The 57671-nt window shown below is 71.7% G+C and carries 42 protein-coding genes (1 of these 42 running past the window's edge); 29 read left to right on the top strand and 13 right to left on the bottom strand.

The genetic code is table 11. The features are described 5' to 3' along the window. The 12 genes from WG209_RS00840 to WG209_RS00785 form a co-directional block, all read left to right on the top strand. A protein-coding gene (locus WG209_RS00840) for a serine/threonine-protein kinase (RefSeq protein ID WP_337173090.1) crosses the window boundary here: on the top strand, positions 1-2038 show its 3' portion. 1349 nt of this gene lie to the left of the window's left edge; only the last 2038 of its 3387 coding nucleotides appear in the window; its start codon lies off the left edge, out of view; the stop codon is at positions 2036-2038. A gap of 77 nt (positions 2039-2115) precedes the next feature. Then, positions 2116-2943: a menaquinone biosynthesis protein gene (locus WG209_RS00835; protein ID WP_337173089.1), complete on the top strand. Its 828-nt coding sequence runs from the start codon at positions 2116-2118 to the stop codon at positions 2941-2943. Then, entirely contained in the window at positions 2903-4006 is a 1104-nt protein-coding gene (mqnC, locus tag WG209_RS00830) for a cyclic dehypoxanthinyl futalosine synthase (RefSeq protein ID WP_337173088.1), read from the top strand. The genes WG209_RS00835 and mqnC overlap by 41 nt, the downstream gene beginning before the upstream one ends. Further along, positions 4003-4767 carry an ATP-binding cassette domain-containing protein gene (locus WG209_RS00825; RefSeq protein WP_337173087.1) on the top strand — a complete coding sequence of 255 codons (765 nt, stop codon included), beginning with the start codon at positions 4003-4005 and terminating at the stop codon, positions 4765-4767. The genes mqnC and WG209_RS00825 overlap by 4 nt, the downstream gene beginning before the upstream one ends. Beyond that, positions 4764-6902 (top strand): ABC transporter permease subunit/CPBP intramembrane protease, encoded by a 2139-nt coding sequence (locus WG209_RS00820; protein WP_337173086.1) that lies wholly within the window; start codon positions 4764-4766, stop codon positions 6900-6902. Before WG209_RS00825 ends, WG209_RS00820 begins: the two co-directional genes overlap by 4 nt. Positions 6903-6906: 4 nt before the next feature. Beyond that, positions 6907-8178 (top strand): amidohydrolase family protein, encoded by a 1272-nt coding sequence (locus tag WG209_RS00815; protein ID WP_337173085.1) that lies wholly within the window; start codon positions 6907-6909, stop codon positions 8176-8178. 18 nt (positions 8179-8196) lie between these two features. Next, positions 8197-8739 (top strand): HEAT repeat domain-containing protein, encoded by a 543-nt coding sequence (locus WG209_RS00810; protein ID WP_337173084.1) that lies wholly within the window; start codon positions 8197-8199, stop codon positions 8737-8739. A gap of 256 nt (positions 8740-8995) precedes the next feature. Continuing rightward, positions 8996-11185 carry a glycoside hydrolase family 57 protein gene (locus WG209_RS00805; RefSeq protein WP_337173083.1) on the top strand — a complete coding sequence of 730 codons (2190 nt, stop codon included), beginning with the start codon at positions 8996-8998 and terminating at the stop codon, positions 11183-11185. Positions 11186-11536: 351 nt separating this feature from the next. Next, a complete protein-coding gene (galT, locus tag WG209_RS00800; RefSeq protein ID WP_337173082.1) occupies positions 11537-12604 on the top strand; it encodes a galactose-1-phosphate uridylyltransferase in 1068 nt (355 codons plus the stop codon). A gap of 169 nt (positions 12605-12773) precedes the next feature. After that, a complete protein-coding gene (locus WG209_RS00795; RefSeq protein WP_337173081.1) occupies positions 12774-14966 on the top strand; it encodes an alpha-amylase/4-alpha-glucanotransferase domain-containing protein in 2193 nt (730 codons plus the stop codon). A gap of 21 nt (positions 14967-14987) precedes the next feature. Further along, the gene (locus WG209_RS00790) at positions 14988-15920 is read left to right on the top strand and encodes a DUF58 domain-containing protein (protein WP_337173080.1); all 933 of its coding nucleotides are present in this window, start codon (positions 14988-14990) and stop codon (positions 15918-15920) included. Further along, complete coding sequence (locus tag WG209_RS00785) at positions 15917-16384, top strand: hypothetical protein (protein WP_337173079.1); 468 nt, start codon at positions 15917-15919, stop codon at positions 16382-16384. Before WG209_RS00790 ends, WG209_RS00785 begins: the two co-directional genes overlap by 4 nt. Here the strand turns inward: WG209_RS00785 and WG209_RS00780 are convergent. Genes WG209_RS00780 through queF form a run of 3 tightly spaced genes read right to left on the bottom strand, consistent with a single transcriptional unit; the run spans position 16381 to position 18666 of the window. Beyond that, complete coding sequence (locus tag WG209_RS00780; protein WP_337173078.1) at positions 16381-17400, bottom strand: hypothetical protein; 1020 nt, start codon at positions 17398-17400, stop codon at positions 16381-16383. The genes WG209_RS00785 and WG209_RS00780 overlap by 4 nt on opposite strands. Before the next feature lie 38 nt (positions 17401-17438). Continuing rightward, on the bottom strand, positions 17439-18230 hold the full coding sequence (locus WG209_RS00775; protein WP_337173077.1) for an SAM-dependent chlorinase/fluorinase: 792 nt from the start codon (positions 18228-18230) through the stop codon (positions 17439-17441). Positions 18231-18246: 16 nt separating this feature from the next. Continuing rightward, entirely contained in the window at positions 18247-18666 is a 420-nt protein-coding gene (gene queF, locus WG209_RS00770; protein ID WP_337173076.1) for a preQ(1) synthase, read from the bottom strand. A 367-nt stretch (positions 18667-19033) separates the two neighbouring features. Between queF and WG209_RS00765 the strand changes: the two genes are divergently transcribed. From WG209_RS00765 to WG209_RS00755, 3 genes are all read left to right on the top strand, one after another. Next, positions 19034-19393 carry an STAS domain-containing protein gene (locus WG209_RS00765; RefSeq protein ID WP_337173075.1) on the top strand — a complete coding sequence of 120 codons (360 nt, stop codon included), beginning with the start codon at positions 19034-19036 and terminating at the stop codon, positions 19391-19393. 97 nt (positions 19394-19490) lie between these two features. Next, entirely contained in the window at positions 19491-22106 is a 2616-nt protein-coding gene (gene mutS, locus WG209_RS00760; RefSeq protein ID WP_337173074.1) for a DNA mismatch repair protein MutS, read from the top strand. A 5-nt stretch (positions 22107-22111) separates the two neighbouring features. Beyond that, positions 22112-22408, top strand: a complete 297-nt coding sequence (locus tag WG209_RS00755) for a hypothetical protein (RefSeq protein ID WP_337173073.1) — start codon at positions 22112-22114, stop codon at positions 22406-22408. Positions 22409-22471: 63 nt separating this feature from the next. Here the strand turns inward: WG209_RS00755 and WG209_RS00750 are convergent, their stop codons facing one another. From WG209_RS00750 to WG209_RS00740, 3 genes are all read right to left on the bottom strand, one after another. Then, complete coding sequence (locus tag WG209_RS00750) at positions 22472-22825, bottom strand: HPF/RaiA family ribosome-associated protein (RefSeq protein WP_337173072.1); 354 nt, start codon at positions 22823-22825, stop codon at positions 22472-22474. A 125-nt stretch (positions 22826-22950) separates the two neighbouring features. Continuing rightward, positions 22951-24366 (bottom strand): S1 RNA-binding domain-containing protein, encoded by a 1416-nt coding sequence (locus tag WG209_RS00745; protein ID WP_337173071.1) that lies wholly within the window; start codon positions 24364-24366, stop codon positions 22951-22953. 142 nt (positions 24367-24508) lie between these two features. Then, positions 24509-24979: a hypothetical protein gene (locus WG209_RS00740; protein ID WP_337173070.1), complete on the bottom strand. Its 471-nt coding sequence runs from the start codon at positions 24977-24979 to the stop codon at positions 24509-24511. A gap of 136 nt (positions 24980-25115) precedes the next feature. On the opposite strand from WG209_RS00740, the gene WG209_RS00735 reads away from it, so the two are divergent. Then, positions 25116-26003 carry a deoxyribonuclease IV gene (locus WG209_RS00735; protein ID WP_337173069.1) on the top strand — a complete coding sequence of 296 codons (888 nt, stop codon included), beginning with the start codon at positions 25116-25118 and terminating at the stop codon, positions 26001-26003. 69 nt (positions 26004-26072) lie between these two features. Beyond that, positions 26073-28274, top strand: coding sequence for a polyphosphate kinase 1 (ppk1, locus tag WG209_RS00730; protein WP_337173068.1), 2202 nt, complete (start codon positions 26073-26075; stop codon positions 28272-28274). Positions 28275-28296: 22 nt separating this feature from the next. On the opposite strand, the gene WG209_RS00725 is transcribed toward ppk1, so the two are convergent. The 5 genes from WG209_RS00725 to nusB all read right to left on the bottom strand — a co-directional run bounded on the left by WG209_RS00725 (position 28297) and on the right by nusB (position 35811). Further along, positions 28297-29652, bottom strand: a complete 1356-nt coding sequence (locus WG209_RS00725; RefSeq protein WP_337173067.1) for a DUF3999 family protein — start codon at positions 29650-29652, stop codon at positions 28297-28299. Then, on the bottom strand, positions 29649-32123 hold the full coding sequence (locus tag WG209_RS00720; RefSeq protein ID WP_337173066.1) for a DUF2339 domain-containing protein: 2475 nt from the start codon (positions 32121-32123) through the stop codon (positions 29649-29651). Before WG209_RS00720 ends, WG209_RS00725 begins: the two co-directional genes overlap by 4 nt. A 192-nt stretch (positions 32124-32315) precedes the next feature. Next, on the bottom strand, positions 32316-34286 hold the full coding sequence (locus tag WG209_RS00715; RefSeq protein WP_337173065.1) for a redoxin family protein: 1971 nt from the start codon (positions 34284-34286) through the stop codon (positions 32316-32318). 215 nt (positions 34287-34501) lie between these two features. After that, complete coding sequence (locus WG209_RS00710) at positions 34502-35329, bottom strand: PHP domain-containing protein (RefSeq protein ID WP_337173064.1); 828 nt, start codon at positions 35327-35329, stop codon at positions 34502-34504. Further along, complete coding sequence (nusB, locus tag WG209_RS00705; protein WP_337173063.1) at positions 35326-35811, bottom strand: transcription antitermination factor NusB; 486 nt, start codon at positions 35809-35811, stop codon at positions 35326-35328. Before nusB ends, WG209_RS00710 begins: the two co-directional genes overlap by 4 nt. A gap of 325 nt (positions 35812-36136) precedes the next feature. Here nusB and rsmH point away from each other — a divergent pair, with 325 nt between their 5' ends. Further along, positions 36137-37096: a 16S rRNA (cytosine(1402)-N(4))-methyltransferase RsmH gene (gene rsmH / locus WG209_RS00700; RefSeq protein WP_337173062.1), complete on the top strand. Its 960-nt coding sequence runs from the start codon at positions 36137-36139 to the stop codon at positions 37094-37096. Then, the gene (locus tag WG209_RS00695) at positions 37048-39249 is read left to right on the top strand and encodes a LysM peptidoglycan-binding domain-containing protein (protein ID WP_337173061.1); all 2202 of its coding nucleotides are present in this window, start codon (positions 37048-37050) and stop codon (positions 39247-39249) included. Before rsmH ends, WG209_RS00695 begins: the two co-directional genes overlap by 49 nt. Before the next feature lie 27 nt (positions 39250-39276). Here WG209_RS00695 and WG209_RS00690 read toward each other — a convergent pair whose 3' ends face one another. Continuing rightward, complete coding sequence (locus WG209_RS00690) at positions 39277-40515, bottom strand: serine hydrolase domain-containing protein (protein ID WP_337173060.1); 1239 nt, start codon at positions 40513-40515, stop codon at positions 39277-39279. Positions 40516-40765: 250 nt separating this feature from the next. Here WG209_RS00690 and WG209_RS00685 point away from each other — a divergent pair, with 250 nt between their 5' ends. Beyond that, the gene (locus WG209_RS00685) at positions 40766-43138 is read left to right on the top strand and encodes a nuclear transport factor 2 family protein (protein WP_337173059.1); all 2373 of its coding nucleotides are present in this window, start codon (positions 40766-40768) and stop codon (positions 43136-43138) included. A 25-nt stretch (positions 43139-43163) separates the two neighbouring features. Continuing rightward, positions 43164-43970 (top strand): hypothetical protein, encoded by an 807-nt coding sequence (locus tag WG209_RS00680; protein ID WP_337173058.1) that lies wholly within the window; start codon positions 43164-43166, stop codon positions 43968-43970. A gap of 22 nt (positions 43971-43992) precedes the next feature. On the opposite strand, the gene WG209_RS00675 is transcribed toward WG209_RS00680, so the two are convergent. Then, positions 43993-45804: a DNA mismatch repair protein MutS gene (locus WG209_RS00675; RefSeq protein ID WP_337173057.1), complete on the bottom strand. Its 1812-nt coding sequence runs from the start codon at positions 45802-45804 to the stop codon at positions 43993-43995. Positions 45805-45983: 179 nt separating this feature from the next. On the opposite strand from WG209_RS00675, the gene WG209_RS00670 reads away from it, so the two are divergent. The 8 genes from WG209_RS00670 to WG209_RS00635 all read left to right on the top strand — a co-directional run bounded on the left by WG209_RS00670 (position 45984) and on the right by WG209_RS00635 (position 57445). After that, positions 45984-46586, top strand: a complete 603-nt coding sequence (locus tag WG209_RS00670) for a hypothetical protein (RefSeq protein WP_337173056.1) — start codon at positions 45984-45986, stop codon at positions 46584-46586. Position 46587: 1 nt separating this feature from the next. After that, positions 46588-46827, top strand: coding sequence for a hypothetical protein (locus WG209_RS00665; RefSeq protein WP_337173055.1), 240 nt, complete (start codon positions 46588-46590; stop codon positions 46825-46827). Next, positions 46824-50765, top strand: coding sequence for an FtsK/SpoIIIE domain-containing protein (locus WG209_RS00660; RefSeq protein WP_337173054.1), 3942 nt, complete (start codon positions 46824-46826; stop codon positions 50763-50765). The genes WG209_RS00665 and WG209_RS00660 overlap by 4 nt, the downstream gene beginning before the upstream one ends. A gap of 675 nt (positions 50766-51440) precedes the next feature. Continuing rightward, entirely contained in the window at positions 51441-52544 is a 1104-nt protein-coding gene (gene gcvT / locus WG209_RS00655; RefSeq protein ID WP_337173053.1) for a glycine cleavage system aminomethyltransferase GcvT, read from the top strand. A 64-nt stretch (positions 52545-52608) separates the two neighbouring features. Continuing rightward, positions 52609-52995 carry a glycine cleavage system protein GcvH gene (gene gcvH / locus WG209_RS00650; RefSeq protein ID WP_337173052.1) on the top strand — a complete coding sequence of 129 codons (387 nt, stop codon included), beginning with the start codon at positions 52609-52611 and terminating at the stop codon, positions 52993-52995. A gap of 274 nt (positions 52996-53269) precedes the next feature. Further along, positions 53270-54619, top strand: coding sequence for an aminomethyl-transferring glycine dehydrogenase subunit GcvPA (gene gcvPA / locus WG209_RS00645; RefSeq protein ID WP_337173051.1), 1350 nt, complete (start codon positions 53270-53272; stop codon positions 54617-54619). Between the two features lie 53 nt (positions 54620-54672). Next, positions 54673-56133 (top strand): aminomethyl-transferring glycine dehydrogenase subunit GcvPB, encoded by a 1461-nt coding sequence (gcvPB, locus tag WG209_RS00640; protein ID WP_337173050.1) that lies wholly within the window; start codon positions 54673-54675, stop codon positions 56131-56133. A 31-nt stretch (positions 56134-56164) separates the two neighbouring features. Then, positions 56165-57445 (top strand): type II secretion system F family protein, encoded by a 1281-nt coding sequence (locus WG209_RS00635; protein ID WP_337173049.1) that lies wholly within the window; start codon positions 56165-56167, stop codon positions 57443-57445. Positions 57446-57671 lie beyond the last annotated feature (226 nt).

The raw sequence follows: 57671 nt of genomic DNA, 5'->3' as shown, positions 1-57671 counted from the left end.
CGGGGCCAATTACGCGGCCGTCCTCGTCCTGGCCCAGCAAGAACTGGAGCGGGGCCAGACGATCCAGGCCCAGAGATCCCTGCGAGGGCTCGTCCCGCGGCCGGGCTCCGACGAGCCCGACCGCCGGGACTTCGCCTGGCACTACCTCTGGCGGCAGTCGCGTCGCGAATGCACGCTCCTCGACGAACTGACGTCGGGCGGGCTGAGATCGCTCGCCGCGGGGGGCGGTAAACTGCTCGCCGTCACGTCGTACCGCGGCGACGGCCTGTGGAGCATCGACCACCCGGCGTCGGCGAGGCCGGTGTTCCGGTTCGAAGGTCCTCTCCCCATCCCGCGGCGTTGCCTGAGGGTCGCCATCCTCTCAGACGGGCGGACGGCGATCGCTTACTCGGAGGAGGATGAGATGCCGAGGATCACGACCTTCGATCTCTCCACCTGGGAGACTCGCCTGGAAATCGAGAGGAGCAGGCTGAGGGATTCGACGATCGCCGAGTCCGCCGACGGGAGTCGCCTGGTCGTGGGGATCGGTTCGGCGCGCATCCCGCGCGTCACCGTCATGGGTCGGGGCGTCGGAGAGCGGCAGGTGCGGCTACTGGGAGTGCCCAGGGCGGAGGTCCTCGCCGTCAGCAGCGCCGATCGGATCGTGGCGCTGCGACGCGGCGGGCCGACGGGGGCCCATCACATCCTCGAAGTTTGGCACGCTTCCCAACGCCGGAACACGACCGTGGGCTGGCCCCTGGTTTCCATCCCTGAGCCGCTGGGCCCCGCGCTGGCGGCCTCGCCCGCGCCCGGGGGCCCGATCGCGACGGGGACTCTCCGTGGCGTGGTGCAGATCCGCGAGCCGCTCGAAGGCGAGATCCTTTTCACCCTCCCCGCGCCGCAACGAGATCGAGACCGCGTGGCCTGCCTGGCCTTCGCGCCCGACGGGATGACCCTGGCGGCCGGCTACAACGGCCTGGTTATCCTCTGGGACCTCGAAAGTCGTCGCGAGGTCGCCCGGATCGACGGGCTGACGGAGTGGACTTCGTCGCTCGCCTTCCTGGACGGCTCGTCGCGCGATGTCGCCGTCGGGCTCTCGGGGGGGGAAATCGTCGTCTGGCACCTCGATCCGATCGAGCCGGCCGTGGTCCTCGACGCGCATGCCGACGAGGCCTGGGGCGTGGGATACGTCGAGGGGGGGAAGACCCTCGCCACCCTGGGGGGGGATCGGCTGCTGAAGCTGTGGGATGTCGCGACCGGCGGGGAGACGGCGGCGCTGGAGGGGCACCAGGACTGGCCGTCGTGCCTGGCGACCTCGACGTCGGGGGGGTTGGCGGCGACGGGCGACTTCGGCGGGGACGTTCTCGTGTGGGACGTCGAAGGGAAGCGGCGACTCCACCACCTGAAGAAGGCCCACGAGGGACGGGTGCGGGCCGTGGCGCTGTCACCGGACGGGAAGAGGCTCGCCTCGGGGGGGCGCGACCCACGGGTCCGCCTCTGGGACGCCGCGACCGGGACGCCGGCCGGGGAGGTGGATGGCCACGGAGGGAGCGTCCGTGGGCTGGCGTTCCGGCCCGACGGCCGCGTGCTCGCCTCGGCCGGCGAGGACGGCGATGTCATCCTGTGGGATGTCGAGTCGCGGCGCGAGGCGCGACGGCTGGACGCCTCGGCCGGCCTCGCCTGCGTCGCCTGGTCACCGGACGGCGAGACGCTCGCCACCGGAGGTATCTGGGGGACGGTGACGCTCTGGGACGCGGAGAGAGGCGAGGTCCGCGACCGCTTGTCCAAGCTGCACCGCCGCGAGGTGAGCGGGCTGGCCTTCAGCCCCGACGGTCGAATCCTCGCGGTGGGGGGGCAGGACGGGCCGATCACGCTGGTCGACGTGGCGACCGGCCGGCGGCACCTGACGCTCACCGGGCACGAGGGGGGCGTGAATGCCCTGGCGTTCAGCCCGAACGGCCGGACGCTCGCCTCCGCGAGCCATGACCGGACCGTCCGGCTGTGGTGGGCGGGGCCGGAGTCGCCATCGGCCTTGCCGCCGTCGCCGGAAGGATTATAATTTCGGTAGAGATCGAAACGACGGCGGCGACGTCGATGTCGCGAGCTGCGAAATGGTCGACATCGGAGGGGGGATGCATGTCGAGCCCGGCGAGGGTCGGCGCGGTCAGTTACCTGAACGCCAAGCCGTTGTACCACCGCTTCAAGGAGTTCGCGCCCGACGCCCGCCTGGAGATGGACGTCCCCAGCCGGCTCGCCGACCGGCTGGCCTCGGGCGACCTGGACGTGGCGCTGATCCCCTCGGTGGAGTACCTGCGGGGGGCCTCGCGGGGCTACGAGATCCTGCCGGGGTTCGCGATCGGCGCCCGCGGGCCGGTGCGCAGCGTCAAGCTCTTCAGCAAGGTCCCGTTCGGGGCGATCGACCGCCTGGCGCTGGACGCCGGCTCGCGGACGAGCCAGGCGCTGGCGCAAGTCTGGCTGGACGCGCGGCACGGCGTCCGGCCGGGCGTGATCGAGACGCTGCCGCTGGGGGTCTCCGCGCTGGAGAGTACGGCCGACGCCGTGCTGGTGATCGGCGACCGGGCGATGAAGGTCCCCGACTCGCCGTTCCACGCGGTGGTCGACCTGGCGGAAGCCTGGCGCGAGCTGACCGGCCTGCCGTTCGTCTTCGCGCTCTGGGTCGTCCGCGCCGGGGCCGACCTGGGGGACCTCCCGGACGCCCTGGCCCGCTGCCGGGCCGAGGGGCTGGCCCACGCCGACGACCTGGCCCGGATCCACGGCCCCAGGCTGGGCCTGGATTTCGCGACGTGCTACGATTACCTCACCCGCGTCCTATCCTATGATTTGGGCGAGCCGGAGCTGTCGGGCCTGAGGCGCTTCGCCCAGATGGCCGCGCGCCTGGGGCTCGCGCCCGGAGGAGTGAACCTTGTCTTCCACCGCCCCCGAGACCTTGCGGCGAGCCGCTGACGGCGGACGCCTGACGTTCGACGAGGGCGTCGCCCTGCTCCGGGGGGCCAAGCTGCTCGACCTCGGCCGCGCCGCCGACGAGGTCTGCCGGCGAAAGAACCCCGGGCCGTTCCGCACGTTCAACATCGACCGCAACATCAACTACACCAACGTCTGCACGGCCGTCTGCGACTTCTGCGCGTTCTACCGCAAGGTCGACGACGCCGACGCCTACGTCCTGGACCGCGACGTCCTCTTCGACAAGATCCGCGAGACCGCCCAACTGGGCGGCGACCAGATCCTCCTGCAAGGGGGCCTCCACCCCCGGCTCAAGCTGGAGTGGTACGAGGAGCTGCTGCGCGACATCAAGTCCGAGTTCCCGTCGATCAACGTCCACGGCTTCAGCGCCCCGGAGATCTACCACTTCACCAAGGTCGCCAAGCTCCCGCTGGAGACGATCCTGGAGCGGCTGAAGGCGGCCGGCCTGGGGAGCCTCCCGGGCGGCGGCGCCGAGATCCTGGTGGACCGGGTCCGCAAGGCGATCACCCGCGGCAAGGTGAACACGGAGGACTGGCTCAACGTGCACCGCGTCTGGCACCGGCTCGGCGGCAAGTCGACGGCCACCATGATGTTCGGGCACGTCGAGACGATCGAGGAGCGGATCGAGCACCTGGACCGCGTCCGCGCCCTCCAGGACGAGACCGGCGGCTTCACGGCGCACATCTGCTGGACGTTCCAGCCCGAGAACACCGACATGGCCGACGTTCCCCCCGCCGGGGCGTTCGAGTACCTCCGCACCCAGGCCATGACGCGGCTTTACCTGGACAACGTGCCGCACATCCAGTCTTCCTGGGTCACGCAGGGGGCGAAGATCGGCCAGATGGGCCTGTTCTTCGGCGCCGACGACATGGGGAGCCTGATGATCGAGGAGAACGTCGTCTCCTCGGCCGGCACCGTCCACCACCTGAGCCTCGACCAGATCAAGCGCTGCATCACCGAGATCGGATACGTCCCCCGGCAGCGCAACGTCTTCTACGAGTACATCGACGAGGCACCCGCCCCCCTCGCCGGGGCCGTGGCGTGATCGCCGTCGAGCGCCTGGGGAAGTCGTTCCACGACGCCCGCCGCGGCTGGGTCGAGGCGGTGCGCGACGTCGCGTTCGAATGCCGCCCCGGCGAAATCTTCGGCCTGCTCGGCCCCAACGGGGCGGGCAAGACGACGACCTTGCGCATGCTCAGCACCGTGCTGAAGCCGACCGCCGGGCGGGCGATCGTCGCCGGATACGACGTGGTCGCCGCGCCGGAGGAGGTCCGCCGCCGGATCGGCTTCATGTCGGCCGGCACGGGCATCTACGACCGCATGACCGCCTGGGAGCTGGTCGAGTACTTCGGCCGGCTCTACGGCATGCCCAGGGACGCCCTCCGCGAGCGGATGGAGACGGTCTTCGACTGGCTCCGCATGGACGACTTCCGCGACGTGCTGGGCTCGAAGATGTCGACCGGCATGAAGCAGAAGGTCTCGATCGCCCGGACCATCGTCCACGACCCCCCGGTCCTCATCTTCGACGAGCCCACCTCCGGGCTGGACGTCCTGGTCCAGCGCACCGTGCTGGACAAGATCCTGGAACTCCGCGACATGGGCAAGACCGTCGTCTTCTCGACCCACTCCATGAGCGAGGTCGAGCGGCTCTGCTCGCGGGTCGCCGTGATCTACCGGGGCCGCCTCCAGGCCCAGGGGCCGATCGACGAGCTGCTGGCGACCCACGGCCAGCCGAACGTCGAGGAGTTGTTCTTCGCGCTCATCGAGAAGGCCGACGCCGAGGCCGGCGCGGGGGCGGCGTCATGAACTGGGCGAACGTCTTCCTGATCTTCCGGCGAGAGGGGATGGACCAGCTCCGCGACCGCCGGACGCTGTTCATGGTGGTCGTCTTCCCGCTCCTGCTCTACCCGATCATCGGCGCGGGGGTGCTCCAGTTCGCCGCCGCGTTGCAGGAGAAGCCGCGGATCGTGGTGGTGGTCGGGGCCGACCGGCTGCCGAAGGAGCCGGCGCTGCTGACCCCGGACGGCACGGGCTTCAACCCGGCCCTGTTCGACTCCCCCGCCGAGGCCGCCCGGCTCTCGGTGGAGATCCAGCCGGACGCCGGCCGGTGGGCGACGCCGGAGTTCCGCGAGTACGCCGTGCGCGAGCTGGACGCCTCGGCCGTGATGGTCGTCCCGGCCGACCTGCCGGAGCAGTTCGCCGCGCGCGCCGACGTCTCCATCCCGATCCACTACCGGAGCGTCGACGAGAACAGCAAGGTGACGTACCTCCGCCTCCGCGAGCTCCTCGACCGCTGGAAGGGCGGCATCGTGGAGGAGCGTCGGAAGGAGGACAAGCTCCCGGAAGGCTACGCGAAGCCGATCGAGGTGCGGGGCCTGGACGCGGCCACCACGCAGGAGATCGGCGGGAGTGTCTGGGGGCGGATCTTCCCGTTCCTGCTGGTGCTGATGTCGCTGACCGGCGCGTTCTACCCGGCGGTGGACCTGTGCGCCGGGGAGAAGGAGCGGGGGACGATGGAGACCCTGCTCATCAGCCCCGCGGGCAGGGCGGAGATCGTCGTCGGCAAGTTCCTGGCGGTCCTCGCGGCCAGCGTGACGACGGCCGTGCTGAACCTCGTGAGCATGGGGCTGACCGGCCTGCAACTGGCCCGGCGCGCCACCGCGATGGGGGGGGGCGACGGCGCCGGCGAGGCCGCCGCGGCGCTCGCGCCGCCGACGTTGCAGTCGGCGCTCTGGATGGTCGTCCTGCTGGTCCCGCTGGCGGCCTTCTTCAGCGCGATCTGCCTGGCCGTCGCGGCGATGGCCCGGAGCATGAAGGAGGGGCAGTATTACATGACGCCCCTCTACCTGGTCTGCCTGCCGCTGATCTTCATGACGATGGCGCCGGGGATCGAGCTGAACGCCTTCTACAGCCTCGTCCCGGTGACGGGCGTGGCGCTCCTGCTGCGGGCCCTGATCGTGGGGGACTACGCCACGGCCTTCCGCTACTTCGTCCCCGTGCTGCTGCCGACGGTGATCTACGCCTGGCTGGCGCTGCGGTGGGCGGTGGAGCAGTTCAACGACGAGCGCGTGCTGTTCCGCGAATCCGAGCGGTTCAGCCTGGGCTCGTGGCTGCGGGGCGTGATCCGCGACCGCGCCGCGCGGCCGACCTCGGCCCAGGCGGTGCTCTGCTTCGCGCTGATCATCACGGCGTCGTGGCTGTTCGCGCAGGTCGTGCTGTCGACCGGCGCGGGGGGGCTCGGCGTGGTGGCGGCGGGGCAGGCGATCATCCTTCTGGTCCCGCTGGCGATGGCGTTCCTGCTGACGACCGACCCGGCCGGGACGCTGCGGCTGCGGCGAGCGGCCTGGCGGTACTTCGCCATCGCCATCGGGGCGGCCGTGGCGGTCAAGCCGCTGTCGGCGGAGTTCGAGCGCCTGGTGCGGTGGGCGTTCCCGCTGTCGGACGCCACGAAGTCGGTGTTCGAATCGCTGCTGCTCGGCGAGACGCCGCTGCCGCTGGCGATCGCGGTCTTCGCGCTCGTCCCGGCCATTTGCGAGGAGGCGGCGTTCCGGGGATTCATCCTGTCGGGGTTGCGGACGGGCCGGCGGACGCGGTCGGCGATCGTGCTGTCGGCGCTGCTGTTCGGGCTGCTGCACGTCTTCCTCAGCCTGTTCCAGCAGTTCTTCCACGCGGCCATCCTGGGCGTGCTGATCGGGCTGATCGCGGTGCGGAGCCGGAGCCTCTGGCCGGGCGTGGCGTTCCACGCCGTCAACAATGGCCTGGCCGTGGCCACCGGCGCGTGGATCGCCACGCTGGAGCGGGCCGGGGCCGCCGGTTGGGTCTACCGCGACGCCGAAAACGGGCTATATCATGTCCCGTGGGTCGTCGTGGGGGGGGTGGTCGTCGGGGCGCTGGTCCTGCATCTCTGGAAGTACGACCGCCCGGACGTCGGGGAGGCGTGATGAGATGAGGCGAGGGGCGATCAGCCTCCGGGCGCGCTACGTCTTCCCGGTGGAGGGTCCGCCGATCGCCGACGGCGTGGTGGCGATCGAGGGCGGCCGGATCGAGTGGGTCGGCCCCGCCCGCGAGCGCGCCGCCGACCTGAACCTGGGGAACATGGCGATCATCCCCGGGCTGGTCAACGCCCACACCCACCTGGAACTCTCGCGCATGCCGGGGGACGTGGCCCCGGCCCCTGGGTCCTCGCAAGACGAGGTCGCGTGGCTGCGCGAGGTCACGCTGAGGCGGATCTCGGGCGAGTGGGCCCCCTCCTACGCCGGCAACGTCGAGCGCAACCTGGCGGCGGCGATCGAGGCCGGGACGACGCTGGTGGCGGACATCACCACGGCCGGGATGAGCTGGGGGGCGATCGCCGCGGCCCCCACGCGCGCCGTGGTCTTCGCGGAGGTCATCGGCCTGAAGCGACATCGCGGGCTCCAGACCAGCGGCGAGGCGTGGAAGTGGCTGGGGACGATCGACCACGAGGGGCAGGTCGCGGCCAACGCGCGGCCGGGGCTGTCGCCGCACGCCCCTTACAGCACCGCGGGATGGCTGTACCACAACGCGGCCGGCAGCCGGCTCCCGCTGACGACCCACCTCGCCGAGATGCCCGAGGAACTCCGCCTGCTGGAGCATCGCGACGGCCCCTTGCGCGCGTTCCTGGAGGAGATCGGCGCCTGGGACGACGAATGGGATCCCATCGGCCCGCGCCCGGCCGACTACATCCGCAAGGGGGAGCTGCGCGACGCCGACTGGCTCGTCGCCCACGGGACCTACATCCAGCCGTCGGACTTCTGGCAGTTCCGGCCCCAGGCGTCGAGCAACGGCCGGCGCGTGGCCGTGGCGTTCTGCCCCCGGACCAACGCCCGCTTCGGCCATCACGCCCACCCCTACCGCGCCCTGCTGGAGAAGGGGGCGATCGTCTGCCTGGGGACGGACAGCCTGGCGTCCAGCCCGACGTTGAGCGTGCTGGACGAGATGCGCTTCCTCCACGCCAGCGACGACTCCCTCTCGGGCGAACTCATCCTCACGATGGGGACCCTCTTCGGCGCCTGGGCCCTCCGCGCCGAGACCGCCGCCGGCTCGCTCCGCCCCGGCAAGTCGGCCGACCTCGCCGTCGTCAAGCTCCCCGACCGCGACGAGGCCGATCCGCACATGCTCCTGCTCGAATCCGACCTCCCCGTGGTCGCCACCATGTTCGAGGGGGACTTCGTCGCCGGCTCGTGGCAGGGGATCTAACGACGAGTCACGAGGGAGGTGCCGGTGGACGACGGCGAAGGCATCGTCGCGCGGCTGGGCTCGCGCGACCCGGAGGTCGTGAAACAGGCGGCGTTCGACGCGGCCGACATGGCGCGCGTCGACGCCGTCCCGTCGCTCTTGAAACTCCTCGAAGCCGGCGACCTCGCGACGATGGGGGCGGTCGCGTACGCGCTGGGCGAACTCCAGGCGGAGCAGGCCAGGCCGAGATTGATGGAATTGCTCAAGGACGCGAGGACGGCGGGGAGGCGGGGAAGCCTGATGTACGCCATGATGTGCCTGGACTGCAAGGATCATTTCCATGACATGCTCGCGTTTCTATTCGACGACAGCTTCGAAGTGAGGTGCAAGGCGGCGATGATCCTGGAAGCCACGGCGGGCGACATGGCCGTCGATGCGTTGGTCGCGAGTCGTTCCGAGTTGGCGAAAAGGTTGCGAGAGGGCGCGGAAGAGGACGACGATCGCCGGGCCGAGGTTGAAGCGGTGTTGGAGACGCTGTCCGAGGAGATTCGACGGCGGGAATCGGAGCTCGAAGGAGAATGAACCGACCCGGCCGGCGTCGCGACACAACCCGGCTCGCGGATCGGCCCATCGGGCAAGCGAATCGACCCCTGCCGGGGAAGGTCGGGCGCGTCGAGGCCGACGCCAGTCCGCCGAGGGCATGGGTCCGGGGTTGGCCGACGGCGGGACAAACCCGGTTCGCTTCAAGTCCGCCGCCCGGGATTCCGAGCCTTAGTACGGTTTCCCCGCCGGAACCAGGGATGGGACGGGGCCACTCCACGGGCGAGAGGGACGCGGGATGTCGCAAGTCGCGCTGGCCTTGATGTGGCACCAGCATCAGCCGTACTACCCGGACGACGCGACGGGCGAGAACCCCATGCCGTGGGTGCGCCTGCACGCGACCAAGGATTATCTCGGGATGGCCCTCCACCTGGAGGAGGTGCCCGAGTTCCGCTGCACGATCAACCTCGTCCCCAGCCTGCTCCACCAGCTCGACGCCTACGTCGCCGGCGCGACCGACCGTCACCTGATGGTCTCGCGGGCCCCGGCCGACGACCTCGACCGCGACGACCTGTACTTCCTGCTCGACAATTTCTTCATGGCGTCGGAAGACACCATGATCCGGCCCCACCCTCGCTACCACGAGCTGTACATGGCGCGGTCGTCGTGGAGCCAGAGCGCCGAGCAGGCCCGGACGCGGTTCCGCCCGCGCGACGTCCGCGACCTCCAGGTCTGGTCCAACCTGACGTGGTTCCACCCCCTCCTCTTCGAGAAGGATCCCGAGCTGGACGAGTTCCGCCGCCGCGGGCGGGACTACACCGAGGAAGACAAGCAGTGGCTCCTGGACAGGCAGCGAGAGCTGCTGGCCCAGGTCGTCCCGCTCCACCGCAAGCTCGCCGAGCGTGGTCAGGTCGAGCTGACCACGACGCCCTACTACCACCCCATCCTCCCCCTGCTCCTCGACAAGAAGCTGGCGCGCGAGGCCATGCCCGAGGTCGCCCTCCCCGCCTATCGCGAGGGCTACCCCGAGGACGCCGAGGTCCACGTCCGCCGGGCCGTCGAGAGCCACACCCAACGCTTCGGCTCGCCCCCGCGGGGGATGTGGCCCAGCGAGGGCTCGGTCTGCCAGGCGCTCATCCCGCTGCTCGCGCGCAACGGGATCGAGTGGATCGCCACGGATGAAGAGATCCTCGGGTGTTCCACCGGCGGGCTCGTCGGCCGGGACGGCCGGGGGCACGTCCGCCGGCCCGACCTGCTCTATCGCGGCTGGAACGTCCGAGAGGGGGACGCGAACCTCGGGATCGTCTTCCGCGACCACTCGATGTCCGACCAGGTCGGATTCCACTACCAGCGCAGCCCGGGGCCGGTCGCGGCCGGCGACTTCCTCGGCAAGTTGCACGCCATCGGCGACGCCTGCCACGGCAACCACGCGACGATCGTCCCGGTGGTCCTGGACGGCGAGAACTGCTGGGAATACTACCCCGACGGCGGCGTCTCGTTCCTCCGCTCGCTCTACCAGGGGGCCGTCCGCGACCCCCGCATCCGGCCGGTGAAGGTCGGCGAGCACCTGCGCGACCATCCGCCGGCCGACACCCTCCAGCACCTTTTCGCCGGGAGCTGGATCAGCCACAACTTCGCCATCTGGGTCGGCCACTCCGAGGACAACGCCGGCTGGGACGCGCTCCACGAGACCCGCGAGTTCCTCGTTCGCGAGCAGGCGACCGGCCGGCACGACGCCGACAGCCTGGCCCGCGCGTGGGAGGAGATCTACATCGCGGAGGGCTCCGACTGGTTCTGGTGGTACGGCGACGACCACTCCTGCGCCCAGGACGCGCTTTTCGATCACCTCTTCCGCAAGCACCTGCGGAACGTCTACGCCTTCCTCGGCTGCGACCCGCCGGGCTCGCTGTTCCAGGCCATCTCGCGGGCCGCCGCGCCGAGAGCGCTCAACGAGCAGCCGCGCAGCTTCCTGCACGCGAAGATCGACGGCCGGTCGACCTACTTCGAATGGATCGACGGCGCCCGCTACGTCTGCGGCAACGACCGCGGCACGATGACACTGGTGACGCGCGGGCTGATGCACGTGGTCTGGTTCGGGTTCGACGCCGATCGGCTGCTGATCCGGGTCGACGCCGACGGCGGCCGGGCCGACGAGCGGTTCGCGGCGATCGACCGCCTGCGGATCGGGTTCGTCGACCCGGCGGAGCGCGAGGTGATCGTCGTCGCCCCCTCCCGGTCGCGCCCGGTCGGCTACCTGAACCACGCCGGCCACCCCACGGCCAACGGCTCGACGGTCGCCGCCGCCTGCGGCGCGATCTTCGAGATGTCCGTCCCCTTCGAGCGCCTGGGCCTGTCGCCGGGCGACCCGATCCGCTTCTACGTCGAATTGCTCCAGGGCGAATCCAGCCTCGACCGCGCCCCCCGCGAAGGGGTGTTCGAGCTGACGACCCCTTCGCCGGATTTCGAACGGATTCTCTGGCAGGTCTGAGCGGCGGGCGAAGCCGGCCGACGACGATTCCAGATAACAGCCTAACCCCCTGGAGGGGGAAGGTGGCCCGAAGGGCCCGATGAGGGGGGGACGAGCGAGGCGGCTTCCGGAGTTCGGATGGGCCTTCCAGGGCCGTCGGCCCGCGCGACGGGTCGCGAATTCCGAAACCCCGTGGGCAGCCCCCCCCTCATCTGACTCCTTCGGAGTCTGTCTTCCCCCACCGGGGGGGAAGACCGTCCGTCCGCATACGCCGGAGCTTCACCGCGAACGGCGACGATCATGGATAAGAGCCAGGATGACGGGCCCGACGGCCCGAGACAGCCCGACGACTGAATCGAAAGGGGGACAAGGATGCCCGAGCTTCGCAAGGATCCCATCGTCGGCCGCTGGGTCATCATCGCCCACGAGCGGGCGCGACGGCCGCACGACTTCAAGGTGGAGCCGAGGGAGGCGTCGTCGCGGGTCTGCCCCTTCTGCGAGGGGAACGAGGGGATGACCCCTCCGGAGATCCTCGCCTACCGCGACCACGGCGACGCCAACGGCCCCGGCTGGCGCGTGCGGGTCGTCCCCAACCGCTTCCCCGCCCTCACGATCGAGGGGGAGTTGGAGAAGCGCGGCGACGGCATGTACGACCGCATGGCCGGCGTCGGCGCGCACGAGGTCATCATCGAGAGCCCGTCGCACCACGTCACGACCGCCGCGCTGCCGGAATCGGCCGTGCGCGACGTGCTGTGGGTCTACCGCGACCGCCTGGTCGACCTGAAGCGCGACCGACGGATGGTCCACGGCATGCTGTTCAAGAACGTGGGCGAGAACGCCGGCGCCAGCCTGGAGCACGTCCACAGCCAGCTCATCGTCACCCCCATCGTCCCGATCTCGGTCTGGGAGGAGATGACCGGCGCGCTGGAGTTCTACAACTACCGGGGCCGCTGCATCTACTGCGACATGGTCCGGCAGGAGACCGGCGAGGAGAAGCGGGTGGTCCTGGACACCCCCCACTTCACCGCCTTCTGCCCCTACGCCAGCCGGTTCCCCTTCGAGACCTGGATCGTCCCCAAGTCGCACGAGAGCCACTACGAGAACATCGGCGGCGCGGCGCTCCACGACCTGGGCCGGGTGATGCACCAGGTGCTCGGCAAGCTGGAGCAGGCGCTGGACTCGCCGTCGTACAACTACATCGTTCATACAGCGCCCTTTGACCATTCCGAGCTGCCGCACTATCATTGGCATATCGAGGTGATCCCCCGGCTGACGAAGGTGGCGGGGTTCGAGTGGGGCAGCGGGTTCTACATCAACCCGGTCCCGCCCGAGCAGGCCGCGGCCTTCCTGCGCGAGGTGGAGGCGGCGTCCCCGGCGGGCGTCGCCCCGAGGGAGCGACCGGCGGGCCGCCCGCATCCGGTCGCCTCCGGGACCCCCTGAGCGGGGCGTCGACCGACGCCGATCCGTGCCCCTCGGGACGCGCGATGCCCATCAAGAACGGCCTCCACGACCGCCCCCTCCCCCGCGTCCCCGGGGCGGTCCCCGGCCCTCTCGGTCCGCCCGGCAAACTCGCCGCGACCGCCCACGCTTCACGCACCGAGGCCGACCCATGTCGAACCTGCGCCTGATCCTCGCGCTGCACAACCATCAGCCCGTGGGGAACTTCGAGGGGGTCTTCGAGGCCGCCTATCGCGACAGCTACCTGCCGTTCCTGGAGGTGCTGGAGCGATACCCCGAGATCACCTTCTGCCTGCACACCTCCGGCCCCCTGCTGGAGTGGCTGGTCGACCAGCGGCCGGACTACGTCGCGCGGGTGCGGGCCCTGGTGGAGACCGGCCGCGTCGAGATCCTCGGCGGCGGCTATTTCGAACCGATCATGACCATGATCCCCCACGTCGACCGCGTGGGCCAGATCCGCTCCTACGCGGCGTATCTGGAGGAAGTCTTCGGCGCCAGGGTCCGAGGGATGTGGACGCCGGAGCGGGTCTGGGAGCAGCACCTGGTCTCGGCCTTCGCCGAGGCGGGCGTCGAGTACACCGTCCTGGACGACTTCCACTTCGAACAGGCGGGGGTCGCCGGCGACGACCTGTTCGGCTACTACCTGACCGAGGACGAGGGGAGGCTCCTGAAGGTCTTCCCCGGCTCCGAGACGCTGCGGTACACGATCCCGTTCCAGGAGCCGCACGCGACCTACGAATTCCTCCGCGACCTCGCAGCGCGTCGCCCCGGCGCGACGGTCGTCTTCGCAGACGATGGCGAGAAGTTCGGCAGCTGGCCGGAAACCTACGACCACGTCTACACCCGCGGCTGGCTCAATCGCTTCTGCGACATGATCGTCGGCAACAAGGAGTGGATCGCCTCGACAACCCTGGGCCGGACGGTCGACTCCACCCTCCCGCTGGGGAAGGTCTACATCTCCGACGGCTCCTATCGCGAGATGACCGAGTGGGCCCTCACGCCCGAGCGGAATCGCGCCTACGAGCGGGCCGCCCGGGTGGTCCGCCAGCACGACCGATCCGCGGAGATCAAGCCGTTCTTCCGCGCCGGCGGGTTCTGGCGGAACTTCAAGGCGAAGTATCCCGAGAGCGACGAGATGTACGCCCGGATGCTCGGCCTCTCCGGCCGGCTCGCCGCCCTCTCCGCCCGTCCCGACGCCGACCCGGACTACCTCGAGGCCGCCCGCCGCGAACTCCACCGGGGCCAGTGCAACTGCCCGTACTGGCATGGCGCGTTCGGCGGGCTGTACCTCCCGCACCTCCGCGGCGCGATCTATCAGGCCCTCATCGCCTGCCACGACGCGCTCGACGAGGCCGAGGGGAAAGCCGGCCCGCGCGTGGAATTGGAGGTCGGCGACTTCAACCTCGACGCCCGCCAGGAGATCCGAATCGAGAACGACCGGCTCGTCGCCTTCTTCCGCCCCGCCCAGGGGGGCCACCTCTACGAGCTGGACGCGCGCGAGGCGGGCGTGAATCTGCTGGCGACGCTCGACCGCCGTCCCGAGCCGTACCACCAGACCATCCTGGACGTCATCCGCGCCCGGGGCTCGGACGAACGGGGCGGGGGCGACGACAAGGTCGTCCTCAAGCACGAGGGCCTGGACGACCGCCTCGTCTACGACGGCCACCCGCGCAAGGCGTTCGTCGACCACTTCTACCCCCTCGACGTCACGCTCGACGACCTGGCCGCCTGCCTCCCGGTGGAGCGCGGCGACTTCGTCTCCGGCGCCTACCTCGCGCGAGTCAAGCGCGAGGGCAAGCGGGTCTCCCTGGTCATGGAGCGGCCGGGGCTCGTCGACGAGCATCCGATCAAGATCCGCAAGACCGTCGAGGCCGCCGCCGGGTCGCCGACGCTCGAGGTCCGCTACGAGATCGAGGAGATCCCCGCCGACACTCGGCTGCGTTTCGGCGTCGAGATCAACCTTGCGGGGATGGCCGGGCACGCCGACGACCGCTACTACGCCACCCCTTCCGGCGAACGCCTGGGGACGCTCGACTCGCGGGTCGATCGGCCCGAGCTAGATGGCCTGAGCCTCTCCGACGAGTGGCTCGACCTGAAGGTCGGCCTGTCCTGGTCGAAGCCCGGCGGGCTCTGGTGCCTGCCCGTCGAGACCGTCAGCCAGAGCGAGGGGGGCTTCGAGAAGGTGTACCAGTCGTCGGCCGTGATCCCCCACTGGGAGGTCGTCGGCGACGAGTCGGGCCGGTGGGAGGTGACCATCCGCCTGGCGATCGGCGCGTGCCGCCCGCGGCCCGCCCCCGATGTCGACGCCGCCCCCGGCCGCATGGCGAGCCTCGCCGAGGTCTGAACCGATCGATCGGAGCCCCGCATGCCCTGGCCGTTCCGCCGTCGACGCCCCGAGCCCGAGCCACGGCGCCGGGACGTCGACGCGGCGGCCATCGTCCGGCGGGCGCGGCGGCTGCGCTTCCGCGTCCGCCCGGAGAGCGTCCGGCAGCTCGCCGGCGCGTACCACGGCGCCAGGCCCGGCGAGGGGCTGACCTTCGCCGAGCTTCGGGCCTACGAGCCGGGCGACGACGTCCGCCACCTGGATTGGAACGTCACCGCGCGGCAGGGCCGGCCGTTCGTGCGGCGGTACGTCGAGGAGCGCTCGTTCGTCCTCTGGCTGGTCGTCGACGCGTCGGCCAGCATGCGATTCGGCCACGAGGCGCGGACCAAGGCCGACCGCGCCGCGCAGGCCGCGGCGCTCCTCGCCACGGCGGCCGTCCACAATGGCGACCGGGTGGGGCTCCTGGTCGTCAGCGACCGGATCGAGCTGGAGGTCCCGGCGGGGGGGGGCGTCCGCCATCTGGCCCAGGTCGTCCGCGCGCTGGTCGCCACGCCGACCACGTCGCGGAAGACGGACCTCCGGGCGGCCCTTCCCCGGCTGCGTCGAACCACCCGGCGCGCCATGATGGTCGTCCTGAGCGACTTCCCCGACGAGCCGGTCGGCCCCTGGCGACGGGCCAGCCGCCTGCACGACGTGATCGCGATCCGCGTGGTCGACCCGCTGGAGGAGCGGCTGCCGGACGTCGGCGTCGTCGCCGTCCGCGAGGCCGAGGGGGACGCCGCCCGCGTCGTCGACGCCGGCCGCCCCCGCCTCCGCGCCTCTTACGCCCGACGCGCCGAGGAGCGGCGCCGCGCGTTCGCGCGATGGTGCGTCTCGGCGCGGATCGACGGCCATGACATGTCCACGGCGACCGAACCGCTCCAGACCTTGATGCGCGTCTTCGAGCGTCGCGCGGCGCGTCGGAGACGGTCGTGAGTCGGCAGCCGCCGGGGACGACGACCCCGGAGATCCTGGCCCTCCCCCGGCCGAACCCGGGCCCGGAGCCCTGGGGCGACGACGCGGGCGGCGCGGGTTGGCTCGTCGTCTCGCTCGCCGCCGTGGCGATCGTCGTCGCGGCGCTGGGCTGGCGTCGCCGTCGTCGCGTCGCGCCGCCCGGCCCCCTCCGGGTCGCCGACGACGCCCCGCCGGAAGATCGCCTCCTGGGCCTGTGCGACCGCCTCCGCGCCGACCTGGCCGCGAGGCTCGGCCCCGCGCTCCGCGCGCGGACGACCGAGGAGTTGGCCGTCGACCCGCGCGTCGCCGAACTGTTCGGCGACGACCTGTCCAGGCTCGTCGATATCCTGACGGAAGGCGACCGCCTCAAATTCGCCCGCCGCCCCGCCGTCGACCTCGCCGAGCGTCTGCCGGGCTGGACGGCCTGGGCCGCGACGAGGCGCTAGGGGATATCGTTGGGGCCGAAGGCCACGCCCAATTTCGCGAACCGCGTCCGGTCGGGGTCGGTCGCCACGCGCAGGCGCCACGTCATGCCGGGCGACAGGCGGCGGCCCTCCAGCGGCTCGCTGAGGAGCACCACGTCGGCCGACTCGCCGGGGGCGATCGCCGGGAACGACTGGCCCTCGATGGACCAGTCCGCCGAGGGGGCGAGGGCGAACATGGCGATGGGCGGGCCCGACGGCGCGTCGACCCCGAAGGCGTCGCCGTCGATCAGGTCGGCGGCCACGATCGGCCGGGCCTCCCTCTCACCTCCCTCGGAAAGGTTCCTCAGCCGGATCGTCAGGGCGAGGCAGTCGCCGTGCTCTCGCAGGATGGACTCCTCGCCCAAATCGCGGACGAGCCGGACGGACCTCCGCAGGACGAGTAGCGGCGTCACCTCGATCTCGTCGGCGAGGATCGACCTGCCCAGGGAGACCGTCGTGACGGCGGGCGAATTCGCGGGGGCGGCGGCGACGATCGGCGGCGGCGAGGGCTCCACGACGCGACGGCGGGGGGCCGCGGCCTCGCGCGCCGAGGGGGCCGGCCGCGACGGCGCCGGCGGGGGCGAGAGCTTGCCGCTCCAGAGAAGCCAGGCCAGGCCCAGCGTCACGGCGCTGGCGTAGCTCCGCAGCAGGAGCCCCGGCCAATCGACGGCGGGGCCGGCGTGCTCGGCCGTCGCGCGCCCGCGGTCCGTCCCCGCGGCCGGGGCGAGGTCCACCCCCACGTCGAGGCCGGAGCGCGGGGGCTCGGCGGGGTTGGGCCGTTCGGCCTGCCGGGCCGCCATCTTGGCGAGATCCCAGGAGCTTGGGCCGCTGCCGAGCGTGGAGTCGGCGTCCGCCAGGGAGGGGGAGAGCAGCACGCTGAACTCGTCGGGCGTCGCCGGGTCCGGCGGCGTCCGTCGGCCGTGGCGGGGCCGCGGCGGGGCGTCGGGGTCGTCGGTGCGGGGCTGGGGGCCTTCGGGTCGCGGCCGGTTGGATGACATTCGCGAGGCTCCCGACGGGGGATCGAACCGTGCCTCAGTCAAGACTTGGGCCGGAGCCAGACGGTGGCCCCCGGGCCCGCCGAGAGCAGCCGCCCGGCGTCGCCGTTGACGACGGCGACCTCCACCCAGCCGGTGCTCCCGAGTAGCGCGATGAGCGACCCGGGCGGGCTCTCGCCATAGGTGCGGGCGACCCCGTCGATCCGCCGCCCCCCGACCTCGACGACCCAGTCGCGCGACGGCCGCGCGGCGAGGTGGGCCTCCCCGATGTTGGTGATCAGGTTGCCGAAGGCGTCGCGGAAGATCACCTCGCCGATGCAACCACGCTCGGCGGGGGTCGGCTCGAAGTTGCGGAGGGTGACGAACCTCTCGGTCGCCGGCCCCAGCTCCGCCGGGTCCCCCCCCTTCAGGATGTGGGCGGCGGCCGGGGCCAGGACGTCGCGGCCGTGGAAGGTGGGGGCGACCTCGCCGCGGGCCAGCCTGGGATTGGCGATCTCCCAGGCGGCCTCGACCCCGTAAAGGCCCGCGACGCCGGTGATCAGGCCGTTGTCCGGCAGGACGAACCACTGGCCGGCCGTCCTGATCGCCAGCATCCGCCGGGCGGTCCCCACCCCCGGGTCGACGACCGCCAGGTGGACCGTCCCCTCGGGGAACGCCTTGACGATCCCCTCCAGGACGAAGGCCCCTTCCAGGATGTTCTGGGGCGCGATCGAGTGGCAGACGTCGACGATCGCCACCCCCGGCGCCATGCCGAGCAGGACCCCCTTCATGGCGGCCACGTAGGGGCCCACGCCGCCGAAATCGGTCGTGAGGGTGACGATCCCCGGCCTCATGCGTCGCCTCCAGGGTTCAGGCGCGGGCGGCCTGGTGGGTCGCCGTGATCTTCGAGGTCATGCCGCCCCGGGGGTTGAACAGCCCCACCACCGTCATCCGGCGCGGCCGGCACGCCGCGACCAGGTCGTCGAGGATGGTGTTGATGGAGTGCTCGTAGAAGATCCCGCGGTCGCGGAAGGCGAACATGTAGAGCTTCAGGCTCTTCAGCTCAAGGCACGTCTCGGCCGGGACGTAGGTGATGATGATCGTCCCGAAGTCCGGCTGGCCCGTCTTGGGGCAGACGGCCGTGAACTCGGGGCAGGTGATCTCGATCTCGTACTCGCGATCGGGGAACTGATTCGGGAACGTCTCCACCGCGCCTGGCATGTCGGTCGGGGCCTCCGGGGGGTCGCCGTCGTGGGGCCCGGCGTCACGGCGCGGGCCATCCGTCGTCATCCTACCATTCTAGGCGAGGGACCCGCCGTTGCGTAGCCGTCGGCCCGCCCGAAGAGTCTCCGCGGGCGCGGATTTTCGCGCGGCGGCGACGCCCGGCGTCGTGGTATGATGTCGCCCGGAGTCGAGGTCGCGGGCGAGGCGGGGGCCGAGTCGGGACGCGGGCGGCGCGGACGCCTGGCTTTTCGTCGACGTCCCCTTGATTCCCCGACGATTTTTGCTAAATGTGTTGCTAACGCAGGTTTCTGGCCCGGGGAACGTTCGCGCGACACGCGGCCTCCCCCCGCGGCCCGCGTGCGGGACCGGCCGATTCGCTCCCCAGTCCGCCCGACCGACCTGGTGCGGTTCCGTCCCCGACAGGAGTTCCCCGATGTCGCAAGGCCCCCGTCGTCTCCTCCGCCTGGAAACCGTCGACGGCGTCACCGTCGTCAGCTTCGTCGACACCAAGATCGTGACCGACGAACAGATCCAGGAAGTCGGCGAGCAGCTTTACAGCCTGGTCGAGGACGAAGGCCACAAGTCCTTGCTGCTGAACTTCGGCAACGTCCAGTACCTCTCCAGCGCCGCCCTCGGCAAGCTGATCAACCTGAAGAAGAAGGTCTCGGCGGTCAAGGGGAAGCTCAAGCTCTGCTGCATCCACCCGGACCTCCTGGAAGTCTTCCGCATCACGCGGCTCGACCAGGTGTTCGAGATCTACGGCGACGAGCAGACCGCGCTGGACAAGTACTGAGCCCCCGCGGCCGAGCGTCCCCCCTCGTTTCGTCTTCCGGCAAGGCGGTCTCGCGCCCGAGGGGCGCGCGGACCGCTTTCGCGTTGATGGAGCGCCGATGTCCGTATCCGCCTCGACCCCGATGATGCGGCAGTACCGCGAGATGAAGGCCCGCGACCCCGAGGCGCTGCTGCTGTTCCGGATGGGCGACTTCTACGAGATGTTCGGCGAGGACGCCGTCGAGGCCTCCGCGCTGCTGGGCATCGCCGTGACCTCGCGCGACAAGGACAAGGGGGAGGATTCCGTCCCGATGGCCGGGTTCCCCCACCCGGCGCTGGAGACGTACCTCGCCAAGATCGTCCGCGCCGGCCGCCGCGCGGCGGTGTGCGAGCAGGTCGAGGACGCCCGCCAGGCCAAGGGCCTGGTCCGCCGCGACGTCGTCCGCGTCGTCTCCCCCGGCACGCTCACCGACGAGGGCCTGCTCGACCCGCGCGCCTCCAACTACCTCGCCGCGGTCGTCGAGTCGGGCTCCCGGATGGGGCTGGCCTGGGTCGACCTCTCCACGGGCCGGTTCTCGCTGACGAGCCTGGCGCGGCACGAGCTGGCCGACGAGCTGGCGCGGCTCAGCCCGGCCGAGGTCATCGCCTCGGAGCTGGCGGTCGACGCCCCCTGGCTGCGGCCGATCCGCGCCGGGGCCGGCGCCGTGACCATCCGGCCGTCGTGGGACTTCCAGGCCGACCAGGCGCGCAAGGCGCTGCTCGACCAGTTCGGCGTGGCGACCGTCGAGGGCTTCGGCGTCGACGACCGGGGCCCGGAGATCCAGGCCGCCGGCGCGCTCATGGCCTACCTCCGCGAGACCCAGAAGTCGACGCTGGGGCACATCGCCCGCCTCACCCCCTACCGCCGCGGCGACGTCCTGGCCCTGGACGAGACCACCCGCCGCAGCCTGGAGCTGACGCGGACGCTCCGCGAGGGGAGGCGCGAGGGGTCGCTGCTGCAGGTGATCGACCACACCCGGACGCCGATGGGCGCCCGGCTGCTGGCCGAGTACGTCGCCTCCCCCCTGACCTCGGTCGAGCTGATCGGCCTGCGGCTGGACGCCGTCGACGAGCTGTACCGGGACGCCTCGCTCCGGGACGACCTGCGACACGCCCTGGGGGAGGCCCACGACCTGGAACGCCTCGCCGCCCGCGCCGCCACCGGCCGGGCGACCCCCCGCGACCTCGCCGCGCTGGCCCGCACGCTGTCGATCCTGCCGAGGGTCAAGGCCCGTCTCGCCGCGCGGCGGTCGAAACGGCTCAATGAGCTTGAAGAGGCCCTGGAACTCTGCCCGGAGGTCCGCGCGGCGATCGAGGCCGCCCTGGTCGACGACCCGCCGCTGACGATCAAGGAGGGGGGCCTGATCCGCCCCGGCTTCCACGAGGAGCTGGACCGGCTGCGGTCGGCCTCGCGTGACGGCAAGGCGTGGATCGCCCGCTACCAGGCGGAGCAGATCCGCCGCACCGGCATCGCCGGGCTGAAGGTCGGGTTCAACAACGTCTTCGGCTACTACATCGAGATCTCCCACGCCCAGGCCCAGCGCGCCGAGATCCCCGCCGACTACATCCGCAAGCAGACCGTCAAGAACGCCGAGCGCTACTACACGCCCGAGCTGAAGGAGTTCGAGAACGAGGTCCGCAACGCCGACGAGCGCGCCAACGCGCTGGAGTACGAGCTGTTCATGGCGCTGCGCGACCGGGTCTCGGCCGACTCCCCCCGGCTGGTCCAGGCGGGCGCGGCGATGGCGCAGGTCGACGTGCTGGCGGGGCTCGCGGAGCTGGCCGCGCGGCAGGGGTACTGTCGCCCCGAGGTGGTCGCCGAGCCCGTATTCGAGGTCGAGGCCGGCCGCCACCCCGTGCTGGACGCCATCCTCCCCCGGGGCGAGTTCGTCCCCAACGACGCGGCGCTGGACGAGTCCGCCAACCTCCTGCTCATCACCGGGCCGAACATGGCCGGCAAGAGCACGTACATCCGCCAGGTGGCGCTGATGGCGATCCTGGCGCAGGTCGGCGGCTTCGTCCCGGCGAAGCGGGCGCGGATCGGCGTGGTGGATCGGCTGTTCGCCCGCGTCGGCGCGACGGACGAGCTGTCGCGCGGGCAGAGCACGTTCATGGTCGAGATGACCGAGACGGCGAACATCCTCAACAACGCCACCCGCCAGAGCCTCGTCATCCTCGACGAGATCGGCCGGGGGACCAGCACCTTCGACGGCGTCTCGCTCGCCTGGGCGATCGCCGAGCACCTGCACGACGTCGTCGCCTGCCGCGCCCTCTTCGCCACCCACTATCACGAGTTGGTCGAGCTGGAGAAGACCAAGCCCCGGCTCCGCAACGCCAACGTGGCGGTGGGCGAGGCCGACGGCGAGATCGTCTTCCTGCACCGGATCGCCCCCGGCGGCGCCGACCAGAGCTACGGCATCCACGTCGCCCGGCTGGCCGGCGTCCCCGCGGCGGTGCTCGACCGGGCGCGCGAGATCCTGGCCTTCCTGGAGAAGCAGCACGGCCCCGACCCCGGACTCCCGGAGGCGGAGGGGCCGATCCGGCGCAAGGTGAAGTCGGGCCGCTCGCTCCAGGGGAGCCTGTTCGCCGCCCTGCCCGACCCATTGCTGACCGAGCTGCGCGCCGTCGACCCCGCCGCGCTGACGCCCGAGCAGGCGGTGGACCTGATCACCCGTCTCCGCGCGTTGGCGGACTGAACCTCATGACCACGCCACAGGGGTCGCGCGAAGACTGGTCCCGCCGCCTCGCCCCGCTTCGGCTGGACGCCGAGCCGCTCGACGAACAGCTCGCGCGCCGTCGCGGCGCGTTCGCGGCGCTGGCGGCCGTCACGACCGCGATGGCCGCCGCGTTCCTCGCGCTGTTCGCCGCATTCGGCCGCTGGGACGTGGGCCTGATCACGGCCCTGGCCTTCTGGCTGCCGATCGTCGGCCTGGCCCGCCGCGACCTGTCGAGGCTGACGAGGGCGGTGGCGGAGTACGCCCGAGTGGCGGGCCGCTGAAAGGCGGCCCCGGCGCGTCCGTCGGGGAGACGGCCGGCCGGGGCGATAGGGTCCACGCGCCGTTCAGATCACCTGCGCGCCGCCGGCGGAGGTCTGGGGGCCCTTGAGGTCGTGGAGGCGCTCGAAGGTCGTCTCGATCACGCGGAAGGCCTTGTCGGTCGCGCCGTCGACGGCCTCGTCGATGCTGGCGGCCTGATGGCTCGTGGCGACCGGCTCGCGATGCGCCACGCGGACCTCGACGAGACAGCGGATGTCGTTGGAGCCCCCCTTGGGACCGTTGACGTCGGCCAGGTGGACGTCGACGCGGGTGATCTGGGTGGCGAACCGATCGAACGCGCCCCGGATGCCCTGGGCGATCCCCTCGCGCTGGCTGTCGGTGGCGTGGATATGGTTGTCGGTGCTGACATGGACTTGCATCGGACACCTCGCGGACTGCGTTGGGTCGGGGGCCCTTATGGAGGGCCCTCCGACGTCAAGGGTACGCCGCCCGACGACGATTGCAAGCCGATCGGGCGGGCCCCATGGGCCGACCTTCGTGCAAATCACGAACCCGGCATCGGGAATAGCGGGTCCCGGTCGCCCAGGCCCCCCTTCAGCGGCGTCTTGCGCTCGGGCTTCGGCGGGGGGGGCGTGTCGTCCTCTTCGCCCTCCTCGTCGAGCTGCTGATCCTTGGGGAGCGGGAGGATCGACAGGCTGATGCGCCTGGCGTCGGCCTCGACCTTGAGGATCCGGACCTCGACTTCCTGGCCCGGCTGCACGACGTCGGCAATTCTACGAACGCGGGTGGGGGAAAGTTCGGAGACGTGGATCAACCCCTCCACGCCCGGCTCCAGCTCCACGAACGCGCCGAACTCCATGAGCTTGGTCACCTTGCCGCGGACGGAGGTGCCGCGGGGGTAGTTCTCCTCGGCGTCGTCCCAGGGATTTTGCTGCAGCTGCTTGAGCCCGAAGGTGAGCTTCCTCGCCTCGAAATCGATGCGGAGGACCTGGACCTTCACCTTGTCGCCGGGCTTGATGACCTCCTCGATCTTCTCGACGCGGACCCAGCTCAGTTCGCCGATGGGGAGCAGGCCGTCGACGCCGCCGACGTCCACGAACGCGCCGAAGGGCTTGACCGAGCGGACGACGCCCTCGCGGATCTGCCCCTCTTCCAGCGTGGCCCAGGTCTTCTCGCGCATCTCGGCGCGCTCGCGCTCGAGCAGCTCGCGGCGCGAGACGACGAGGTTCTTCTCGCGGGCGTTGGCCTCGGTGACGACGGCCTTGACCTTCTGGTTGAGGTAGTCGGAGCCGTCCTCGACGCGGTTGAGGTCGATCTGGCTGATGGGCATGAAGCCGCGGATGCCGTCGACGTCGACCTCGACGCCCCCCTTGACGACCTTGGTGATCCGGGCCTCGACGATGACGCCGTCGCGGAGGTTGCTCCAGTCGGCCTCGACGGCGGCCCCCTTGAGTCGGAGGTGGACGATCCCCTCGGAGCGGTCGAAGTGGTCGACGACGACCTCGATCTCGGCGCCGGGCGCCGGCGGCTCCCCCTCGAACTGGTCGATGGGGACGACGCCCTCGCTCTTGCCGCCAAGGTCGACGAAGAGGCTCTTGCCGCGGACGCCGATCACCTTCCCCTTCCGTTCGCCCTGGCGGGCCTCCTGGCCGCGGTCGCGGCCGTCGGCGGGGAGGCGATCGTCGCGCTTGCGGCGGGGCGGGGAGACGTCGAACGCCTTGGGGTCGAAGCCGCTGAGGGCGGCCTCCAGCTCGGCCTCCAACTCGTCGTCCCACTGGCGCTTGAGCGGCTTCTCGGGCTGGGCCGGGGCCTTGCGGCCCATCGCGGCGTCCATCGCCTCGTCGATGGCCGCGTCGCGCGAGCCTTGCGAGAGCGGGGCGGGCGCGCGGCGGGGGCCGGACGGGGCGGGCGGCCTGGGGGGGGTCCCGGGCGTGGTCGAGGCGTTCGGGTCGTCGGGCATGGGATCGGATCCGTCTAGCGGGCTGGGGAGGGGCGAATCGACGTCGGCCGGGGCGCGACGAGGGCTCGCGGGGACGATCGGAATCACGTTGGCCGTCGGCCCGGGGCGAGCCGGGCCGGGACGAGGCCGCCCGTTGGTTCGTTCAGCCGACGGGGCGGGGTTTGGGATGGGACGCGGCGACGGGTTCGAACCGACGGTTGCGGCCCACGGCCTCGTCGGGGCGGATCTGGTCGAGCCGCTTGCCGTCGGCCCGCCAGCGCCCCTTGTCGTACTCGAAGACCGCGGTGGCGTGGCGGCGCTCCCTCGGCGCCTCGTAGGGCGCGGGGTCGAAATGGACCCCGACCAGCGCCAGGAAGCATCGGGTCTGGCGGTCGCGGGCCCAGACCACGTCGTCGTGCCATCGCGCGTCGTCCCAGCGCATGCCCTCCTCGCGGTCGAACCGGCCGAGGCTGGTGATGAACTCGGCCTCCAGGCGCTCGCGACGCCGCCGGAAGGAGTCGCGCGCCTGGTCGACGTGGAGATCCTCCAGGAAGACGCGCAACGGCCGGCGGAGGATGCACCACGCGGCGAAGACGCACAGGGGGAGGACTCCGGCCCCGATCAGCCATCCCATGATAGAACCCTCGCCCCTCGCCTGGACAGGTCGGCAGGATAGCGCATTGTAGGGGGAGCCCGCCCCGGACCGCAAGGGACGCTTCGGGGCGGGCTCCCCGGAATCCACGCCCCCGCCGATCCGCACGGACCCGCCCATGCACCGAGAGTCGACGCCCCCCCCCGCCCCGCTGAAGCTCGGCGCCCACATGTCGATCGCCGGCGGTTACGATCGCGCCGTCCGCGCGGCCCACGCGGTCGGGTTCGAGACGGTCCAGCTCTTCACCAAGAACAACAACCAGTGGAAAGGCGCGCCGATCACCGACGCCCACGTCGCCGCCTTCCGCGCCGCGCTCGACGAGACGGGGGTCGTCGACCCGGTCTCGCACGCCTCGTACCTCATCAACCTGGCGAGCCCGGACGAGGCCCTCTGGGCGAAGTCGATCGACGCGATGGTCGTGGAGGTGGAGCGCTGCGCCCGCCTGGGGATCGCCGACCTGGTGGTCCACCCCGGCGCGCACACGGGCTCGGGCGAGGACGCGGGCCTCCGGCGGGTCGCCGAGGCGCTGGACGTGGTCGCGGCGCGGACGGCGGGGCTGCCGGTGACGATCGACCTGGAGACGACGGCCGGCCAGGGGACCTGCCTGGGGCACCGGTTCGAGCACCTGGGGGCGATCCTGTCGCTGGTGGCGGACTCCTCGCGGCTCGGGGTTTGCGTGGATACGTGCCATGTTTTCGCGGCGGGGTATTCCATGGCCGATCGGGCGATGTACGATGAGACGTTGGACGAGCTCGATCGGGTCGTCGGCCTGGGTCGCATCCGGGTCTGGCACCTCAACGACAGCGTCAAGGCCCAGGGCAGCCGCGTCGACCGGCACGCCGGGATCGGCCTCGGGATGATCGGGCTGGAGGCGTTCCACCTCCTCGTGGACGACCCCCGATTCCGCGGCCTGCCGATGATCCTGGAGACCCCCAAGGGGGTCCAGGACGGCGAGGATCTCGACGCGCGCAACCGCCGGGTCCTCCTCGGCCGGCCGACCTCGTAAGCCCCGCGGCGGGGCCCGCCCGGGAGCCCCCGCCCCCCTGAAAACCCCTGGATCGACGGTGGTCATCGCGTGGGAAAGTCGAAGAACGCTAACAGCCCCGGGGGATCGACGGCCGCCGTCGCGCCCGCCGTCGTCGATTCCAGCCTGTTCATCAACCGCGAGCTGAGCTGGCTGGAGTTCAACGAGCGCGTCCTGGAAGAGGCGCGAGACCCGTCGAACCCGCTGCTCGACCGGCTCAAGTTCCTGGCGATCTGCTCGTCCAACCTCGACGAGTTCTTCGAGGTCCGCGTCGCCGGGCTGCAGGCCCAGCTCTACGAGAGCCTGGAGCCCCAGGACCCGCCCCCCGACGGCATGGGCCCGCTCGCGCAACTCCTGGAGATCTCCAGGCGCGCCCACGACTTCGTCGCCCGGCTGTACGACATCTGGCTGAAGGAGGTCCGGCCCGAGCTGGAGGCCCACGGCATCCGGATCTGCGCGCCCGCCGACCTGACGCCGGAGCAGGTCGAGTTCCTCGACGGCTACTTCCGCGACCAGGTCTACCCGGTGCTGACGCCGCTGGCGATCGACCCGGCCCACCCGTTCCCGCACGTCCACAACAAGAGCCTGAACCTCCTGCTGCGGATCGAGTCGATCAACCAGAACGGCCGGCTGGTCTACGCCGTGCTCCAGGTCCCCTCGGTGATCCCGCGGCTGGTCCCCCTGCCCGACGAGCCGGGCGGGGGCAAGCGATTCGTCCTGCTGGAAGACGTGATCGGCCCCCGGCTGGACGCCCTGTTCGGCGGGTACCGCACGGTCGAGCGCGTCGCCTTCCGCGCCACCCGCAACAGCGACCTCTCCATCCAGGAGAACGAGGTCAAGAGCAGCCTGCTCTCGACCATCGAGGAGAACCTCCGCCAGCGCAAGTGGGGCGCCCCGGTGCGCCTGGAGATCTCCGAGAGGGTCGACAACGACTTCCTGGCCCAGCTCCTGGCGGTCTCGGCCCTGGAGCTGGAGGAGCGCGACGTCTACCGGGTCCCCGGGCCGGTCGACCTGACCGTGCTGAACGCCCTCTACAAGCTGGAGGGCTTCCGCGACCTCCGCGAGCCCCCCTGGGAGCCGAAGATGCCGCCGGCCTTCACCGGCCGCAAGAGCGTCTTCCGCGCCATCAGCGAGCAGGACTTCCTGGTCCACCACCCGTATGAGTCGTTCGGCACGGTCGTCCAGTTCATCGAGCAGGCCAGCGAGGATCCCAGCGTCCTGGCCATCAAGATGACCCTCTACCGCACGGCCGACAGCAACCCGATCATCTCCGCGCTGATCCGCGCCGCCGAGAACGGCAAGCAGGTCACCGCGCTGGTCGAGCTGCAGGCGCGGCTGGACGAGGAGAACAACATCGACAAGGCCCGGCTGCTCCAGAAGGCGGGCGTCCACGTCGTCTACGGGATCGTCGGGCTGAAGACCCACTGCAAGGCCGCGCTGGTCGTCCGCCGCGAGCACGACGGCATCCGCCGCTACGTCCACCTGGGGACCGGGAACTACAACCACACCACGGCCCGGCTCTACACCGACCTGAGCTACTTCACCTGCCGGCCCGAGATCGGCGAGGACGCCAGCGCCCTGTTCAACCTGCTGACCGGCTACTCCCAGGGCCACGCCTGGAAGCGACTGGTCGTCGCCCCGATGGACCTGGCGGACCGCCTCGCCACCCTCATCCGCCGCGAGGCCGACCACGCCCGCGCGGGGAAGCCGGCGCGGATCGTCGCCAAGATGAACTCCCTGGTCGACCCCCGCACCATCGCCCTGCTCTACGAGGCGTCCCAGGCCGGCGTGAGGATCGACCTCATCATCCGCGGCATCTGCTGCCTCCGGCCGGGCGTCCCCGGCGCCTCGGAGAACATCAAGGTCCGCAGCATCGTCGACAAGTTCCTCGAACACTCGCGGATCGCCTACTTCGCCAACGACGACCAGCCCGAGGTCTTCCTCTCCTCCGCCGACTGGATGCCCCGCAACTTCCGCCGCCGCGTCGAGCTGATGTTCCCCATCGAGTCCCCGCCGCTCAAGCGGATGGTCGACGAGCTGCTGGCGTTGCAACTGGCCGACAACGTCAAGGCGCGCGAGCTTCAGGCCGACGGCACCTACAAGCGGGTCGAGCCCCGCAAGGGCGCGCCGGCCATCCGCTCCCAGGTCGAGTTCCAGCGCCTGGCCGTGGAGCACGCCTCCAGCATCCCGATGACCCCCGTCACGCCGCCGGATCTCGAACCTTCCGAGCGCCGCGCCCGCGGCCGCGACTGAGCGCGACGGGCCGCGACGGCCCTCATCCCCAGCCGTCCGTCGGCGCCTTATCGGCCCGCCGGACGGCCTGGAGGATGGCCCAGGCCAGGACGACCGTCATCACGACCACGGCGAGGAGCATCCACGCGCCCCCCAGGGCGACGGCCCGCCGCGGCGACGGGCGATAGTCGGGGTTCGCGACGACTGGGCCCAGCGTCGCCACCTCCTGCGGGGCGCCCGGGCCCAGCGCCGCGAGCACGGCGTCGGCGTCGTGTCGGGGGGCGTCGGCGGCGTCCGAACCGTATTCCAGCCGATACGACCGGCCGGCGGCGGCGACGAACTCCACGCGCCGATCGACCGAATCGCCGTCCACGCCGACGACCTCCAGCGGCGGGCTGTCGCCGTCCTCGATCTCGATCCGCAGCCGGTCCGCGCGGGTCTCCGGGAAGTCGAGCGTCAGCTCCTCGCGCCGGAAGTCGCCGAGCTGGTAGAGCGACAGGGTGCCCCGGCCCACGTCGACCCAGCCGGCGTCGGTCGGCCGTAGCACCCGCGCGGGGCGGTGGAAGTTGCGGCTCGTCGCGCGGAGCGACAGCCGAGTCAGCGGCAGCCGGCCGGCGGCGACCTCGATCCGCGTCACGCGCTCGCGAGGGTCGACCTCGACGCGCTCGACGGCCAGCGCCGCGCGGGTCGTGGTGGGCTCCTCCCCCTCGACGCCGCGGACCGCGCGATGGAGCGCGACGCGGTCGACGCGGAACGGCCGGCGGAGGATCGTCTCGGTCTCGGCCCGACGTTCCTCGTCCCCGTCGCGGGCGCGGGAGAGTTGGTAGTACGGCGACCGCTGCTCGTCCGACTCATGTTCGATCACGAACTTGAACATGCGGAACCCACGCGCGGGGAACGCCACGTCCACGTCGCGCATGTCCATGAAGCGGGAGTAGTCCAGGATGCGACCCTCGGCCAGGGGCGTCCAGGTCTCGCCGTCGAGGGAGCCGAGGACGCGGACCCGACGTTCGAAGTCGACCAGCGGCGTCTGGATGGCGGCGCCGTCGGGCTCGGGGGCGTCGTCCTCCAGCACCGTCACGACCTCCAGCGCCTCCCCCTCGATCACCTTCAGCGACTCGACGCGGCTCGCCACCGGCTCCCGGACGAGGACGCTCCGGCCCTTCGTCTGGACGCGGATGGCGAACGGGACCTCCTCGCCCCGGTCGTCCCGCAGGCGGACGTCGGGGAGGCCGTCGCGCGTCCCGGCGTACACCGGGGCGTCCAGCGGCACGACCGTCACGGCCTCGGTCGGATCGTCGCGGAGGATGTCGCGGCGGTACTTGAACGTCGTCTGGGCCGGCGCGGACGCGGCGGCCGAGACGAGGAGCGTGGACAGCACCAGGCGGGCGGCGGTCATCGGCGGGCCTCCTCGACGTCGTCGATCGTCCGGGCGAAGACGGACTCGGAGCGGAGGTACAGGAACGCCCCGAACAGCGTCAGGACGCCCAGCAGCAGGAAGGCGACGATCCGATACAGCGGGTCAAGCTCCGCGAGGTCCACCAGGAAGACCTTGAATCCCACGATCGTGAACAGCGCCAGGCCGACCTTGCGCAGCGCCCCGTCGCGACGGGCGATCCCCGCCACGATCAAGCCCAGGGCGTAGACGGTCCAGACGATCGAGACGCCGCCGGCTCGGAGCGTCGGCGCGAAGCGGGCCAACAGCGTGTTCGTCTCCAGCGTCAGGAAGATGAAGCCCAGGAGGATCGCCGTCGCGGCGGCGAGCCACGGCAGCCGCTCCGCGTCATCCCGGTTCCCCGCCAGCCTCCCCAGCCGGGGCGTCGCGAAGGCCAGCAGGCCGACGATCGCGCCGAATTCGAGGGCGCGCATCAGGGCGACGAGCGGCGAGTACGGGCCGGCGTAGGTCAGCGACTGGTCGAGGCCCCAGGTCGACATGTCGACCATGACCAGCTTGAAGAGGACCGCCGACACGCCGAGCACCACGGCCGCCGCCGCCAGCACGTTCCCGACGGCCGCGCGCGACAGCATCAGGAAGCACGCCCCGATCCAGAGGAACGTCAGAGCCGGCGGCCGAGCCGGGGGGAACAGTTCGCCGACGGTCCGGAAGACCTCCAGGTTGAGGAACAGGAAGGTCATCGCCGCCGCGATCGGGACCGCCGCGGCCGTCGCGCGATCGACGACCTCCTCGCGGGCCTCGCCGTCGTCCAGCGTCGTGTCCCACGCCATCCCCGGACGACGCAGCAGGTAGGACGCGCCGGCGATCGAGGCGATCGGGGTGCCCAGGGCGACGAGCCGCTGAATCATCTGGGCCAGGTACGCGGCCGGCGACAGGCCGGCGGCCGACGCGGCCCCGTAGGACATCGAAAGGTCGACGAAGCCGAACCGGAGCAGGACCAGCCCGTACAGCGCCAGGGCCATCTTGCGGAGGAACCCGCTGCGCGTCTTGCCCGCGAGCCAGAGCGTCGCGAGCGCCTGGGCCGACCAGGCCGCCGTAATCCATCGAGGCGAGAGGGCCAGGGGTATCGCGATCGCCACGAACGTCCCGGCGATCGCCAGGAAGCCGAACGTCAGGCCGCGGTCCTCAACCCGTCGCTTCATCAGCCAAACCGCGTGCGCCAGGTGGTACGCCGCGAGGCTCAGGGCGAGCGTCGAGGCGCCGATCCTGCCGAACGACGCGTTGACCATCATGCCGCCGGCCAGGAAGAAGATCGCGGCGTTGGCCGAGAGCGCCAGCCACTCCAACAGCGTCGACTCCCGGCGTCGCCGCACGTTGAAGACGATGATCGACAAGGACTCCAGCGCGAAGACCGCGACCAGGTACGGGAACGTCGCGAGGAAGCGGTCGGGCGTGTAGTCGACCAGCGTCGCCAGGAACAGGGTGTAGGTCGCCGCGAGGCCCAGGTAGTTCAGCAGCCGCCAGTTGCGATGCAGGCCGACGGCCAGCACGCCGACGCCGAGCAGCAGCAGGTAGGCGTAGAGCCCCTGGTAGTCGCGGCTGGACCCGCCGAGCAGGAGGGGCGTCGCGTACCCGCCGCAGATCCCCAGCACGGCCACGAGCAGCGAGTCGAACCGGACGGCCGTCACGCAGGCGGCGGCCGTCACCATGGCCATCAGGCCGAACGCGGGCGCCATGTCGATCAGGTGATGGAACGCCCACGCCGCGTAAATGCTGAAGTAGAACGCGGCGATCCCCGCGCCCAGCAACGCGTGGCCGAGGGGTCGATAGCGCCCCGCCAGCAGCTTGATGCCGCCGACCGCCAGCCCCGCGCCGACGACGATCGTCATCGCGACCCTCCCCTCCGGGGCGACCCAGCCGCGATCGATCGAGTACTTGAGGAAGAAGCCCAGGCCCGTCACCAGGATCAGGACGCCCAGCCGCAGCAGCCAGGTGCTGGCGACGGCGAACTCGACCGAGACCCCCGGCCGACGGTGCTCCTCGCCGACCATGATCCAGTTGCCGATTTTCGCGAGCGCGTCCCACGCCGCCGTCTCGAACCGGCCGGGCTGCCGAGGAGGCGTCGGGGGCGGGATCGGCCTGGGACGCGAGGCGGCGACGGGCGTCGGGACCGGCCGTGGCGGCGGCGTCCAGGGTGCCGGCTCGTCGATCGTGATGGGCCGATCGGCGGGCGGCGCGGCGGCCTGGGCGAGCGAATATTCGTCGGGCCTCGGCTCGGGCTCGGTCGCGACTTCCCGGGAGGGCACGGACGGCGCGGGGGGCTTGAGAGCCCGGCGCATCTCGCGAAGTTGCGCGGCCAGGTCCTCGATCCGGGACGTCTGGTGTCGCGACTGCGCGACCAGCCAGGCGAGCAGCCCGATGATGATGTAAGGGGTGAGGCCGAGCCCCCAGAAGAAGAGGTTGAGACCGTTCATGGGTGGGATCCTGGGTAGCGCCTCGACGGCTGGTGCGTGACCAAGTTCTAGTCTCCCATGGCGATCCGGCGATCGAGTGTGACACGCGCGAGGACGACGCCGCGAGCGGAAAGTTCGAAACGAGAGAGGCCGGGGCCGCGCGACGGCGGGCGGCCCCGGCCTCTCGGGATGGCTAGCGATCCGGCCTCGGCGTCACTTCACGCCGACGGCGACCGACTGGGGCTTGGAGGCGGAGAGCACCTTCTCAAGCTGACGCTCGACCTCGCTGGCGGAGCGGAGGTTGCGGTTGACGACCTTCCCCTCGGCGTCGACGAGGAACATCGTCGGCAGCGAGATGATGCCATACTCCACCGCGAGCCGGCCGTCGATGCCGTCGGGCTCGAAGATCTGGGGCCAGGGGAGGTTGTGCTCCTTCTGGAAGGCCTCGAGCTGGGCCTTGTCGTTGTCCAGGCAGACGCCGACGACCTGGAGCCCCTTGGAGGCGTTCTTCTCGGCGAGCTTGGCGACGTCGGGCAGCTCGCGGCTGACCGTCTGGCCCCCCCACGACGCCCAGAAGACGATGAGGACCGGCTTGCCGGCCAGGGTCGCGGTGTCGACGGGCGCGCCGTCGGCGCCGGCGCCCTTGAGGGCCAGCGGCTTCCCTTCCAGGTCGAGCCGCTTGAGCGCCCCGGCGGCCTTGCGGCCGGCGAGGGTCTCGGGGAAGTCGGAGACCAGCTTCTTGTAGTCCTCGCGGGCCTTGTCCTCCTCGGCGTTGAACTCGTTGGAGCTGCCGAGTTGCAGCCAGACCTCGGGGGCCTCGTCCGACTTGGGGAACTCCTCGAGGAAGGCCTCCAGGTCGGTCATCCACTTCTTCTGATTCGCGACGAAGTTGCCGTTGGGCTCCTCGTTGCGGAGGACGAAGTCGGCGCCGATGAGGCGGTACGAGGCGTACGAGCCCAGCGGGCCGCCGGCCTTCACCACCCCCTCGATCGTCTCGCGGCCCTTCGCCCAGGCGCCGGTCTGGAAGGCGGCGATCAGGCTGTCGACGGCCTGCTTCTCGTAGCTGAGGCGCTCGTCGGCGTCCTTGGCGGCGGCGCCCACGCCCTTCAGCAGCGGGACTCGCTTGAGGTGGACGGCGGCGATGTCGCGCCTCTCCCCCGCGCCGGAGAGGACCTCGGCGTTGGCCTTGTCGAACTCGGCCAGCGCCTTGAGCGCGGCCTCCATCTCCTCGTCGTGCGCGCCGCCGGGGATCTCGGCCGACTCGTAGAGGGCCGAGCGGATGCCGGCGGCGGAGGCGACGATCGGCTTCTCGGGGTCGACCACCCGGGGGAGGTCGACGAACTTCCAGGCGTCGCCGAGCTGGATCATCTCGGGGACCTGGAGCATGGTCAGCTTGGACGGCTGGCCCCCGGGGGCGGTCGGCGGGCTGATGAAGACCATGGCGTTCTCATACAGGACGACGTCCTTCGCCAGCCCGGCGGCCGAGTCGGCCGGCAGGGCGTGCGGGAGGGTCCCGTCGAACTTGCTCCAGGTGGCCTTCTCGCCCGCCGCCTTGATCGCGGCGGCCAGCTCGGCCACCTGCTCGGCCCGCTTGTCGGGGGCGTCGACCACCTTGCCGACGACCTCCTTGGGCAAGCCGGCGGCCGTCAGCTCCTCGTCGGTGGCGATCAGCGAGTCGACGAGCCCGGCGTCGCCGGCGGCGAGCGCCTGCACGAGGACCTTGGTCGCCTCCTCGGCGGAGATCCGCTTCCAGCCCACGATCTTGTTGTCGCGGACGACCCCGACCCGGGTCCCGCCGGCGTTGAGCCAGCGGCACTCGTCGGCGCGACGGTCGCCGTCGAGGTCGAGGTCGCGGTAGACCTCGAAGCCGTCCTGGTAGTAGCTCCACTGGTCGAGGCCCTTGCCCCCCTTGGTGCTCAGGAACCGGCGCAGCGTCCTCCCCTGCCCGTCGCGCAGGAGGTAGCCGATCACGCGGCCCTGCTCGGTCAGCGTCTCCACCTTGCAGGCGTCGATGGCGGCCTGGTCGGTGGGCGTCTCGTACTCGACGCCGATCGACTGAGCCGGCTTCAGGGCCAGCATCGCCTGCGGCGTGATCCCCTGCGACGCGGGCGCCTGGGCCAGGGTGGCGGGCGAGCCCGCCCCCAACCCGATCGCCAAGGTCGCCGCGAAACCGAGTTTCCGCATGATCTCCTCCTTGAATCCCGGCCGCCGGAGCGGCCCCCGGCGCCCGCATGCCCTCGCCCGACCCCGCGGATCGGCCGGGGCGCGCCGGCCCCGCGTCCACGATCCTCGGAGTGGACCCCAACTCGCCCCTTTCGTCCAGAGCGAGTTCCGGGGAAATCCCCGCCTGTCGCACCTCCCGATCCCGGCCTCCGCGGCCGTCCGGGCGGGTGGCGGGCCTACGCCGGGGGAGCGGCGCGCTCGCGGAGGCGGTCCAGGTCGGCCTGGGGGCAGAGGTAGGCGCCGACGCGCCGGCCGGGGCGGTCGGGGGCGTGGAAGTCGGAGCCGGCCGTGGGGACCAGGTCCAGCCGCGCGGCCCAGTCGCGGAAGCGGCGGCCGACGCGGTTCTGGACGCCGGGGCCGGCCACCTCGATGCCGGTCAGGCCGGCCTCGGCGAGCGCCCGCAGCGATTCCAGCTTCAGGTTGTGCGGCGGGTGGGCCCACGAGACCACCCCGCCGGCCTCGCGCGTCAGCGCCACCGCCTCGAAGGCGTCGAGCCGAGCCTTGGGGACCTCGGCCGGCTTGCCGTCGGCCAGGTAGCGGTCGAAGACCTCCCGGACGCTGGCGGCCTGCTTCGTCCGGAACAGGTACTCCGCCAGGTGCCGACGCCCCAGCGTGGCGCGGGGGAAGCAGCGTCGGACGGCCGTCAGGTCGACGACCATCCCCAGCTCCTCCAGGCGGGACGCCATCGCGGCGAACCGGCCGGCGCGATCCTCCCGCAGGCGCCCCAGCGCCGCGAGCAGCGCCGGGTGCTCGCGGAAGTAGTAGCCCAGGAGGTGGATCTCCCGGCCCTGGTACTCGCAAGTCATCTCGACCCCTGGCACCAGCTCGACGCCCAGGCGGTCGGCCTCGGGGCGGGCGATGGCCAGGGCGGAGACGGTGTCGTGGTCGGTGATCGCCACGGCGGCCAGGCCGACCGAGGCGGCGGCCACGACGACCTCGCACGGGGAGCACGCGCCGTCGGAGTGCGTCGTGTGGACGTGCAGGTCGGCGTCGCGGCGGGTCACTCGGCGGCGCCTTCCTCGGCGGGCGTCGTCGCGGCCTCGACGTCCGCGGCGGCCTCGGCCTCGTCGCCGGCCCCGCCGGGCTTCTTGGTCTGGAGGACCTTGTCGAGGATGCCGTTCACGAACCGGCTGGACTGCGCCGTGCTGTAGCGCTTGGCCAGTTCCAACGCCTCGTTGATGGCGACCTTGGCCGGGGTCTCGCCGTGGAGGATCTCGTAGGCGCCCAGGCGCAGGATGTTGCGGTCGATGGCCGCCATGCGGTCGAGCCGCCAGTTCTCGGCCACCTGCTTGATGGCCTCGTCGATCTCGGCCTGATGCTTCTTGACCCCCTCGACGAGCCCCAGCGTGAAGAGGATAAGGTCGCGCTCGCCGAGGGACCTCCGCTCGATGAAGCGGCGCGCCTCGGGGTTGACGACGCCGGAGTTCTGCTCCAGTTGATAGAGCACCTGGAGGGCCACTTCGCGGCCTCGGGAACGTCGGGTCATGATCCTCTCGCTTCGGCCGTCGGGGCCTCGAACAAACAGCGCGGCCCGGCCGTCCCTGGTCTTCTCGTCCCGTCGCGTCGACGGCGGCGCCCGGCTGGGTCCATCATAGCGGGCCCCCTCCCCGGTCGAAAAGGGGAATGGAACGGCGGTCTTCGGCTCAAGCCGCGCGCGAGGCGACGACGATGGACAGTGGAGGAGGGATCGTCCGTCCTGGCCGGAGGCCGCCGAGGACTCGGGGTTGACGGGGACGGGCGGTCGATTAGATTCCGGCGGGCCCCGGCGACGGATCGGGGGTCGCCACGTCCCCCAGCCGAGCGACCATCCCGTGCCAAGCGAGCCGCCGGACCCCCCCGAGCGCCGGAAGGCCGTCCACCGCCCCGTCCTGCTCGACGAGGTGGTCGAATGGCTCGCGCCCCGCGAGGGCTCGACACTCGTCGACGGGACCGCCGGCGCCGGGGGACACACGTCGGCGCTGGCCCGCCGCGTCGGCGAGACCGGCCGCGTGATCGGCTTCGACCGCGACCCGGCCATGCTGGAGCTGGCCCGCGCCGCGACCGAAGGGCTCCCCGTCGACCTCGTCCACGCCCCCTACAGCGAGATGCGCGAGGGGCTGGCGGGCCTCGGGATCGCGGCGGGGACGGTCGACGGCGTCGTGCTCGACCTGGGGCTCTCGTCGGACCAGCTCGCCTGGAGGGATCGCGGGTTCAGCTTCGGGTCGGACGGGCCGCTCGACATGCGGTTCGACCCGACGTCCGGCCTGCCGACCGCCGCCGAACTCCTCGCCGAGATGTCCGCGGAGGACCTGGCGAACGCCATCTACGAATACGGAGAGGAACGGTTCAGCCGCCGGATCGCCCGGCGGATCGTCGAGACGAGGGACGCCCGGCCGCTGGAGACCACCGGCCAGCTCGCCGAACTGGTCCGCCGCTGCATCCCCGGGAAGCTGAGGCACGGCCCCATCGATCCGGCGACGCGCGTATTCCAGGCCCTGCGCATCCTGGTGAACGACGAGCTGGGGCACCTCGACAAGATCCTCGCCGAGCTGCCCGGGATTCTCGCCCCCGGCGGCCGCGCCGCGATCATCAGCTTCCACTCGCTGGAAGACCGCCGCGTGAAGTGGGCCTTCCGCAACGACGACCGATGGACCGTCCTGACCAGGAAACCCGTGACCGCGACGGCCGAGGAAACGGCCGTCAACCCCCGCGCCCGTAGCGCCAAACTTAGGGTGGCCGAACGATGGTCGAACCAGGAACCTATCCCGACCCCGACGAGCCCCAGGCCCTGATCCCCGACGCGGTGTACGTCCCCGAGGCCGCCGAGGAGATCGAGCCCACCGCCCAGGCGGTCGAGGCGCCCGCGGACCCGCCGATCGACCCGGCCACGCCGGTCGTCGAGCAGGAGCCGGTCGACGAGGGCGCGCCGGTCGCCTCTTCCCCGCCGGCCGCCGCGCGTGCGCTGGGGATCGTCCGCGTCGTGGGAGGGCTCCTCCTCGCGGCGACGCTGAGGGGATTGGCCCTGGCGCGAGCCTACCCGCGCGCGGCCGTCGCCGTCGGGCTGTCGGTGCTCGTCCTCTGCGGCGTGCTCTCGCAGAAGCGCGGCCGCGCGCCGGTCGTCGAGATCCCCCCGCCCGGCAAGTCCTCGGCCGCGCTGCCCGGCGGCGAGGGGAAAGACGCCCCGCCCCTCGTCGCGGATACGGAAGACGGCGAGGACGCGGACGCGATCGCGGCCGAATCGGAGCCGCCGACGCCGGTCCAGAGCGAGGAGGCGCCGATTGCGTCGTCCGCCCCCGCCCCGGCCCCCGCCCCGGCCGCGTCCGAGGGCGTGAAGCGCACCTCGGCGGTCCTGCCCGACCTGGCCCTCCCCCCGGAGGTCGACCACCCGGCCGAGCCGGACGAGGCCCCCTCGCCGATCGGGATGCTGCTGGCGTTCAACTCCCAAACCCCGGAGCCCGACGAGGACGCCCCGGCCCCGGCGCCGGCGGCCGATGCCCTCACCGATCCCGGCAAGATCAACACCGATGGCTCCGCGCCGCCGGCCCCCGCGCCGGCCGCCGCGCCGGAGCCGGCGCCGGCGGCCGGCGACGACCTCCCGCCCGAAATCTCCCCGTCCGAGCCAGACATCCCGGAGCCGTCGCCGGCAGCCGACGTCGATGACGACGACGTCGACCTCCCACCCGAGATCCCCGCGCCGGCGCCGACGGCCCCGGAAGGCCCGGCCCCCGGCGTCGACCTCCCCGCCGAGATGACCCCTTCGGCTCCGGCGACCCCCGCGGCTCCCCCGGCGGACGATCTTCCCCCGGTCGCGACGCCGGCGTCCGAGCCGGACGAGGTCGATGAACTCCCGGCGCCGACCATCGCCCCAACACCGACGCCGACCCCTTCGCCCTCGCCCTCCCCGCCGGCGGAGCCCCGGCCGACCGACGCGCCCCCCGCGGGGATCGCGCCGTTCCTGCCCGTGGCTCCTCCGGCGGTCGCGACGCCGGCCGCGCCGGTGATGCCGGCGGCGCCGGCCGCCGAGTTGCCCACGTTCGAGAGCGCGCCCGCCGCCGCGCCGGCCCCCTCCTCGCCCGCCTCGGACGACGACGATGAGGATTGGGTCCCGATCAAGCACACCGGGGGGCCGCCCAGGCTGGACCCTCGCGACATGGAACTCTTCGACGAGGGGTTCGACGGCCGATCCGGGCGCGGCGACGACTTCTTCGCGGACATGGCCCCCTCGGCCCCCGCCGCCCCCATCCGGATCTCCTCCCCGAGCGCGGTCGCCGCGCCGGTCGCGAACGCCGCCGCGCCGGTCGCGAACGCCGCCGCGATGGCCGCCGACCAGGCCGCGCCGGCACGCGACGAAGACGGCAAGCTGGACACGATCCTGCACAAGGTCCGGCCGGGCGAGAACTTCTGGACCATTTCCCGGACCCACTACGCCTCGGGTCGCTATTACAAGGCCCTGGGCCAGGCGAACTCCGACCAGTTCCAGCGCCTTCAGGATCTGTACGTCGGCGCGGTGATCCGGATCCCGCCGCCGGAGGACCTGGACCCCTCGCTGATCGACCCCCCCGGCGGCATGTCGGCCCGCGACCGCGACCCCGACGCCGCCGAGGAACCGACGCCCCGCGTCGCGTCCGACGCTCCCAGGCTCCGACGCTCGCGGATGGTGGAAGGCGACCTGGACCTCCCCAGCACCGACCCCGACGCCGAGCGGGCGTCCGACCGCGGCGAACGCCGCCGCGCCCCGCGCGAGGAGTACGAGGCCCCCGCTCCCAGACGCGCCGCGCCGGTGCACCGGGTGCGGTCGCGCGAGACCTTGCGGTCCATCGCCCGCGACCGCCTCGGCGATTCGCGCCGCCACCGCGAGATCCTGGACCTCAACCGCGACGCCATCCCCGACCCGTCACGCCTGACCCCCGGGCAGGTCCTCGAACTCCCCGACGACGCCGAGTAGCGCCGTCGGTCGGCGTCGGGTCGGGGTTCAGCCCGCGAAGGCCTCGCGGTAGCGGCCCAGCAGCGCGCCGACGGCCTCGTCGGCCGCCTTGTCGGTCGACCCGCCGCCGACGTTCGTCGCGACAAGGACGCCGAAGTCGCGGGCCGGCGCCAGCCACGCGTTCGCGTACCACATGGTGTTGCTCCCGGCGTGATTCAGCGCCTTCCCCCCCGCCCAGGGACGGTCGAGCACCAGCCACCCGCCGCCGTACTCCGTCCCCGGCGCGGGCGTGTGGAGATCGCGGAAGGTCGAGGGCATGAGCAGCCTCGCCCCCGGCCGCTCGCCGCGAAGGTGGGCGATGGCGAACTTGGCCCAGTCGAGGATCGAGCAGTGGACCGTCCCGGCCGGCCCCATCACCGGGGCGTTGTCGTGGCGGATCGGCTTCAGCCGGCCCAGCGTCCGCTGATGGCCGTAGGGCTGCGGCTCCCGGCTGGATGCGTCCATGCCGGGCGCCCCGAAGCCGGCGGTGTACATGTTCAAGGGCTCGAAGATCCGAGCGCGGGTCAGGTTCTCCCACGACGCCCCCGTGACCCGCTCGGCCATCAGACCGGCCAGCACGTAGCCGACGTTGGAATACTCGTACTTCCGACCCGGCAGGGAGCGCGGGGGGACGGAGCACGATTCCCGAAGCACGGCGTAGCGCTTCTCGGTCGGCGTCAGGCCCGGAGCGCCCCACCAGTCGGCGTCGTGCGGCAGGCCGGCGCGGTGGGTCAGCAGGTGCGAGAGCGTCGCCCCGCGGAAGTCCGGGTGCATCCGATCGGCGTAATCGGGGAAGACCTCGGCCAGCGTGCTCGACGCCCCGAGCGCCCCCTCCTCGTAGAGCGTCGCGATCAGGGTGGCCGTCATGGCCTTGGTGCACGAGCCGAGATGGATGCGATCGGTCGTCCGGAAGGGGTCGTCCTCGCCGGCCTTGCGGACCCCGACGGCGGCGACCGAGACGACGGCCGGCCCCTTGATGATGGCGCCGACGAGCCCCGGCAACTTGTGCCTCGCCCGGACCTCCTCCAGGAGCATCCGCGCGCGAGCGTCTTCCGGCGGGCGCGTCTCCCACGGCTCCAGGACGGGCCGCAAGGCGTTGCGCGTCGGATCCGGGAGGACCGGGCGGCGGACGGTGCGCCGCGATGTCGACGGGTCCCCCGCGGCCGGCTCCTGGGCCCAGGCCAAGCCCCCGCACGTCGCGGCCCCCGCCCCCAGAACCGCCCTCAACCAGTCGCGCCTGTGGGTCATGACGCCCCCTCCTGTTCGGCCCGATCCTGTTCGATCGCATCGGCGACATCGACGCCGAATCCATCGAGCATAGATCACGTCCGAGACCCCCGCAAAGTCCCGAGCGGCGGATTCCGGCCGGGGCGTTCGCGTGGCGCGGGTCCGATCGGTCGCGAGGCGTCGGCGGGGTGAGGCGTCGCGGCGCCGGCGCGTCTACAATGGGCGGCCTGACGACGCCCACCCTCTCCACCCACCCGATCGGAGACGACGGATGAGGACCACCGCCCGCCTCGGCCTGTGCCTGGGGCTGCTCATGACGATCGCGCCGGCGATGACCCGCGCTCAGGACCTGGAGCGGCTCAAGTACAACAACCCCGGCCTGGTCGTCGACCTGGGCGTCGGCCTGTGGGCCTGGCCGCTGCCGATGGACTTCGACGGCGACGGCGACCTCGACCTCGTCGTCAACTGCCCGGACAAGCCCTACAACGGCGTCTACTTCTTCGAGAACGCCTCCGGGCCGACCTCCGATCGCAAGCTCCCCGTCTTCAAGCCCGGCCGACGCATCAGCAAGGGCTTGCAGAACGTGCAGGTGAGCCACGTCGACGGCCGCCCCCGCGTCCTCTCGCCGGGGGCCGAGCATCCCGACTTCCTCCGCTCGGGCCTGGAGAATCAGGTCAAGCTCCCCCTGCCCGCCAACGTCCACCCCAATAAGGTGCGTGGCAACTTCTGGCGGTACGTCGATTACGACGGCGACGGCAAGCTCGACATCGTCGTCGGCGCGGATGACTGGACCGATTACGGCTGGGACAACGCCTACGACGCCGAGGGCAACTGGACCCGCGGCCCGCTGCGGGGCTTCGTCTACGTCGCGCGGAACGTCGGATCGAACGACGAGCCGAAATATGAGACTCCGACGCGCCTGACGATCAAGGGCGAGCCTCTGGAGGTCTTCGGCTGGCCCTCGCCCAACTTCGCCGATTTCGACGGCGACGGCGACCTCGACCTCCTCTGCGGCGAGTTCCTCGACGGCTTCACCTACTTCGAGAACGTCGGCACCCGCGAGAAGCCCGAGTACGCGCCCGGCCGTCGATTGAAGGACGCCGACGGGTCGGATCTGACGATGGACCTGGAGATGATCACGCCGACGGCCATCGACTGGGACCTCGACGGCGACCTCGACCTGATCGTCGGCGACGAAGACGGCCGCGTCGCGCTGGTCGAGAACACCGGCGAGCTGGACGCCGACCGCGCGCCGCGATTCCTCCCGCCGGTCTACTTCCGGCAGGAGGCCGACGACGTGAAATTCGGGGCGCTCGCCACGCCGGTCGGCTTCGACTGGGACGGGGACGGCGACTTCGACATCGTCTCCGGCAACACGGCCGGCTACATCGGGTTCATCGAGAACCTGAGCGGCCCCGGCGTCGAGCGGCCGAGATGGGCCGCGCCGAGGATGCTGGAGGCCGACGGCGAGGTCATCCGGATCATGGCCGGGCCCAACGGCAGCATCCAGGGGCCGTGCGAGGCCAAGTGGGGCTACACCACCCTGAGCATCGCCGACTGGGACGGCGACGGCCTCCCCGACCTCGTCGTCAACTCCATCCTGGGCCGCGTCCACTGGTACAGAAACGTCGGCTCGCGCACGGAGCCCAGGCTCGCGGCGGCGAGGCCGATCGAGGTGGCGTGGACCGAGGAGCATCCCCAGCCGCGTCTGGCCTGGGGCTGGCTGCGGCCCGAGGGGGACGCCCTGCTGACGCAGTGGCGGACCACGCCCTTCGCCGTCGACTGGAACCGCGACGGCCTGGTCGACCTGGTCATGCTCGACCAGGAGGGCTACCTCGCGTTCTTCGAACGGGCCCGTCGCGGCGACGGCCTCGTGCTCCTGCCGCCACGCCGCGCGTTCCTCGACGACGCCGGCGAGCCGCTCCGCCTCAACGCCAGGGCCGCCGGCGGCAGCGGCCGTCGCAAGCTCTGCGTCGTCGACTGGGACCGCGACGGCAAGCTTGACCTCCTGCTGAACGCGGCCAACGCCCTGCTCTACAAGCAGGAAGAAACGCGCGACGGCGAGTGGACGTTCCGCAACCTCGGGCTCCTCTCCGACCGCAATATCGAGGGCCACGACGTCAGCCCGACCGTCGTCGACTTCGACGCCGACGGCGTCCCCGACTTCCTCGGAGGGGCGGAGGACGGCCGGTTCTACTTCCTGCGCAACCCCGCCTCCGGCGGCCAGGCGGCGACGCCGTCGGTGGAGGACGACCCCTCGCGAGACGTCCGCGACCTCCTGGCGAAGCAGGTCGAGACGTGGAACGCCGGCGACCTCGACGGCTTCCTCGCGTCCTACTGGAACTCGGCCCACCTGGTCTTCCAGTCGGGCGGGACGCGGACGAAGGGCATCGACTCCACCCGAGACCGGTATCGCGCCCGCTACCTGGCCGAGGGGAAGTCGATGGGCAAGCTCACCTTCTCCGACCTGGAGGTCGAGACCCTCGGCCCCGACGTGGCGCTTGCGCGGGGAGCATGGCGGCTCGCGCGCCCCGACAGCTCCGAACCTCGCGGCCTGTTCACCGTGATCGTCCGCCGCTTCCCCGAAGGCTGGAAGATCGTCCACGACCACACGTCCATCGCCGAGTCGGAGCGGACGCGATGAAGCCTATTCATCCTGGAGAATGATCATGCGATGGTTCATGCTTTTCCTGGCGCCCTGGACCCTCCTCGCGACGGCCGCCTCGTTCGGGGCCGACCTCGGTCCCGTCGCCTGCGATGGGGCCTATCCGAAGCACCTGCAGGGCGTCTGCGCCGACGGCGATGGCTCGATCTACTGGTCGTTCACCACCGAGCTTGTGAAGACCGATCCCGCGGGCAAGGTCGTGAAGCGGGTGGACGTCGCCGATCACCACGGCGACCTCTGCGTCGTCGACGGCGGGGTGTACGTCGCCGTGAACCTCGGCAAGTTCAACGACCCGGCGGGGAACGCCGATTCCTGGGTCTACGTCTATGACGCCGAAGATCTGTCCCTCGCGGCGAGGCACGCGACCCCGGAAGTCCTCCACGGCGCGGGGGGGATCGCCCATGACGGCGGGCGATTCCTGGTCGTCGGCGGGCTGCCCGATGGCGTGAACGAGAACTACGCCTACGAATACGACGGCGGATTCAACTTCGTAAGGCGGCACGTCCTCGCCAGCGGTCACACGCACCTGGGGATCCAGACCGCCGCGTTCGCCGACGGCCATTGGTGGTTCGGCTGCTACGGCCGGCCGAGGTCGGCCGCGGGCCCCGCGACGCCGCCGATCCTCCTCAAGGCCGACGCCGCGTTGACCAAGGTCGAGCGGTTCGAGTTCGATTGCTCGCTCGGCGTGCTGCCGATCGGCGGGGGCAAGTTCCTGATCGCGCGCGGCGGGCACGTCGACGGGAATGGCCACACGGGCAACGTGGTTTCCGCCGTGGCGGACGACGCGGCCGGCCTGAGGGTCGTCGACTGACGCGGCGCCGCCGATCCTCGGATCAGACTTCCAGCCCCACGGCGCGCATCAGGGCGAGGGCGTTGGAGTGCGTCACGACGCCGGGGTGCATCCGATAATCGAAGCGCATCTCGCCGTCCTCGAAATGGTCCTCGAAGTGGACGTTGCGGGTGCTGGGGCCGAGCCCCGCGACGATGTCGGCCAGGGCCAGGTCGTGGGTCGTCAGCAGGCCGATGGCGCCGCGGTCGAGCAGGCCGCGGATGACGGCCTCGGCGCCAATGCGACGGTCGCGGGAGTTGGTGCCGCTGAATAGCTCGTCGAGCAGGAACAGCAGCGGGATCGGCCCCCGCGAGAGGTCGACGATGCGGCGGACGCGGGTGATCTCGGCGTAGAATCGCGAACGCCCGGCCTGGAGCGAGTCCTGCACGCGGAGCGTCGCGCCGATGGCCAGCGGAGAGAGGACAAGCCTCCGCGCCCGCGCCGGCGCGCCGGCCTGCGCCATCACCGCGGCCGCGCCGATCGACCGCAGCAGCGTGCTCTTGCCGGACATGTTCGACCCGCTCACGACCATCGCCCGGACCTCCTCGCCGAGCGTCACGTCGTTCGTCACGCAGACGGCGCGGGGGATCAGCGGGTGGCCCAGGCCCTCGGCCTCGAACCGGGCGGGACCGGCGACGACCTCGGGGAAGGCGTCGGCCGGGTTCTCGGCGGCGTAGACCGCCAGCGCGGAGAGGGCCTCGAACTCCCCGACCGCCGCGAGCCAGCCGGCGATCCTCGGGCCTTCCTCCGCGCGCCAGGCGTCGATGCGCATCGCGAACTGCGTCCGCCACAGCAGGACCAGCGCGAACGGCAGGAAGAACTGGTTGTTCCGCGTGTCCAGCAGGTGGATCAGGCGCCCCAGCCGCCGGATCCGCTCCGACGCGGGCCGGCCGTCGGTCTCCAGCTTCTCGCGGATGGATCGCAGGGCCGGCGCGTGCATCGGCTCGCGCTCCAGGCGGTCGAGCAGGCCGGCGAGGATCATCAGGTCATGGCCCCGCTCGTCGACCTGCTTGAGGACGGCGTCGGCCCGCCGCTCCAGCAGCTTCGCGAAGGCGCCTTCCACGAGCAGCACCAGGACGAACAGCAGGAACTGGGGGACGTCGCGGGTCCAGAGCCAGTTGGCGAGGGCCGCCGCGCCGATCGTCGCGAGCACGGCCGCGGCGATCCGGACGCCGTTCGACGGGAAGACCGGCGGCGCCTCCCCCCAGGCGGCGAGCGTCGCGGGGTCGACGCCGGATCGCACGTCCGCGCCGAGGAGTTCCAGGTCCTCGCGGAGGTCCAGCCGAGGGCGCAGCTCCCGGACGGCCTCCTGCCGCGCGGTCACGATTTCCGGCGGCGCGGGATCGAGCAGCCACGAGGCCAACGTCTCCTCCCCCGCCCTGGTCCTCGCCGTGCAGAGGCGTTCGAACAGCGAGCCGGCGCCGAAGACGTCGATGTCCGCCGCGTAGGGGTGTTCGAGGTCCAGGAAGCCTTCCCCCGTCGCGCCGGTCCCGGCCCAGCGGTCCTCCAGCCGGGCGAGCCCGCGGCGATAGAAGTCGATCGTCCGCGTGGCTCGGACCGCCCGCCGATGGATCGGCTCGTGCGCGAGGACGAGCGCGGCCAGGACGCCGAGCGGCGCGGCCAGCCACCACCACGAGATCCAGCCCGCCACGTAGATGAAGACCCCGAGCGCGATCGAGGCGAGGAAGGCGAGGAGCCGGGCGTCGGCGACACGGGCGTCGAGGCCGTCCCACCGCTCGCGGGCTCGCTCGTGGAGGGCCAGGCGTCGTGAGTATTCGGCGTGGATGTCCGCGGGAACGTCGCCGGTGTCGGTCATGGGTCGGTGTGTCGCCAGGGTGGAGAGGGGCCAGGCCCAACCGTAGCGGATCGGGCGCCGAGTCTCAAGGCGGCGGGGGTAGTGCATCCTCTCGCGACGTCCGGTCGCATAGAATGGGGCCGTCGAGCCCGAGCGTGTCACCGGCGGACCATCCATTCCCGGAGGGCGTCCCGACCGCCATGAGCCAGGCCGAAGTCCGTTCCATCGACGCCCTGCGCGACTTCCGCGCCGCCCTCGCCCTCTACGGCGAGGACGTCCTCGCCGCGCTCGGCGCGGTCGACGCGGAGATCCGCCGCACGGTCCAGTGGCTCCAGCAGGATCGGCCCTACTTCTGGCAGGAGCAGATCAAGCGCCGCCGCGAGCGGGTGGCCGCGGCCCGCGCCGACCTGTTCCGCCTCAAGCTCCAGAAGACGCCGGAGCACCACCCGTCGCTGGCCGAGCCCAAGGAGCGGCTCCGGCAGGCCGAGGCCGCCCTCGCGGACGCCGAGAGGCGGCTGATGCTCACCCGCAAGTGGCAGCCGGCGCTGCACCTGGCCGTCATCGAGTACCACGGGACCGTCCAGCGGCTGAAGGACGCCGCCTCGGCCGACGTCCCCCGCGCCATGGCGCTGCTGACGCGGATCGTCGAGGCCCTGGAAGCCTACCTCCAGGTCCAGCCCCCCGACGGCCGCGGCGCGGAGGCGGCCCGCGCGACGCCCGCCATGGAGTCGATCGCCCGCGACGCGATCGACCGCGACGACGAGGAGGGGCCGAGCCCCGCCGCCCCCGAGGAGGCCCCCTGACGTGGCGAACGCGAAGGTGATCGCCGGGGCGACCCGGCTCAAGCAGACGATCCGCGTCCTCAACGACCACTGGCTCGTCACGGAGGAGGCCTGGGGCGACGCCGTCCGTCGCCGATTCGAGGACGCCCACCTCGCCCCGCTCGCGCCGGCGGTCGACTCGGCCGTCGCCGGGATGCAGAAACTCGCCGAGGTGCTCGACCAGGTCCGCCGCGACTGTTCCGACCGGAGCGAACTCTCGTGAGCACGACGATGCCGGCCGAAACCGCCCCCCCCGCGTCCGCCGGCCCGCCGGCCGACCCGCTCCGCGCCCAGCGCGACGCCCTGCGCGACCTCGCCGCCGCCGTCGCCCGCCGCGCCGAGGCCGAGGCGGCGATCGCGGAGGCCCGTCGCGCCCGCGACGCCGAGGCCGACCGCGAGTACGTCGCGAAGAAGGAGGCCCTGACGCGACGGATCGACCAGCTCGAACGCGACATCGCCGCGGCCGACGAGAAGGCCCGCCGCGAGATCGCCGAGTCCGCCGCCGCCGCCGAGGCCCAGGCCAAGGAGGAGTTCGCGTCGGGGAGCCGGCGGATCGCCGCCGAGTTCGACTCGCTCCGGCAGACGGCCAAGACGAAGCTCGCCCGCGAGAAGTCCGACGCCCTCGGCGGCCACGAGGCCGGCAAGAAGGTCGCCGCGAAGGAGCACGCCGCGGGCTCGCGGCCCATCCAGGACGCCGTCGAGATCCTCGATTCGTGCCGCCATCGACTCGCCCAGCTCGCCGCCGACTACGCCAAGTTCGGCCTCGACCCGACGCCCCCGCCTTCGTCGCGCGAGTCTTACGACAAGTACGCGGAGCCGGTCGACGAGCTGTTCGAACGCCTCTCGCGGATGCAGCAGCCGCTGAAGCTCCTCGAACGGCTGATCATCCCGCGCTCGCTCGCGGGGGCTAGGGAGGCGTGGGTCTACGTATCGACGGCGGCCCTCGGAGGGGTGCTCGGCCTCTGGTCGGGCCTCGGCGGGACGTCCGCGCTGGTGCTCGTGGGGGTCGGGCTGGCGATCGGGCTGGCCCTGCGGATGAAGCTCGTCGAGCTGGCGAAGCATCAACTCCTGCGCCTGTACGACCCGCTGATGAAGTCGACCGCCGACGCCCAGGTGCTGGCCGATTACTGCAAGGCCCGCGTGGACGGCCGGCTCCAGGAGGCGCTCAAGACGCTGGCCGCCCGGTCGGCCAGGGACCAGGAGCAGGCGAAGGAGCGGCACACGCTGGCGATCGCCCAGGGGGAGGCCGACCGCGACGAGCGCCTGCGCCACATCAACGAGGTCTACGGTCGCAAGCTCCGGGAGAACCAGGAGCGCCGGGACGCCGCGACCCGCGACGCCGACGAGGCCCGCGCCCGCAAGTCGGCCGACCTGAAGGCCAAGGCCGAGGCCGGCGCGAGGCGGGTGGAGGACGAATTCCGCGCGGCGAAGGATCGGGCCCTCGCCGCCGACGAGGACGACCGCAGGGCCATGGCCGCGGCGTGGCGCGAATCGACCTCGGCCGCGCTGGCGGCCCTCGACGACGTCGCCCGCCGCGCCGAGGGGTACGGCCTGGACTGGTCGGCCCCGGACGCCGACGCCCGGCCCCTCCCCGCCGAGCTCCCCCCCGCCCTGCGGTTCGGGACGGTCGAGGTCGCCCTGGACGCCCTGCCGGGCGGGCTGCCGGCCGACCCGTCGCTGCGCGAGGGGATCCCGAAGGCCGTCAACCTGCCGGCGCTCCGTCCCTTCCCGGCCGCGGCGAACCTCCTGGTGGAGACCCCCGCCGAGGGCCGCGCCGCGGCGTCGACCGCGATCCAGGCGGCCATGCTACGGCTGCTCACCGGCGTCCGGCCGGGCATGGTCCGGTTCACCATCGTCGACCCGATCGGCCTCGGCCGGGGCTTCGGCGCGTTCATGCACCTGGCCGATTACGACGAGGCGCTGGTCAACAACCAGGTCTGGACCGACGCCCGGCAGATCGCCGACCGCCTGGCCGACCTGGAAGCCCACATGGAGCTGGTCACGCAGAAATACCTGCGCAACGAGTACGCCAGCATCGAGGAATACAACGCCGCGGCCGGCGAGGTGGCCGAGCCGTACCGCGTCCTCGTCGTGGTCGACTACCCGAACAAGTTCGACGAGAAGGCGGCGTCCCGGCTGGCGTCGATCGTCGCCGGGGGCCCGCCGTGCGGCGTCCTGACCCTCATCGCGGTGGACGAGGGGCGCGACGCCCCGGCGAGTTGTCGCCTCGCCGACCTGCGCCCTTACTGCACGCGTCTCTTCTGGAGGGACGGCGCGCTCGCCTGGGACGACCCGGAGCTGGGCTCGTATCCCTTCACGCCCGACGCCCCACCCGTGGGCGAGCCGGCCACGCGGCTGATCCAGCGCATCGGCGAGGCGGCGCGGGCGGCGAGGCGCGTCGAGGTCCCCTTCGACTTCATCGCCCCCGAACCCGACGCCTGGTGGACCCGCGACAGCCGCTCCGGGATCGACGTGCCGCTGGGGAAGGCGGCGGCGTCCAAGCGCCAGCTCCTGGCCCTGGGGAAGGGGACGTCCCAGCACGTGCTGATCGCCGGGCGGACGGGCTCGGGCAAGTCGACCTTGATGCACGCCATGATCGTCAACCTGGCGCTCGGGTACGGGCCGGACGAGATCGACCTGTACCTGATCGACTTCAAGAAGGGGGTCGAGTTCAAGGTCTACGCCAGCCACGCCCTGCCGCACGCGAGCGTCGTCGCGATCGAGAGCGAGCGCGAGTTCGGCGTCAGCGTCCTGGCCCGGCTCGACGCCGAGCTGAAGATCCGCGCCGACCGCTTCCGCGCCGCCGGCGTCCAGGACGTGCGCGGCTTCCGCGACGCGCCGGGGTCGCCCCCCCTGCCCCGCATCCTGCTGATCGTCGACGAGTTCCAGGAGTTCTTCGTCGAGGAGGACAAGCTGGCTCAGGAGGCCGCCGGCCTGCTCGACCGCCTGGTCCGCCAGGGCCGCGCGTTCGGCATCCACGTCGTCCTGGGCTCGCAGAGCCTCGGCGGCGCGTTCACTCTGGCGCGGAGCACGCTGGGGCAGATGGCGGTCCGCGTCGCCCTGCAATGCTCCGAGGTCGACTCGCACCTGATCCTGTCCGAGAACAACACCGCCGCCAAGGCCCTTTCCCGCCCCGGCGAGGCCATCTACAACGACGCCAACGGCGCCCCCGAGGGGAACCACCCGTTCCAGGTCGTCTGGCTGGGGGAGGACCGCCGCGAGGAGTACCTCGACAACCTCCGCGACCTGGCCGAGCGCCGGCCCCCCGTCGAGCCCCGGGCCATGATCGTCTTCGAGGGGGACGCCCAGGCCGACCTGGCGGCCAACCCGGCGCTGCGCGAGCGCCTGGACGCCGACGCCTGGCCGGAGTCGCCGCGGTCGGCCCTGGCGTGGCTCGGCGACCCGGTCGCGATCAAGGAGCCGACCGCCGCCCTGTTCCGTCGCCAGGCGGCCAACCACCTGCTCATCGTCGGCCAGGACGAGGAGGCCGCGCTCGGGGTGACGGCCTCGGCCCTGGCGAGCCTGGCCTCGCAGCTCCCGCCGGCCGCCGACGACCGCGCCCGCGTCGGCGCGAGGTTCTGGATCCTCGACGGCACGCCCGAGGACTCGCCGCGCGCCGACGCCCTGCGGCATGTCGCCGAGGCGCTGCCGCACGGCGCGAGGGTCGGCGGCTGGCGCGAGGCCCCGGCGTTCGTCGCCGAGGTGGCCGACGACCTGAAGCGGCGTCGCGAGCCAGACGGCGGCGACGGCCCCGAGCTGTTCCTGTTCGTCCACGACCTGGCCCGGTTCCGCGACCTCCGCCGGCAGGACGAGTTCCAGTTCGGCGTCCGCGAGGAGGAGGGGCCGGCCGACCTGATCGACCTGATCCTCCGCGAAGGGCCCGGCCTGGGGATCCACCTGGTCGCCTGGTGCGACACGGCGACGAACCTCAACCGGACCGTCTCCATGCAACAACTCCGCGAGTTCGGCATGCGGGTCCTGTTCCAGATGAGCCCGACCGATTCCGGCCAACTCCTGGACTCCCCCGCCGCCGCCAAGCTCGGCGCGAACCGGGCGTTGTACTCCAGCGAGGACCAGAACCGCGTCGAGAAGTTCCGCCCCTATCAGCCGCCCGACGACGCCCTCCTGGCCCGACTCCGCGACCGCCTGGGCTCTCGCTGAAGTTGGCTTCGTTCGCGCGCCGCGAGACTCGGCGATTTCGCCTTAAATCGTTTGGCGTCAGTCACATGCAACGCCGCGAATTTGGCTTCGTTCGTCGTATTCGAAGTGGTTTCTCGCAATTCGCCGACTTGTCGAGAGCGTCGAGGGGTCCCCCGCGCGCCCCCGCGTCCGCGATCGCCGTCGGATCGCTCCGTAGTTGGCTTCGTTCGCGCGCCGCGGCACCGGGCGATTTCGACCCAATTCGTTTATCCGACACAACATACGCCTCCGCGAAGTTGGCTTCGTTCGTCGTTTTCGAAGTGATTTTCTCGCGATTCGTCGTCGCGTCCCGGGCGTCGGGGCGTTTCCGGCGGTCTCCCTCGCGGCGAGGTCGCGTCTCGGCCGTCCCCGCATGGGCGCGCGACCGGCGTCTCGCTTGCGAGCGGGGTGTCGCATGGGCCTTCGCGGCCTTGTACCGATTCCTGGATTTCAAAGAGCGCGATCATTGAACATCTCGAACAGTCCGCGGGGGGCGCGGGGGGATTTCATGTTTCCGGGATATTTTCCGGATTCGGCCGAAGCCGAAAGCCGCGCCCTCCCCCGCCGTTCCGTTGTCGAGGCCGGGGCCGAGCGGTTACAATCCACTCCCGCCGTAGGAGATTTCGCGGGTCCTGGGCTTTCGTCGGAGCGTGGCTGATGGCCGATTCGACCCCGTTGAAGACTCCCCTGCATGACTGGCACGTCGCCCACGGCGGCCGGATGGTCGATTTCGCGGGCTGGTCGATGCCCGTGCAATACTCCGGCATCGTCCAGGAGCACCAGGCCGTCCGGAACGGCGTCGGGCTGTTCGACGTCAGCCACATGGGCCGGCTCGCGTTCGACGGGCCCAAGGCGGTCGACTGGATCGACACGGTCGCGACCAACAACGCCTCGGCGCTGGAGCCGGGGAAGATCCAGTACAGCCTGCTGGCCAACGACCTGGGCGGGCTGATCGACGACATCCTCGTCTACCAGCGGCCGGACAAGGCCTACTACGTCGTCTGCAACGCCTCGAACCGCGAGACCGTGATCAGGCAGTTCGCCGAGCACCAGGAGAGCTTCAAGGCGAGCCTGGCCGACAGGACCCTGGAGACGGCCATGATCGCCGTGCAGGGGCCGTCCGCGCAGGCGACGCTCCAGCCGCTGGTCGACAAGCCGCTCGACGGCCTGAAGTTCTACCGCGTGATGAACGCCAAGGCGGCCGGCGTCGACGCCCTGGTCAGCCGGACGGGCTACACGGGCGAGGACGGCTTCGAGGTGATCGTCCCCGCCGCGAACGCCGAGGCCGTCTGGGCCGCGCTGATGGAATCGGGCGCGCCGTTCGGCGTCGCGCCGATCGGCCTGGGGGCCCGCGACACGCTGCGGTTCGAGGCGGGCATGCCGCTGTACGGCCACGAGCTGACGGACACGATCGACCCGTTCGCCGCCGGCGTGGGCTGGGCCGTGAAGCTCGACAAGGGGGACTTCGTCGGGGCCGAGGCGCTGCGGCAGCAGGCCAAGAACCCCGGCTCGAAGCGCGTCGGGCTGCGGCTGGAGGGGAAGCGGATCGCCCGGCAGGGGTCGACCGTGACGTCCGGCGACCGGACGCTCGGCGCGGTCACGTCGGGGACGTTCGCGCCGACGCTCCAGCAGAGCCTGGCGATGGCCCTGATCGACACCGATTTCGCCGCGCCCGGCACGAAGGTCGTCGTGGACGTCCGGGGCAAGTCCGAGCCGGCCGAGGTCGTCCCGCTGCCGTTCTACAAGCGGCCCCGGGCCTGACCGGCCGCCCCCCGTCCCCATCCATCAACGTCACCTCCAGCATCCCGAGCCCAGGAACCCGTCCATGGATCCCAAGACCTTCCGGTACGCCGCGTCCCACGAGTGGGTCTCCGTCGAGGGGGACACGGCCGTCGTCGGCCTGTCGAAGTTCGCCGTCGACCAGCTCACCGACCTGCTGACGATCGACCTGCCCAAGGCGGGCGACAAGCTGACGGCCGGCAAGACCTTCGGCGAGGTCGAGAGCGTCAAGTCGGTCAACGACCTGTACGCGCCGATCGGCGGCGAGGTCGTCGAGGTCAACCAGGCGGTCGTCGACGACGTGCAGGTCCTCTCCGAGGATCCGTACGCCAAGGGCTGGCTCCTGAAGATCAAGGTGGCCGACCCCTCCGAGGTCGAGAAGCTCATGGACCACGCCGCCTACGAGAAGAAGGTCGCCGAGGACGACCACTGAGGACGGCCGCCGGGCCGGAGCCTCCGACTCAACGGCCTTCCCCCCTGGTGGGGGAAGGTGGCCCGGAGGGCCGGATGAGGGGGGGGCGAGCGAGACGGCCATCCGATGTTTGGAGGGGCCTTCCCCGGCGGTAAGCCCGGTCCTGGGCCCCGAATCCCGAGGCTCCGCGGGAAAGCTCCCCCTCCTCTGACCGCTTCGCGGTCCGTCTTCCCCCTCCAGGGGGGAAGACCGTTCGAAGCCAGGCTTCGCGACGCAACTTCATTTTGGGAACGACATGGCCTACATCGCGAACACGCCCGACGACGTCCGAGCCATGCTGGACGCCGTGGGGCTGGATTCCCTGGACCGGCTCTTCGACATGATCCCGCCGGAGTACCGGCTGGACCGCCCGCTCCGGATCCCCCCGGCCCTGACCGAGTTGGAGCTGACCCGCGAGATCGGCGGCCTGATCGCCCGCAACGAGGGGGCCGACCGCCGCGTCTGCTTCCTCGGCGCGGGGGCCTACGACCACTTCATCCCGGCGGTGGTCGACGCCCTGGCCTCGCGCGGGGAGTTCTACACCTCGTACACGCCGTACCAGGCCGAGGCCAGCCAGGGGACGCTCCAGGCGGTGTTCGAGTACCAGACGCTCGTCGCCCAGCTCACGGGGATGGACGTCTCCAACGCCAGCCTGTACGACGGCGGCTCCGCCGTGGCCGAGGCGTCCCTGATGGCCATGGCGACCAACCGCCGCGCCGGCCGGGTCGTCGTGGCGGGGACCGTCCATCCCGAGTATCGCCGCGTCCTGCGGACGTACCTCGAATACCTGGAGCCCGAGGTCGTCGAGGTGCCGGGCAAGGACGGCGTCGCGGACGTCGACGCGATCGCCGCGGCGCTCACCGACGACGCGGCGGCCCTGGTGATCCAGCAGCCGAACTTCCTCGGCCGGCTGGAGGACGTGGAGACCCTCTGCGCCGTCGCCCGCGACCGGGGCGCGGCGGCGGTCGTCAGCGTCGACCCGATCTCGCTGGGCCTGCTCAAGCGGCCCGACGCCTACGGTGCCGACGTGGTGACGGCCGAGGGGCAGTCGCTCGGCAACCCGCTCTCGTTCGGCGGGCCGTACCTGGGGATGCTCGCCTGCAAGTCCGAGTACCTCCGCAAGCTCCCCGGCCGCGTCGTCGGCCAGACCACCGATCGCAACGGCAAGCGTTGCTGGGTGCTGACCCTCCAGACCCGCGAGCAGCACATCCGGCGCGAGAAGGCGACCTCCAACATCTGCACGAATCAGGGGCTGCTGGCGCTGCGGGCGAGCATCTACCTCGCCGCGATGGGCCCGCGCGGGCTCCGCGAGGCGGCCGAGCAGTCGGCCCGCAAGGCCCATTACGCGGCCGACGCGCTGGGCAAGGCGGGCCTGCCGCTGGCGTTCCCCGGCCCGTTCTTCAAGGAGTTCACCGTCCGTTGCCCCAAGGACCCGGCGGCCGTGCTGAGGAAGGTGGGAGAGGCCGGCTTTCACGGCGGCGTCGCGCTCGGGCGCTGGAGCCCCGAGCTGGCCGATTGCATCCTGATCGCCGTCACCGAGAAGCGGACGAAGGGCGAGATCGACGGCCTGGCCGACGCCTACAGGCGGGCGCTGGCCTCCGTTTGACGCCCCCGCGCGGCCCAGGCACGACCGATCCACACCATATCCCCCGGCGACCCATGTACAAGCTCGACCTGCGCCCCCTGCTCTTCGAAGCCAGCCGCCCCGGGCGGTTCACCGCGGTCCTCCCGGCGTCGGACGTCCCGGACGCGCCGTTGACCGACCTGATCCCGGCGGAATTCCTCCAGGACGCCCCGCCCCCCCTGCCCGAGTTGAGCGAGCTGGACGTGGTCCGGCACTACACGAACCTCTCGTCGCTCAACATGTCGATCGACGCGAATTTCTACCCGCTCGGCTCCTGCACGATGAAGTACAACCCCAAGCGGCACGAGCGGCTGGCGTCGCTCCCCGGCCTGGGGGCGCAGCACCCGTACCAGGACGATTCGACGCTCCAGGGGCTGCTGGCGATCCTGCACGGGCTCCAGGAGGATCTGGCGGAGATCGCCGGGCTGGAAGCGGTCAGCCTCCAGCCGGCCGCGGGTGCCCAGGGCGAGCTGGCGGCGTTGCTGGTCGCCGCGTCGTACTTCCGCGACCAGGAGCCGGACCGTAGGCGGACGCAGGTCCTCATCCCGGACAGCGCCCACGGCACCAACCCGGCCTCGGCGAACCTGGCTGGGTTCGAGACCGTGACCGTCAAGAGCGACTCGCGCGGGCTCGTCGACCTCGAGGACTTCAAGGCGAAGCTCAGCGACGAGGTCGCCGTCTTCATGATCACGAACCCGAACACGGTCGGCCTGTTCGACCCGCAGATCGGCGAGATCTCGCGGCTGCTCCGCGAGCGCGGGGCGTTGATGTACCTCGACGGCGCCAACATGAACGCGATCCTCGGCGTCGTCCGCCCCGGCGACATGGGCGCCGACCTGATGCACTACAACCCGCACAAGACCTTCTCCGGCCCCCACGGCGGCGGCGGCCCCGGCGCCGGCCCGATCGCCGTCCGGGCGAAGCTCGCCCCGTACCTCCCCGCGCCGATCGTCGGCCGCCGCGAGGACGGGACGTATTTCCTCGACGACGACCGCCCGAAGGCGATCGGCAGGGTCCGCGCGTTCTTCGGCAACACCGGCGTCCTGTTCCGGGCGTACTGCTACATCCGGACCCTGGGGCCCGACGGCCTCAAGCGCGTGGCCGAGCACGCGGTCCTCAACGCCAACTACCTCCTGCACCTGGTCAAGGACGTCTACCCGGTGCCGTGCGGCGACCGCTGCATGCACGAGTTCGTCGCGTCTTGCCGGTCGCTGGCGAGGGACCGGGGCATCCGGGCGATGGACGTCGGCAAGCGGCTGATCGACTACAACTTCCACGCGCCGACGGTCTACTTCCCGCTCATCGTCTCCGAGGCCCTGATGATCGAGCCGACGGAGACCGAGAGCCGGGAGACGCTGGAGGCCTTCGCCGCCGCGCTGCTGGCGATCGCCGCCGAGGACGCCGAGTCGCTGCGAGAAGCCCCGTTCACCACGCCCGTCAGCCGGCTCGACGAGGTCAAGGCCGCCAAGACGCCCGTCCTGCGCTGGACCCCCTGACCCGACGGCCCCGGCGCCCCGGAGCCCCCCCATGAGCCAGCCGGACGACTTCGACTCGACGCCTCCCCGCCCCCGAAGGCCGAAGCCCACGCCCGGCCCCGACGACCCGCCGCCGAACCCGCCCCGCGCCGGGTTCGGCGAGTCCACCTTCCGGCCCACGCCCGGCTCGGGCGCGCCCCGGCCCGCTCGCAAGGGGTCGGGGGGGCCGAGGACGGAGGTCCCCGCGGCCGGCCCGAAGTGGTACGAGCGGATCCTGTTCGGGCGGGTCAGCTCCGGGCAGCTCGCGCAGTTCTGCCGTCAGTTCGCGTCGTACCTGCACGCGGGGGTCGACTATGACCGGGCCCTCTCCAGCCTGGGCCGCCAGTACAAGGGGACGGCGCTGGGGCCGGTCGTGGAGCGAGTGCGCGGGCGGATCAAGGCGGGCGCGACCCTGGAGGACGCGACCGAGCCGGAGCGCGACGTCTTCGGCCCGGTCTTCCAGAGCATGATCGCCGTCGCCGAGGCCCGCGGCGGCGTCCCGGAGACCCTCCGGAGCCTGGGGGCCTCGTTCGAGGCCCGCCAGCGGCTCATCCGGCAGGCCCGATCGGCGATGATCTACCCCGTCATCGTCCTGTTCCTGGCCACGACGATCGCCTGCCTGATGGCGATCTACATCCTGCCGATGTTCGCCGAGCTCCTCTCCGACATCAGCAAGAAGGCCCAGCTCCCCTGGGCCAGCCGGGCGATGATGGCGTTCAGCCGGTTCGTCTCCGGCGGCGGCTGGTGGCTGATGCCGATCGTCCTCATCGGTGCCCCCCTCGCGCTCCTGCGGTGGCACCGCACGCCCGCCGGCCAGGCCGTGCTGGACCCGATCCTGCTGCGGATCCCGGTCCTGGGCACGATCTTCCGCAAGCTGGACGTCGGCCGGTTCGCGCGGACGCTCGCCAGCCTGCTCGACGCGGGGGTGGACGTCGGCAGCTCGATGGACCTGACCGCTCGGGCGATGGCCACCGCGCCCATGCGGAACGCCGTGCGGGCGGCGAAGGCCCCCGTCATGGACGGCGGCGAGCTGAGCGGCGCGCTGTCGCGGAGCGGTTGGTTCGGCCCGGACGTCATCGCGGTCCTGGAGTCCGGCGAGGAGACGGGCAAGCTCCCGGAGACGCTGAACCACCTGGCCGACGACTACGAGGAGCAGGTGGCCTACATGGTGAAGAACCTGGGCCAGTTGATCCAGCCGCTCCTGGTGCTGATGATCGCCGGCTTCGTCCTGTTCATCATCCTGGCCGTCTTCCTGCCGTACATCCAGGTCATCACGTCCCTGGCGGGGGGCTGAGCCCGCCGGCCCGGACCACCGGCGAGGGAGCCTCGCGGCCCCCCTCCTCCCGCCAGGAACGCGCCCGGAACCGCTCTGCCGAAGATACAGCCAGGGGATGCGCGTCCCCCCTTCTCCCCTCGCGGGGGAAGGGACGCTCGTCACTGGCTTCCTCTTCAGACTTCCCGCGAAGCAGCCTGGAAACGAAAGAGGCCGGACCTCGCGGTCCGGCCTCTCGTCTTTGGCG

This window comes from Paludisphaera sp. (genome assembly GCF_037189885.1).
Lineage (GTDB): Bacteria > Planctomycetota > Planctomycetia > Isosphaerales > Isosphaeraceae > Paludisphaera.
This window is presented reverse-complemented; position numbering and strand designations above follow the sequence as displayed.

Excerpts from the sequence above, each read along its gene's own strand:
- mutS (WP_337173074.1), top strand. The coding sequence starts at position 19,491 with ATGTCCGTATCCGCCTCGACCCCGATGATGCGGCAGTACCGCGAGATG.
- WG209_RS00735 (WP_337173069.1), top strand. The coding sequence starts at position 25,116 with ATGCACCGAGAGTCGACGCCCCCCCCCGCCCCGCTGAAGCTCGGCGCC.
- WG209_RS00835 (WP_337173089.1), top strand. The coding sequence starts at position 2,116 with ATGTCGAGCCCGGCGAGGGTCGGCGCGGTCAGTTACCTGAACGCCAAG.
- WG209_RS00755 (WP_337173073.1), top strand. The coding sequence starts at position 22,112 with ATGACCACGCCACAGGGGTCGCGCGAAGACTGGTCCCGCCGCCTCGCC.
- WG209_RS00690 (WP_337173060.1), bottom strand. The coding sequence starts at position 40,515 with ATGACCCACAGGCGCGACTGGTTGAGGGCGGTTCTGGGGGCGGGGGCC.
- WG209_RS00720 (WP_337173066.1), bottom strand. The coding sequence starts at position 32,123 with ATGAACGGTCTCAACCTCTTCTTCTGGGGGCTCGGCCTCACCCCTTAC.
- gcvPB (WP_337173050.1), top strand. The coding sequence starts at position 54,673 with ATGTACAAGCTCGACCTGCGCCCCCTGCTCTTCGAAGCCAGCCGCCCC.
- WG209_RS00780 (WP_337173078.1), bottom strand. The coding sequence starts at position 17,400 with ATGTCATCCAACCGGCCGCGACCCGAAGGCCCCCAGCCCCGCACCGAC.
- WG209_RS00805 (WP_337173083.1), top strand. The coding sequence starts at position 8,996 with ATGTCGCAAGTCGCGCTGGCCTTGATGTGGCACCAGCATCAGCCGTAC.
- WG209_RS00675 (WP_337173057.1), bottom strand. The coding sequence starts at position 45,804 with ATGACCGACACCGGCGACGTTCCCGCGGACATCCACGCCGAATACTCA.
- WG209_RS00685 (WP_337173059.1), top strand. The coding sequence starts at position 40,766 with ATGAGGACCACCGCCCGCCTCGGCCTGTGCCTGGGGCTGCTCATGACG.
- queF (WP_337173076.1), bottom strand. The coding sequence starts at position 18,666 with ATGACGACGGATGGCCCGCGCCGTGACGCCGGGCCCCACGACGGCGAC.
- WG209_RS00820 (WP_337173086.1), top strand. The coding sequence starts at position 4,764 with ATGAACTGGGCGAACGTCTTCCTGATCTTCCGGCGAGAGGGGATGGAC.
- nusB (WP_337173063.1), bottom strand. The coding sequence starts at position 35,811 with ATGACCCGACGTTCCCGAGGCCGCGAAGTGGCCCTCCAGGTGCTCTAT.
- WG209_RS00635 (WP_337173049.1), top strand. The coding sequence starts at position 56,165 with ATGAGCCAGCCGGACGACTTCGACTCGACGCCTCCCCGCCCCCGAAGG.
- WG209_RS00740 (WP_337173070.1), bottom strand. The coding sequence starts at position 24,979 with ATGGGATGGCTGATCGGGGCCGGAGTCCTCCCCCTGTGCGTCTTCGCC.
- WG209_RS00815 (WP_337173085.1), top strand. The coding sequence starts at position 6,907 with ATGAGGCGAGGGGCGATCAGCCTCCGGGCGCGCTACGTCTTCCCGGTG.
- galT (WP_337173082.1), top strand. The coding sequence starts at position 11,537 with ATGCCCGAGCTTCGCAAGGATCCCATCGTCGGCCGCTGGGTCATCATC.
- WG209_RS00775 (WP_337173077.1), bottom strand. The coding sequence starts at position 18,230 with ATGAGGCCGGGGATCGTCACCCTCACGACCGATTTCGGCGGCGTGGGC.
- WG209_RS00715 (WP_337173065.1), bottom strand. The coding sequence starts at position 34,286 with ATGCGGAAACTCGGTTTCGCGGCGACCTTGGCGATCGGGTTGGGGGCG.
- gcvT (WP_337173053.1), top strand. The coding sequence starts at position 51,441 with ATGGCCGATTCGACCCCGTTGAAGACTCCCCTGCATGACTGGCACGTC.
- WG209_RS00795 (WP_337173081.1), top strand. The coding sequence starts at position 12,774 with ATGTCGAACCTGCGCCTGATCCTCGCGCTGCACAACCATCAGCCCGTG.
- WG209_RS00680 (WP_337173058.1), top strand. The coding sequence starts at position 43,164 with ATGCGATGGTTCATGCTTTTCCTGGCGCCCTGGACCCTCCTCGCGACG.
- gcvPA (WP_337173051.1), top strand. The coding sequence starts at position 53,270 with ATGGCCTACATCGCGAACACGCCCGACGACGTCCGAGCCATGCTGGAC.
- WG209_RS00765 (WP_337173075.1), top strand. The coding sequence starts at position 19,034 with ATGTCGCAAGGCCCCCGTCGTCTCCTCCGCCTGGAAACCGTCGACGGC.
- WG209_RS00670 (WP_337173056.1), top strand. The coding sequence starts at position 45,984 with ATGAGCCAGGCCGAAGTCCGTTCCATCGACGCCCTGCGCGACTTCCGC.
- WG209_RS00725 (WP_337173067.1), bottom strand. The coding sequence starts at position 29,652 with ATGACCGCCGCCCGCCTGGTGCTGTCCACGCTCCTCGTCTCGGCCGCC.
- gcvH (WP_337173052.1), top strand. The coding sequence starts at position 52,609 with ATGGATCCCAAGACCTTCCGGTACGCCGCGTCCCACGAGTGGGTCTCC.
- WG209_RS00790 (WP_337173080.1), top strand. The coding sequence starts at position 14,988 with ATGCCCTGGCCGTTCCGCCGTCGACGCCCCGAGCCCGAGCCACGGCGC.
- WG209_RS00745 (WP_337173071.1), bottom strand. The coding sequence starts at position 24,366 with ATGCCCGACGACCCGAACGCCTCGACCACGCCCGGGACCCCCCCCAGG.
- WG209_RS00695 (WP_337173061.1), top strand. The coding sequence starts at position 37,048 with ATGGTCGAACCAGGAACCTATCCCGACCCCGACGAGCCCCAGGCCCTG.
- WG209_RS00750 (WP_337173072.1), bottom strand. The coding sequence starts at position 22,825 with ATGCAAGTCCATGTCAGCACCGACAACCATATCCACGCCACCGACAGC.